This is a genomic window from Agrobacterium sp. RC10-4-1, assembly GCF_014138475.1.
GTDB classification, from domain to species: Bacteria; Pseudomonadota; Alphaproteobacteria; order Rhizobiales; family Rhizobiaceae; genus Agrobacterium; species Agrobacterium pusense.
Map to the genome: position 1 here is coordinate 1 of NZ_JACJIT010000006.1, position 56671 is coordinate 56671.

Annotated in this window: 54 protein-coding genes and 1 tRNA gene; 29 read left to right on the forward strand and 26 right to left on the reverse strand. The window is 58.7% G+C overall.

All coding sequences use genetic code 11. The annotated features are described in order from the left end of the window. Positions 1–17: 17 nt before the first annotated feature. The 8 genes from FHW77_RS17090 to FHW77_RS17125 all read left to right on the forward strand — a co-directional run bounded on the left by FHW77_RS17090 (position 18) and on the right by FHW77_RS17125 (position 6549). A tRNA-Met gene (locus FHW77_RS17090) sits at positions 18–94 on the forward strand. A gap of 494 nt (positions 95–588) precedes the next feature. Continuing rightward, positions 589–1017 carry an acetyl-CoA carboxylase biotin carboxyl carrier protein gene (locus FHW77_RS17095; protein WP_044459934.1) on the forward strand — a complete coding sequence of 143 codons (429 nt, stop codon included), beginning with the start codon at positions 589–591 and terminating at the stop codon, positions 1015–1017. After that, positions 1017–2399, forward strand: coding sequence for an acetyl-CoA carboxylase biotin carboxylase subunit (locus tag FHW77_RS17100; protein ID WP_100911380.1), 1383 nt, complete (start codon positions 1017–1019; stop codon positions 2397–2399). Before FHW77_RS17095 ends, FHW77_RS17100 begins: the two co-directional genes overlap by 1 nt. Beyond that, complete coding sequence (locus FHW77_RS17105; protein ID WP_022563502.1) at positions 2396–2812, forward strand: acetyl-CoA carboxylase biotin carboxyl carrier protein; 417 nt, start codon at positions 2396–2398, stop codon at positions 2810–2812. The genes FHW77_RS17100 and FHW77_RS17105 overlap by 4 nt, the downstream gene beginning before the upstream one ends. Then, positions 2809–3516: a 5-oxoprolinase subunit PxpB gene (pxpB, locus tag FHW77_RS17110; RefSeq protein ID WP_044459725.1), complete on the forward strand. Its 708-nt coding sequence runs from the start codon at positions 2809–2811 to the stop codon at positions 3514–3516. The genes FHW77_RS17105 and pxpB overlap by 4 nt, the downstream gene beginning before the upstream one ends. Then, positions 3513–4508, forward strand: coding sequence for a 5-oxoprolinase subunit C family protein (locus FHW77_RS17115; protein WP_100911381.1), 996 nt, complete (start codon positions 3513–3515; stop codon positions 4506–4508). The genes pxpB and FHW77_RS17115 overlap by 4 nt, the downstream gene beginning before the upstream one ends. Before the next feature lie 19 nt (positions 4509–4527). Continuing rightward, entirely contained in the window at positions 4528–5295 is a 768-nt protein-coding gene (locus tag FHW77_RS17120) for a 5-oxoprolinase subunit PxpA (protein WP_004438027.1), read from the forward strand. 48 nt (positions 5296–5343) lie between these two features. Continuing rightward, the gene (locus FHW77_RS17125; RefSeq protein WP_044459727.1) at positions 5344–6549 is read left to right on the forward strand and encodes a pyridoxal phosphate-dependent aminotransferase; all 1206 of its coding nucleotides are present in this window, start codon (positions 5344–5346) and stop codon (positions 6547–6549) included. Between the two features lie 44 nt (positions 6550–6593). Here the strand turns inward: FHW77_RS17125 and nac are convergent, their stop codons facing one another. After that, complete coding sequence (nac, locus tag FHW77_RS17130; protein ID WP_004438029.1) at positions 6594–7499, reverse strand: nitrogen assimilation transcriptional regulator NAC; 906 nt, start codon at positions 7497–7499, stop codon at positions 6594–6596. 227 nt (positions 7500–7726) lie between these two features. Here nac and FHW77_RS17135 point away from each other — a divergent pair, with 227 nt between their 5' ends. From FHW77_RS17135 to FHW77_RS17160, 6 genes are all read left to right on the forward strand, one after another. Further along, positions 7727–8506, forward strand: coding sequence for an SDR family oxidoreductase (locus FHW77_RS17135; protein ID WP_044459728.1), 780 nt, complete (start codon positions 7727–7729; stop codon positions 8504–8506). Further along, the gene (locus FHW77_RS17140) at positions 8503–9210 is read left to right on the forward strand and encodes an amino acid ABC transporter permease (RefSeq protein WP_044459729.1); all 708 of its coding nucleotides are present in this window, start codon (positions 8503–8505) and stop codon (positions 9208–9210) included. The genes FHW77_RS17135 and FHW77_RS17140 overlap by 4 nt, the downstream gene beginning before the upstream one ends. Then, entirely contained in the window at positions 9207–9965 is a 759-nt protein-coding gene (locus FHW77_RS17145) for an amino acid ABC transporter permease (protein WP_100911382.1), read from the forward strand. The genes FHW77_RS17140 and FHW77_RS17145 overlap by 4 nt, the downstream gene beginning before the upstream one ends. After that, on the forward strand, positions 9962–10723 hold the full coding sequence (locus FHW77_RS17150) for an amino acid ABC transporter ATP-binding protein (protein WP_022563508.1): 762 nt from the start codon (positions 9962–9964) through the stop codon (positions 10721–10723). The genes FHW77_RS17145 and FHW77_RS17150 overlap by 4 nt, the downstream gene beginning before the upstream one ends. Before the next feature lie 31 nt (positions 10724–10754). Further along, complete coding sequence (locus tag FHW77_RS17155; protein ID WP_100911383.1) at positions 10755–11591, forward strand: ABC transporter substrate-binding protein; 837 nt, start codon at positions 10755–10757, stop codon at positions 11589–11591. Positions 11592–11690: 99 nt separating this feature from the next. Further along, complete coding sequence (locus FHW77_RS17160; RefSeq protein WP_004438040.1) at positions 11691–12365, forward strand: 4-carboxy-4-hydroxy-2-oxoadipate aldolase/oxaloacetate decarboxylase; 675 nt, start codon at positions 11691–11693, stop codon at positions 12363–12365. Positions 12366–12594: 229 nt separating this feature from the next. On the opposite strand, the gene FHW77_RS17165 is transcribed toward FHW77_RS17160, so the two are convergent. From FHW77_RS17165 to FHW77_RS17185, 5 genes are all read right to left on the reverse strand, one after another. Continuing rightward, complete coding sequence (locus FHW77_RS17165) at positions 12595–13644, reverse strand: ABC transporter ATP-binding protein (protein ID WP_044459732.1); 1050 nt, start codon at positions 13642–13644, stop codon at positions 12595–12597. Continuing rightward, complete coding sequence (locus tag FHW77_RS17170) at positions 13644–14690, reverse strand: NAD(P)-dependent alcohol dehydrogenase (RefSeq protein WP_004438046.1); 1047 nt, start codon at positions 14688–14690, stop codon at positions 13644–13646. The genes FHW77_RS17165 and FHW77_RS17170 overlap by 1 nt, the downstream gene beginning before the upstream one ends. A 7-nt stretch (positions 14691–14697) precedes the next feature. Continuing rightward, a complete protein-coding gene (locus FHW77_RS17175; RefSeq protein WP_006698723.1) occupies positions 14698–15516 on the reverse strand; it encodes a carbohydrate ABC transporter permease in 819 nt (272 codons plus the stop codon). Then, on the reverse strand, positions 15513–16376 hold the full coding sequence (locus FHW77_RS17180; protein WP_004438055.1) for a carbohydrate ABC transporter permease: 864 nt from the start codon (positions 16374–16376) through the stop codon (positions 15513–15515). The genes FHW77_RS17175 and FHW77_RS17180 overlap by 4 nt, the downstream gene beginning before the upstream one ends. A gap of 67 nt (positions 16377–16443) precedes the next feature. Beyond that, entirely contained in the window at positions 16444–17694 is a 1251-nt protein-coding gene (locus FHW77_RS17185; RefSeq protein ID WP_004438056.1) for an ABC transporter substrate-binding protein, read from the reverse strand. 135 nt (positions 17695–17829) lie between these two features. Here FHW77_RS17185 and FHW77_RS17190 point away from each other — a divergent pair, with 135 nt between their 5' ends. The 3 genes from FHW77_RS17190 (at position 17830) to FHW77_RS17200 (ending at position 20158) form a co-directional block, all read left to right on the forward strand. Then, entirely contained in the window at positions 17830–18762 is a 933-nt protein-coding gene (locus tag FHW77_RS17190) for an AraC family transcriptional regulator (RefSeq protein WP_004438057.1), read from the forward strand. A 152-nt stretch (positions 18763–18914) separates the two neighbouring features. Beyond that, on the forward strand, positions 18915–19445 hold the full coding sequence (locus tag FHW77_RS17195) for a lipocalin family protein (RefSeq protein ID WP_100911384.1): 531 nt from the start codon (positions 18915–18917) through the stop codon (positions 19443–19445). Positions 19446–19456: 11 nt separating this feature from the next. Further along, entirely contained in the window at positions 19457–20158 is a 702-nt protein-coding gene (locus FHW77_RS17200; RefSeq protein WP_162699262.1) for an SDR family NAD(P)-dependent oxidoreductase, read from the forward strand. Positions 20159–20262: 104 nt separating this feature from the next. Here FHW77_RS17200 and FHW77_RS17205 read toward each other — a convergent pair whose 3' ends face one another. Next, a complete protein-coding gene (locus FHW77_RS17205) occupies positions 20263–21414 on the reverse strand; it encodes a glucoamylase family protein (RefSeq protein WP_100911608.1) in 1152 nt (383 codons plus the stop codon). A 325-nt stretch (positions 21415–21739) separates the two neighbouring features. Between FHW77_RS17205 and FHW77_RS17210 the strand changes: the two genes are divergently transcribed. The 3 genes from FHW77_RS17210 to FHW77_RS17220 are packed head-to-tail and all read left to right on the forward strand — an operon-like array spanning position 21740 to position 25861. Continuing rightward, complete coding sequence (locus tag FHW77_RS17210) at positions 21740–22399, forward strand: ABC transporter ATP-binding protein (RefSeq protein WP_037090959.1); 660 nt, start codon at positions 21740–21742, stop codon at positions 22397–22399. Next, positions 22396–24804: an ABC transporter permease gene (locus FHW77_RS17215; RefSeq protein WP_100911385.1), complete on the forward strand. Its 2409-nt coding sequence runs from the start codon at positions 22396–22398 to the stop codon at positions 24802–24804. Before FHW77_RS17210 ends, FHW77_RS17215 begins: the two co-directional genes overlap by 4 nt. Further along, positions 24794–25861 carry a lipocalin-like domain-containing protein gene (locus FHW77_RS17220; protein ID WP_044459736.1) on the forward strand — a complete coding sequence of 356 codons (1068 nt, stop codon included), beginning with the start codon at positions 24794–24796 and terminating at the stop codon, positions 25859–25861. The genes FHW77_RS17215 and FHW77_RS17220 overlap by 11 nt, the downstream gene beginning before the upstream one ends. A gap of 68 nt (positions 25862–25929) precedes the next feature. Here FHW77_RS17220 and FHW77_RS17225 read toward each other — a convergent pair whose 3' ends face one another. Continuing rightward, entirely contained in the window at positions 25930–26871 is a 942-nt protein-coding gene (locus FHW77_RS17225; protein ID WP_197483830.1) for a GlxA family transcriptional regulator, read from the reverse strand. 121 nt (positions 26872–26992) lie between these two features. Here FHW77_RS17225 and FHW77_RS17230 point away from each other — a divergent pair, with 121 nt between their 5' ends. Further along, entirely contained in the window at positions 26993–27787 is a 795-nt protein-coding gene (locus tag FHW77_RS17230; RefSeq protein ID WP_034498443.1) for an SDR family NAD(P)-dependent oxidoreductase, read from the forward strand. A gap of 50 nt (positions 27788–27837) precedes the next feature. Here the strand turns inward: FHW77_RS17230 and FHW77_RS17235 are convergent, their stop codons facing one another. The 6 genes from FHW77_RS17235 to FHW77_RS17260 form a co-directional block, all read right to left on the reverse strand. Then, the gene (locus FHW77_RS17235; protein ID WP_234826073.1) at positions 27838–28350 is read right to left on the reverse strand and encodes a 2'-5' RNA ligase family protein; all 513 of its coding nucleotides are present in this window, start codon (positions 28348–28350) and stop codon (positions 27838–27840) included. 71 nt (positions 28351–28421) lie between these two features. Beyond that, positions 28422–29546 carry a zinc-dependent alcohol dehydrogenase family protein gene (locus tag FHW77_RS17240; protein ID WP_044459739.1) on the reverse strand — a complete coding sequence of 375 codons (1125 nt, stop codon included), beginning with the start codon at positions 29544–29546 and terminating at the stop codon, positions 28422–28424. A 467-nt stretch (positions 29547–30013) separates the two neighbouring features. Continuing rightward, on the reverse strand, positions 30014–31573 hold the full coding sequence (locus FHW77_RS17245) for a gamma-glutamyltransferase family protein (RefSeq protein ID WP_034498601.1): 1560 nt from the start codon (positions 31571–31573) through the stop codon (positions 30014–30016). A gap of 99 nt (positions 31574–31672) precedes the next feature. Continuing rightward, positions 31673–32695 carry an ABC transporter substrate-binding protein gene (locus FHW77_RS17250; RefSeq protein WP_182590605.1) on the reverse strand — a complete coding sequence of 341 codons (1023 nt, stop codon included), beginning with the start codon at positions 32693–32695 and terminating at the stop codon, positions 31673–31675. 29 nt (positions 32696–32724) lie between these two features. Continuing rightward, positions 32725–33498 carry an ABC transporter permease gene (locus tag FHW77_RS17255; protein ID WP_006698710.1) on the reverse strand — a complete coding sequence of 258 codons (774 nt, stop codon included), beginning with the start codon at positions 33496–33498 and terminating at the stop codon, positions 32725–32727. Between the two features lie 3 nt (positions 33499–33501). Beyond that, complete coding sequence (locus tag FHW77_RS17260; RefSeq protein ID WP_044459740.1) at positions 33502–34341, reverse strand: ABC transporter ATP-binding protein; 840 nt, start codon at positions 34339–34341, stop codon at positions 33502–33504. A gap of 232 nt (positions 34342–34573) precedes the next feature. Here FHW77_RS17260 and FHW77_RS17265 point away from each other — a divergent pair, with 232 nt between their 5' ends. Then, a complete protein-coding gene (locus FHW77_RS17265; RefSeq protein WP_006698708.1) occupies positions 34574–35278 on the forward strand; it encodes a GntR family transcriptional regulator in 705 nt (234 codons plus the stop codon). Here FHW77_RS17265 and FHW77_RS17270 read toward each other — a convergent pair. After that, positions 35266–35700 (reverse strand): nuclear transport factor 2-like protein, encoded by a 435-nt coding sequence (locus tag FHW77_RS17270; RefSeq protein ID WP_182590606.1) that lies wholly within the window; start codon positions 35698–35700, stop codon positions 35266–35268. The genes FHW77_RS17265 and FHW77_RS17270 overlap by 13 nt on opposite strands. Positions 35701–35781: 81 nt before the next feature. Between FHW77_RS17270 and FHW77_RS17275 the strand changes: the two genes are divergently transcribed. Further along, positions 35782–37020, forward strand: coding sequence for an amidohydrolase family protein (locus tag FHW77_RS17275; protein WP_044459742.1), 1239 nt, complete (start codon positions 35782–35784; stop codon positions 37018–37020). A 110-nt stretch (positions 37021–37130) separates the two neighbouring features. Here the strand turns inward: FHW77_RS17275 and glgX are convergent, their stop codons facing one another. The 3 genes from glgX to FHW77_RS17290 all read right to left on the reverse strand — a co-directional run bounded on the left by glgX (position 37131) and on the right by FHW77_RS17290 (position 40830). Further along, complete coding sequence (gene glgX / locus FHW77_RS17280) at positions 37131–39206, reverse strand: glycogen debranching protein GlgX (RefSeq protein WP_044459743.1); 2076 nt, start codon at positions 39204–39206, stop codon at positions 37131–37133. Between the two features lie 282 nt (positions 39207–39488). After that, complete coding sequence (locus FHW77_RS17285) at positions 39489–39677, reverse strand: DUF2934 domain-containing protein (protein WP_004438121.1); 189 nt, start codon at positions 39675–39677, stop codon at positions 39489–39491. A 316-nt stretch (positions 39678–39993) separates the two neighbouring features. Beyond that, the gene (locus FHW77_RS17290; RefSeq protein WP_044459744.1) at positions 39994–40830 is read right to left on the reverse strand and encodes a helix-turn-helix domain-containing protein; all 837 of its coding nucleotides are present in this window, start codon (positions 40828–40830) and stop codon (positions 39994–39996) included. Between the two features lie 134 nt (positions 40831–40964). On the opposite strand from FHW77_RS17290, the gene FHW77_RS17295 reads away from it, so the two are divergent. Further along, positions 40965–41999 (forward strand): fatty acid desaturase, encoded by a 1035-nt coding sequence (locus FHW77_RS17295; protein ID WP_022563528.1) that lies wholly within the window; start codon positions 40965–40967, stop codon positions 41997–41999. A gap of 20 nt (positions 42000–42019) precedes the next feature. Further along, a complete protein-coding gene (locus FHW77_RS17300) occupies positions 42020–42766 on the forward strand; it encodes a phosphate/phosphite/phosphonate ABC transporter substrate-binding protein (RefSeq protein WP_044459936.1) in 747 nt (248 codons plus the stop codon). A 64-nt stretch (positions 42767–42830) separates the two neighbouring features. Here the strand turns inward: FHW77_RS17300 and FHW77_RS17305 are convergent, their stop codons facing one another. From FHW77_RS17305 to FHW77_RS17330, 6 genes are all read right to left on the reverse strand, one after another. After that, positions 42831–44318 carry an HAL/PAL/TAL family ammonia-lyase gene (locus FHW77_RS17305; protein ID WP_044459745.1) on the reverse strand — a complete coding sequence of 496 codons (1488 nt, stop codon included), beginning with the start codon at positions 44316–44318 and terminating at the stop codon, positions 42831–42833. A gap of 88 nt (positions 44319–44406) precedes the next feature. Next, positions 44407–45147: a histidine utilization transcriptional repressor HutC gene (hutC, locus tag FHW77_RS17310; protein WP_034498429.1), complete on the reverse strand. Its 741-nt coding sequence runs from the start codon at positions 45145–45147 to the stop codon at positions 44407–44409. A gap of 100 nt (positions 45148–45247) precedes the next feature. Then, positions 45248–46162, reverse strand: coding sequence for an ABC transporter substrate-binding protein (locus tag FHW77_RS17315; protein ID WP_182590607.1), 915 nt, complete (start codon positions 46160–46162; stop codon positions 45248–45250). 61 nt (positions 46163–46223) lie between these two features. Beyond that, entirely contained in the window at positions 46224–46895 is a 672-nt protein-coding gene (locus FHW77_RS17320; protein ID WP_004438136.1) for an ABC transporter permease, read from the reverse strand. Further along, complete coding sequence (locus FHW77_RS17325; RefSeq protein ID WP_006698697.1) at positions 46892–47542, reverse strand: ABC transporter permease; 651 nt, start codon at positions 47540–47542, stop codon at positions 46892–46894. The genes FHW77_RS17320 and FHW77_RS17325 overlap by 4 nt, the downstream gene beginning before the upstream one ends. Beyond that, positions 47539–48651: an ABC transporter ATP-binding protein gene (locus FHW77_RS17330; RefSeq protein ID WP_044459747.1), complete on the reverse strand. Its 1113-nt coding sequence runs from the start codon at positions 48649–48651 to the stop codon at positions 47539–47541. Before FHW77_RS17330 ends, FHW77_RS17325 begins: the two co-directional genes overlap by 4 nt. A 646-nt stretch (positions 48652–49297) precedes the next feature. On the opposite strand from FHW77_RS17330, the gene FHW77_RS17335 reads away from it, so the two are divergent. From FHW77_RS17335 to FHW77_RS17350, 4 genes are all read left to right on the forward strand, one after another. Then, the gene (locus tag FHW77_RS17335; RefSeq protein WP_044459749.1) at positions 49298–50917 is read left to right on the forward strand and encodes an FAD-dependent oxidoreductase; all 1620 of its coding nucleotides are present in this window, start codon (positions 49298–49300) and stop codon (positions 50915–50917) included. Between the two features lie 112 nt (positions 50918–51029). Next, entirely contained in the window at positions 51030–51209 is a 180-nt protein-coding gene (locus FHW77_RS17340) for a hypothetical protein (RefSeq protein WP_006698694.1), read from the forward strand. A 78-nt stretch (positions 51210–51287) separates the two neighbouring features. Further along, positions 51288–52145, forward strand: a complete 858-nt coding sequence (locus FHW77_RS17345) for an SDR family oxidoreductase (RefSeq protein WP_182590608.1) — start codon at positions 51288–51290, stop codon at positions 52143–52145. A 181-nt stretch (positions 52146–52326) separates the two neighbouring features. Then, a complete protein-coding gene (locus FHW77_RS17350) occupies positions 52327–54108 on the forward strand; it encodes a thiamine pyrophosphate-binding protein (protein WP_044459751.1) in 1782 nt (593 codons plus the stop codon). Between the two features lie 162 nt (positions 54109–54270). Here the strand turns inward: FHW77_RS17350 and FHW77_RS17355 are convergent, their stop codons facing one another. Next, positions 54271–54585 (reverse strand): hypothetical protein, encoded by a 315-nt coding sequence (locus FHW77_RS17355; RefSeq protein WP_044459752.1) that lies wholly within the window; start codon positions 54583–54585, stop codon positions 54271–54273. 349 nt (positions 54586–54934) lie between these two features. Beyond that, on the reverse strand, positions 54935–56530 hold the full coding sequence (locus FHW77_RS17360) for an EAL domain-containing protein (RefSeq protein WP_182590609.1): 1596 nt from the start codon (positions 56528–56530) through the stop codon (positions 54935–54937). Positions 56531–56671 lie beyond the last annotated feature (141 nt).

A 56671-nucleotide genomic window follows, 5' to 3' on the forward strand; every position in this document is an offset into this window, starting at 1 on the left:
TTGCCGAATGCGCTGGACGCGGGGTGGAGCAGCCCGGTAGCTCGTCAGGCTCATAACCTGAAGGCCGCAGGTTCAAATCCTGCCCCCGCAACCAATACAACAATCCCAAAACAAAACAGATAAAGCATAGTCTCACTGCGTCCGGAAAGTGGATGCTGTCGGCCGAATGGTCCGGCATGCCTGTGCGCGCGACCAGTTTAATATCAAGACGCTGGCGACACCGGAATGGGACGAGCGGATGTCAGATGAGTAGGCGGCAGCGGGCGAGATGGTGCATTAAATAGGACCTGAATTGTTTACGGCAAGCAATCCGGCTGGTTTCCCGCGGCAATCCTTTAAAAAGCGGGAGCCTCCGAAATTTTGACCGGGACAGCGGCTCCGCTCTGCAACCCGCAATGACTCAAACCTCTGTCGCCTTCGCGGTGGACTACGATCCAACTCGAACAGCGACGCGGAATTCCTGTCACCCATCAAAAATTCCTTTGACCCCATCGGTGTGTCCTTCGCGTAAGTTGGCATGTGTGCCGATGACGATCCGCCATGCCCGGTGGTTCGCTCAAGCGGCTCCCAACGCTGTTGAGTATGATAATGGACCTGCCAAAAATAAAAACATTGATCGATTTTGTTGGAAAGTCGCCCGTTAGTAGTCTGTTCGTGACAGAAGACGGTGTCACGGTTCGCATATTCAAAACGGTAGGTGACGTCGCTGAAGCGACGCCAGAAAGACAGAACGAGGACGTGCAACCGTCTATCGCGCAGATGTTGGAAGAACGTACCGTTCGGGGCAGGGCAATCCGCGCGCCGGTTTTTGGCATTCTCCACCGCGCTCCCGCTCCAGGCGAAGGTCCCTTTGTGGAACATGACGACACGGTTGAAGAGGGACAGACACTTTTCATTATCGAAGCGATGAAAGTCTTCAATAAGATTGCTGCGCCATGCGCGGGCCGCGTCACTTACCTTACTGCGACGGATGGTGGCGAGGTAGACGTAGATGAACTTCTGGCGGAGATCGCCTGATGCGCGAGAATTCTGCCGTTCCCCGCCCGCTCTTCGATACAGTACTCATTGCCAATCGTGGGGAGATAGCCGTTCGGATTCGCCGAGCCTGCCACGCCTTGGGTTTAAAGACAGTCACAATTTGCTCGGAAGCGGACAGGAACACCTCCTGTAGCGAGACGGAAGACGGTTTTCTGTGTATCGGCCCGGCCAATGCGAGCAAGAGCTATCTCAATAGGGACGCGATCCTCCTCGCGGCCCGCCTTACCGGCGCGGACGCGATTCATCCCGGCTATGGATTTCTCTCTGAAAACGCCGCTTTCTCGCGGGCCGTCGAGAATGCGGGAATGGTCTTCATTGGCCCCGATGAATGCGCCATTGCGACGATGGGAGACAAGATTGTCGCAAAGCGTGCAATGATCGCTGCAGGCGTTCCCTGTGTGCCCGGCCCTGACGCGGCTTTGCCCGATGACGGTGAGCTTGTTTCCCAGATTGCTGCGGATATCGGCTACCCGGTCATCATCAAGGCCGCTGGTGGCGGCGGCGGGCGGGGTATGCGTGTGGTACATGGCCCAAGTGAGTTGAATGAGGCGTTCACCGTCACACGCGAAGAGGCGCGGCAGGCGTTCGGTAATGCCGACCTCTATATGGAAAAATTCCTCCTGCATCCACGACATATCGAAATCCAGGTATTGTGCGACAGGTATGGTAACGCTGTATGGCTCGGCCATCGCGACTGCTCCATGCAACGCCGCCATCAGAAGGTGGTGGAGGAGGCGCCTGCGCCGGGCATCACCGCGGAGATCGTCGAGCCCGTCGGGCTCGCTTGCGTGAAAGCCTGTCGACAAATTGGCTATCGCGGGGTCGGCACCTTCGAGTTTCTTTACGAAGATGGCAAGTTCTACTTTATCGAGATGAATACGCGCCTTCAGGTCGAGCATCCCGTCACTGAGATGACGAGCGGCATCGATATCGTGCAGGCGCAGATTAGGTCCGCGAAGGATGAGCGGCTGCCGCTGCGCCAGATAGATATAGTTTGCGAAGGGCACTCCTTCGAGTGCCGTATCAACGCGGAGGACCCAAAGACAGCTCTACCTTCCGCCGGTGTGATCACCGATCTTTCGTGGCCCGAAGGGGACGGCGTCAGGGTCGATACACACATCCACAGCGGCTACCGCGTCTCGCCCTATTACGACTCTCTCATCGCAAAACTGATCGTGCATGCACCGAGCCGCGCCGAGGCCATGGCGAAGATGAGGCATGCGCTGGCCGAGACGCGCCTGGACGGTATCTCCAGCAATCTAGCTCTTCTTCAATCCCTCTTTCGGGATCCCGGTTTTTCAGAAGGGGAAACGGACATTCATTATCTTGAGCAATGGCTTGAAGCCTGGAGCGCATCATGAGCAAGCTTGATTTTACCGATCCGGCTGTTCTGGCGGCGCTGACCGAGATGCTGGCGGATGCCAGGGTAGACGGCTTGGAAATCAGCGCTCCCGGCTGCGAAATTCGCCTTGTCGTTTCTTCATGCGGCAAGGCGGCGAAGCCTTCAGCGACGTTGCCTTCACAGAAAACCGAACCATCCAGAGCCGTCGTCAAAGCTCCGATTGCCGGCCATTTTCACGCATCTGAAGCCGATGGCGAAGATCCATTTATATCCAACAAAAAAATCGGCCAGGCGTTGGGCTCGGTCCGCATTGGCCACATCCTGGTTCCCGTTACCACCGGTCGGGCTGGTACCGTAACCCGTCAGCTTGCGGAGCATGGTGCGCTCGTGGGCTTCGGAGACCCCCTTTTCGAAATTGAGCTTCAGTCATGAGCGTTCCATCACACAACCTCTCGTCGCGCCATGAGGTTCGGCCCCTTGCAGCGGGACAGGCCAGGATTTCGTTTATCGGCTCGCGGGCTTTTCTTCTCGAGGCGCCGGGTGAATTCGACCTGCCTGCGCAGCGTTTGATCTGGGCGTTGTCTCGGGTGGTGGGCGTCTGGCCTGAGGTGGCTGAGGTCATTCCCGGCATGACCAACCTGTTGACCATTCTAGAGGACACACCCGAAAATCCGCAGGCCATTGTAGAGCGCCTCCTCGATGCGTGGGACAATGCGACAGCTCTCGATCTCGCGGGTAAAACGCACGAGATTCCCGTTCATTATGGCGGGGAACATGCGACCGACCTCGCGGCCCTCTGCGATTTTTCAGGGTTAAGTGACCGGGAGGTCGTCCGCATTCATCATCAGGCTACGTATCGCGTCTTCGCGCTGGGGAGCGCTCCGGGTTTTGGTTATCTCCATGGTCTGGACGCCCGGATCTACATGCCGCGAAAGACGGTGCCATCAATCAGAATGGAAAAGGGCTGCGTCACGATAGGGGGCATGCAGACTGGGGTGGCAATGCTGACGGGTCCCAATGGCTGGAATTCCATTGGTTATGCCGACTTGCAGATGTTCGATCCGGCTTCGGCAACCCCGGCACTGCTCGCCCCTGGCGATATTGTTCGCTTCATTCCTGAAAGGATCGAGCTATGATGGAGATTGTCGAGACAGGTCCCTTCAACACCGTACAGGATCTCGGCCGCCCCGGCTTTCGGGATATCGGCGTTTCGGCTGGCGGCGCGATGGATCCACTCGCTGCCAGCATCGGTAACATCCTCGTTGGCAATCCGGCTGGCTCCGCCACCGTCGAGGTGCAGACTTTTCCGTTCAAGCTGCGCTTTACAGTACCGAGCGTATTCGCGGTCACCGGGGCAGACGGTGTTTATCTGCTTAACGGAAAAGAGCAGTTGTCCTGGTCTGCCCGGCAGGCCCATGGAGGAGACGTTCTGGAACTGCGCCACCCTCCGAAGATGGCGCGTGCCTACATCGCCTTCGCAGGCGGCGTGGACGTGCCGCTGTTGATGGGGTCGCGCAGCACTGCCTTGCGGGGCAACTTCGGCGGTTTCGAAGGCAGATCGTTGACCACGGGCGACATTCTGCTGTTGGGCGCGGACGGGGACGGGCTGCCCCTGCCCACGGATGGACTTGCTGCGGTGACGCCCTTGCGGGCAATGGCAGATGCATTTCCCCCTGTCCTCGAAGGTGTGCTGCAGGTCCGTGCCATCCCCGCCGGCGAGCACCATCTTTTTGGCGAAGACGCAGAGGCCTTCTGGGGCCGGGAATGGCGTATTTCCTCACGGAGCGATCGTACCGGCTATCGGCTAACCGGCGACCCGATTAAGCCCGTTATGACGGTGGAAATGCGCTCGCATGGTGTGGTGCCCGGTGTCGTTCAGGTTCCACCTGGCGGTGAGCCGATCATCCAGATGAGTGACGCGAATACTGCCGGTGGCTACCCGAAAATCGCCGGTGTGATCGAGGCAGATCTCTGGCGGCTTGGGCAGGCGCGGCCCGGCGCGACGATCAGATTTGTCAGGTCGAGCCATGACGAAGCGCGCAGGGTGGAGAAGGCGGTTGCCGCGTATATCGAGGATATCAGGCAAACTGCGCCGATGGTGAAGCGTGCCTTGAAAGCGATGGCCTGACGAAATCGGAGAAACCATGATGAAGATCGATCTCAATTCGGATATGGGCGAAGGTTTTGGACCCTACCGGCTGTGCGATGATGAGGCGATGATGAAGCTGGTTTCATCGGCAAATATCGCCTGCGGCTTTCACGCAGGCGACCACGATACCATGGCGCGGATGGTTCGACTGGCGAAGGCGAACGGCGTCGGTATCGGTGCGCATCCGGGCTTGCCCGACAGGGCCGGCTTCGGCCGGCGCGAAATCTCTTTCCAGGCGGATGAGCTGCGTCAGCAGATGCTTTACCAGCTTGGCGCGCTCATTGCTATTGCGCGGGGCGAGGGCATGACCGTTGGTCATCTCAGTTTCCATGCGGCAATGGGAAACATGGTCAATCGTGACCCGGTGCTGGCGGATGTGATGATGAGTGCGGTTTTTTCAGTAGACCCGAAGCTCGTGGTGTTCGTAACGCCGGGAAGCGAAATCGATCGCGCTGCCAGGCGCACCGGTCTGAAGACGCTTGCGTTATTTCTTGCTGACCGTGCCTATGACGCCAAAGGCGGCCTCGTCGCGCGCGGGCTTCCTGGTGCTCTCGTGAAGGATGAGGTTTCGGTGCGTACCCGCGTTCGGCGTTTCCTGAAAGAGCAGACCGTCGAAACAATCGACGGCGCAATCATCCCCATGCCCGCCCGCTCTATTCTTGTCCATAGCGACACGCCGGGTTCGCTGGAGCTTGCAGGTATTGTGCGCAGCGAAATCCTCGCCTCTGGCGCCATTCTCGCGCCAGCCTCCGAACTTGCATCCTAATGGGCTCTACGTGGCCCCGGTTCCATATCCCAGTGAAAGATCACCCTGATGCCCTCTACAGCCGATCGACTGAAAAACGTTTCCGTTTCCGCCTCCGCCGCCATGACGCAGCGCGCCAGAGAACTATCGGCGCAGGGTATAAAGGTGGTCAGCCTTTCCTCCGGCGAGCCTGATTTTCCGACGCCCGCACACGCAGTCGAGGCGGCGCATGAGGCCGCACTGAGTGGGCAGACAAAATACCCGCCAATGGACGGTACACCGCAGCTGAAGGCTGCGATTGCCCGCAAGTTCAAGCGCGACAACAACCTTATCTATGATGCCAGCCAGATCATTGTATCGGGCGGCGGTAAGCAGGTGATCTTTAATGCGATGTTGGCAACCTGCAATCCCGGCGACGAGGTTGTCATCCCAAGCCCGTCATGGGTCAGCTACGCGGACATCGTCAAATTTGCAGGCGGCGTGCCGGTGGCCGTTCCCTGTGTCGAGGCAACGGGTTTCAAGCTTCGTCCGGAGGATCTGGAAGCCGCGATCACTCCCCGGACCAAATGGCTCCTCCTGAACTTTCCGAACAATCCGACGGGTGCGGCCTGCTCCCGGCGCGAGATGGCGGCGATTGCCGATGTGATGTTGCGGCATCCGCATGTCTGGATATTGACTGACGACATCTACGAGCATCTTGTCTATGACGGGTTTGAGTTCGGTACCATCGCCGATGTAGAGCCCCGCCTTTACGATCGTGTTCTGACGATGAACGGTGTTTCTAAAGCCTATGCGATGACCGGCTGGCGGCTGGGCTATTGCGCCAGCGGCTCCAGGGAGCTGATTTCGGCGATCAGCAATGTCAACGGGCAGAATAGCGGCGGTATCGCGACCGTTTCGCAGGCTGCGGCTATTGCCGCACTGGACGGCCCGCAGGATCTGCTGAAGGAACGCGCTGCCATCTATAGTGAACGCCGTGACTTCGTGTTGAGCAACCTGGCGGCGATTGACGGTCTCCGGTGCCACAGGCCGGAAGGCGCCTTTTATCTTTATCCGAACATGGCCGGCCTCATCGGCAAGACCACAAAGGGTGGCCGAAAGATTGAAAGCGATGTCGATTTCGTCATGGCACTGGTTGATGAACACCACGTTGCCACTGTCCAGGGGGCGGCTTACGGCATGAGCCCTTATTTCCGCATCTCCTATGCAACGAGCATGGATATGCTGAAGGAGGGATGTGCCCGCATTTCGCAGTTTTGCCACGACATGCGGTAATCACGATGCCGTTGCCCCGCTCTGCGGGGCAACGAGCCCGGCGGTCAGAGCTTCAGTTTCTCCGCCAGTTCCATCAATATATCCTTCACGGCGAAGGCGGGCTCCGACAGCGAGGTCTGGTCGGACATGCAGAGCGACAATGTCTCTTCGATCCGCGGTGATAATGGCCGGCAGACGATCGGTTGATTGCTTTCGGAAACAATCCGATCGGCAATCGCCTTGGGCATGATGCTTGCGCCTAGACCCATGGCGACAGCCTGGACCAGCGTCCTCACCGTTTCGATTTCGGCGACGACCTTGAGATTGATCCTGCTTCGTGTGAACGAAGTTTCCACGGCACGACGGACGAAATTGTAGATCGGTGGCATCAGCATCGGCATACCGTCCAGCGATGCGATGGGCACCGGCTTTGCATCGGCATCGAATCCAAAATCGCGATGGGCGACCAGAAAGAACTCTTCGGTGAGAAGGGGCTGGAACTTTACCCCCTTGATGGGCCCTGTTCCGTGGATTAACGCCAATTCCAGGCGGCCGTTCATGATCATTTGGCTATATGCCTGCCCGACGCTTTCCGTCAGGTGGATGAGGATGCCCGGATGCCGCTTCCGGGTCTCGGCGAGCAGGTCAATTGAAAGGGTTGCTGCGCTGCTGAAAGGCACGAGACCTACGGAGACGCGTCCGGCAATCGAGGTGCCGGCCGCCGCGGCGTCAGCCTGTGCCTGTTCCATCTGGCGCAGAATGATTTGTGCATGTCGATACACGGCCTGACCCGCATCCGTCATGGTGACGCCCTGTTGGCTGCGGATCAGCAGTTTCTGGCCGAAGTGATCCTCCAGCGCTGCAAGCTGCTGGCTAAGTGCCGGTTGGGCGAGATGCAAGATGTCGGCCGCCCGGGTGATGCTGCCGCTATCAACGATTACGATGAAGGATTTTAAGCGTCTGATGTCCATGCTGATGCGACTGTATTGTTGTCGAAGCAGCTTACATCCAATCCCCTGATTTGCAATGTGGCCACGGCCTCGGAGGAAAGAGCGCAGACTCCGGGATCGTTGTTATATTTCAAACAGGAAGGCCTCTCAGACACTCCATAAAACTTGCTTATTACCTCAAAAGTAATCGGTCTTAGGCAAGCACAAAAAGCTTCGCTAATGTCCATGACAACAAAAAGGGGATCATAATGCCTTTCTCCGACTACAAGACCGCACTCATCACGGGCGCTTCTTCCGGTATCGGCGCCGCAGTCGTTGAACGACTTCGCAGGGAAAATATCGAAGTTCACGCGGTTGCCCGCAGCGCCGCTGCTCTCCACGATCTGGCAAAGCGCACTGGCTGTGTAGCGCACGCCATCGACGTCACCGATCGCGCCGCCATTAGCGCGCTTGTCGATACCATGCAGTTTGACATTCTGGTCAACAATGCCGGTGTCGATCGGCCCAAAAAATTTCTTCAGGCCGACGCCGAAGATATCGATCTCCTTGTCGATGTAAACCTTCGTGCCGTCCTGCATCTTTGCCGGCTGGTGGTGCCCGGCATGGTGGAGCGTGACCGCGGGCACGTCATCAATATTTCCTCGATTGCCGGAAACTACAATTTCGGCGGCAATTCCACCTATCATGCGGTGAAGGCGGGTGTTGCCATGTTGTCGAACCAGTTGCGGATCGACGCATTCGGCAAACGCGTCCGTGTAACAGAAGTCTGCCCCGGCCGCGTTGCGACAGATATCTTCAATCATGTCCATGGCGACGACCCGAGCGTGCGTGAACGCTTCATCGACGGTTTCGAACTGCCAAAGCCGGAAGACATTGCGGATGCGATTGCTTTTGCTATCGCCGCACCGGTTGCCGTCAATATCGGCCATATGGAAATCACGCCCACCCTGCAGGTGATGGGCGGTCTGCAGACGGCCAGACCGCAGGACGTCAATGAAGCGCGCAACGCCGGGGAGCAAAAGCCGTGAACGGCTTTGATCTTTCGGCAATACTCAGCAATCCCGAATATCTGGGAATGCTGGCGCACGGTCTTGAGATGACGTTTGTCATCTTCTTCGGGTCGTGGTCACTGGCCATGGCCCTGGCGCTTATTCTCCTGTGCATCCGGTTCTCACCCTTCCGGTTGGGTGACCGCTTCGTGGCGGCTTATGTGTCGTATCACCGCAATGTCCCGACGCTGGTGCAGCTCATGCTGTGGTACTTCGGCATATTCACCCTGCTCCCGTCGGGTCTATCAAACTGGCTGATAAATCATAATGCAGAGTCGATTTTTGCGGTTGTGGGTCTCGGCCTCTGTCAGGCCGCTTACTTCAGCGAAGATTTGCGTTCCGGCCTCCGCTCTGTCGGCCCCGGCCAGATGGAGGCAGCAAAAGCGCTCGGCCACAGCTATCTGTCTGCGATGCGTTTCGTCATCATGCCGCAAGGGGTGCGGAATGCCTTGCCACCCCTTATCAATCATAGCGTCTCGCTTTTCAAGAACAGCAGTCTGGCATTGGTGATCGGTGCGTCTGAACTGACCCACGCCATCAAGGAAATCGAAAATCTCAGTTTCCAGACGTTCGAGATCTACCTCGTCGGGACGGTGCTCTACCTTGCGATTTCACTGCTCATCATGGCGGCCGGCGCTTATCTTTCCATGCGGCTCGATCCCGCGACGAGGGCCCGCGCATGATCGGCGACATCATTACCATTATTCAAGATCATTGGTTGCTGCTGCTGATCGGCCAGTATCCTAACGGTCCGCTGGGCGGTCTTGCGAATACGGTCATCCTGTCGGCGCTTGCCATCGTCCTGGCGTTCCCCGTCAGCATTCTCATGGCGCTTGCGCGTCTGACCAAATGGCGTCTGTTGCGGTGGCCGGTCACGGCGCTCGTTTACGTTACCCGCGGCGTACCGCTGCTGATGCTCATCCTGTGGACCTACTTCCTTATTCCGCTTTGGACCGGGGCGGACGTGCCAAGCTTCATGATCATGCTGGTGACGCTGGTCGTCTATCAGGGAGCGTTCCTCAGTGAGGTCGTAAGAGCAGGGATCATAGCCGTGGGGGAAGGCCAGTTGGATGCCGCAAGAGCCCTCGGCCACAGTTATATGGGCGCGATGCGCTTCATCATTCTGCCGCAGGCGCTGTACAACATGATCCCGAGCATGATTTCCACCTTCGTCGCGACAATCAAAGACACGACGCTGGGTTACGTCATCAATGTGCCAGACCTGACGTTCGCGGCAAGCCAGGTGAACAACCAGCTTCTCACGCAGCCATTCCAGGTCTTCCTGATCCTCGCCGTCGTTTATTACGCGATCTGCTGGAGCCTCACCTATCTCGCCAATTCGGTCGAACGCCGCATCGCCAGACGCCGCGCCGGCGTCGTGGCCCGCACGCAACAGGCAGCAATGGCTCAAGCCAAAATCATCACGGAGCAGCCATGACCACGTCAGCATCCTCGACACAGCAGACGATCCGCATTGCTAATGTCTGCAAAAGCTATGGCGACTATCAGGTTTTGAAGAATATCGACGCCGACGTCGCTCGGGGCGAAGTTGTCGTTATCTGCGGCCCGTCCGGTTCCGGCAAATCCACGCTGATCCGCACGGTCAACCGGTTGGAGGAAATCAATAGCGGTTCAATTACGCTCGATGGCCAGGATATTCACGCTGCGACGAAAACCAGGGAGCTTAATCTGCTGCGCAGCCGCGTCGGGTTCGTTTTTCAGAGTTTTAATCTGTTCCCGCATCTCTCGGTGCTGGAGAACATCACAATTTCACCCATCCGCGTCAAAGGCGTGTCGGCGGATGTTGCCCGCTCCAAGGCGTTGCAGCTTCTCGAACGCGTTGGCCTTTCCGACAAGGCGGGAGCTTACCCCGGGCAACTATCCGGCGGCCAGCAGCAGCGTGTCGCGATTGCTCGCGCTCTTGCCATGGAGCCGCCGGTGATGCTGTTCGATGAGCCCACCAGTGCACTCGACCCCGAAATGGTCGGCGAGGTACTGGCCGTCATGAAGGGCCTTGCCGCCGAAGGCATGACCATGCTGTGCGTCACCCATGAAATGGGCTTTGCGAGAGATGTCGCAGACCGCATCTGGTTCATTGATGCCGGTGAAATCCTGGAGAAGACGACGCCACAGGAGTTTTTCACCACACCACGCCATCCGCGTGCGCAGCGGTTTCTGGCCGACCTGCGCCACTGATACATAATCAACCATAAGAGGAGAACGAGACATGAACTGGAAATGCCTGACACTCACAGCGATCATCGCCGGTACGGCACTTGCCGCACCCGCGTCAGCCGACCAGCTGGACACCATCTTGAACAACAAGGTGCTGCGTTGCGCCACCTTTGCGGACGTTGTGCCCTTTGCTGCGCCCGACCCCAAAACTCGCGAAATGGCCGGATTTGATGTCGACCTCTGCAATGCGATTGCTAGAGAACTGGGCGTGAAGGCTGAAATCAAGCCGGTTTCGGTCGAGGCGCGTGTCCCAGAGGTCAAGCTCGGGCGCGTCGACATTACCGTCGCCAACCTTGCTTACACGCAAAGCCGCGCCGAGCAGATCCAGTTTAGCGATCCATATTACCTCGCCAAGGAAATGCTGATCGTTCCAGTTGACGATGCCGGACAAAAGAAGGCCGATTATGAAGGTCAGCGTGTGGCCTCGACGAAGGGCTCGACCTCGGAAATGTCGATCAAGCTCAACAAGTCGGAGCCCTTGACGTTCCAGGACACAGCCTCCGCCTACCTCGCCGTTCAGCAGGGTAAGGCACGCGGCATGGTAGCCAACACCATGACGACGACCAAGTTCGTCAACGAGTCCAAAACCAAGGGTAAGCCAATGCGCATGATCGAGGAGCCGATGTTGTATCAGCCGATCGGCATCGGTATGGCGAAGGATAATCCGAAGCTAACTGCGAAGATCAATGAAGTGCTTCGCAAGCTGGATGCTGACGGCGAGATCAACAAGATCTGGGACAAGTGGCTAGGCCCGAATACTGAATACAAAATGGCCCGCACCGACAAGGTCGTTCCGCTGTCCGAACTGAAGTTCGATCCCATTCCCTGATCCTGCCCCGAGTTACTCTCGGGCAAGAACTCCACCAGACGAAACATTCATTGCAGGCGGCGGGATGCTCTCGCCGCAGGCCTTACCGTGGGAGGTCTTATGATCCACATAAAAGATATAGCAGAGCGGCCGGGCAAGGCCGACATCGAAGCACTTTCGCAGTTTTCGCCAGCCACCATTCATGAGGCGCAGGGACGCAGGGGCGCGCTGTCATCGCGGCTTAAACCCGTTGATCACCGGATGAAGCTGTGCGGACCCGCATTTACGGTCAAATGCGCTCCCCGCGACAACATCATGTTGCAGCTTGCTATCAACTACGCCACACCGGGCGATATCATCGTCGTTTCCGCAGGCGAGTATGAAGAAGCCGGTTCTTTCGGCGATGTGCTTGCCAATGCCTGCCTGGCAAAGGGGATCGGCGGATTGGTTACCGACACCGGTGTCCGCGATACCCTGCAATTGAGAGAACTTGGCTTTCCGGTATTCTCGCTCAGCGTCTGCATCAAGGGAACTGTAAAGGAAACCATTGCCGCCGTGAACGACAGCATCATCGTTGGCGGTGAGATTATCAATCCCGGAGACATCATCGTCGGTGATGCCGATGGTCTCGTGGTCGTGCGTCGGGAAGACGCCCAGGAAACCGCCCGGCTATCCCGGGTTCGCGAAGATGCCGAGGCGGGCTATATCGAGGCCTACAAGCAGGGAAAATCCGTTATTGAAGTCAGTAATCTTGAACCTGTCTTGAAGGCCAAAGGTCTTCTCGTCGATATCTGACCGGGAAGGCAACGAAGGCCACGAGCGCACCAAGCTCCAGCAACTGAACGGCGCAGGCGACCGGCGCGCCGTTTCACGTCGGAGATTCCGACGTCGCTTTCGCTTTTCGCTCTTTCCGCGTCACTTCGTTGAAATCCGGGTGCTTTCCGGGTGATCGACCGACGGATGGATGGGAGAAAGTGGAACCCGTTGCGCGGCACGCCGCCATCCTGGGCCAGTCTCACCACGGTTAATTCAGTCTCAGGCCCGATCCGGGATCAAAGACGTGAATATCAGAAGAGGCGACTTCGACTCCGATTATTTCACCAATTGCTGGTCGTATCTCGGCGGGCACGGAAATGTTGATCTCGTGGCGATCATTCTTGAGGCAGATAAGGCGTGTCTCGCCGTGGAACTCATTGCGCTCAACGGTTCCGCGAAACGCCTTGGCATCTTGGTTCAAGCGGAATGATCCCGGCCTGATCCCGACGGTGACCTCACCGGAGCGCAGACCAGCAGGGGCAGCAAACTTCACGAGATCGTCGCCGACGCCCTCCGGCGTCATCTGCAATTGCAGGAAATTCATGTTCGGAGTGCCAATGAAGCCTGCGGCAAAGATGGTTCGCGGTGTCTGGTAAATCTCTTCAGGCGTGCCCATCTGCTCGATCCGTCCGTCTTTCATGAGGACGATACGATCGGCAAGCGTCATGGCTTCGAGCTGGTCATGAGTGACGTAGATGCTCGTCGTTTTCAGGTCCCTGTGGAGCCGTGCGATCTCAACACGCAGACTGCCCCGGAGCTTGGCGTCGAGGTTCGAAAGCGGCTCGTCGAAGAGAAAAACTTCCGGCGTCTTGATCATGGCGCGGGCAATCGCCACACGCTGCTGCTGTCCGCCCGACAGTTCCGTGGGCTTGCGCGCAAGGTAGACGCCAAGTCCCAGCGCATCGACCACGGGCGCAAGACGCTGGTCGATTGCAGACTTTCCAATACCGGCCCTCTCGAGCCCGAAGGTGATGTTGTCCCGTACGCTCATATGAGGGTACAGCGCATAATTCTGAAACACCATGGCGATGCCCCGGTCGCCGGGGTCGCGGTCGTTCATCCGCTCGCCGCCGATGAGAAGATCTCCGCCGGAAATTTCCTCAAGCCCGGCAATCATTCGCAGCATGGTGGATTTCCCGCAGCCTGACGGTCCGAGAAAGACGACGAATTCGTGGTTATCGATCTTGAGGTCAAAATCCCGCATGACCTCCAGCGAACCATAGACTTTCCGGATTCCCCGGCACTCGACGGTGGCCATCAATGCGTCTCCCCATTCATCACGATCTGCAGCTTCACATCTTCAGGCCGGCCTTCGGCCGCCCTCTCGAAAGCGGCAATCGATTGATCGAAGGCATAGGTGCCGGAGACCAATGGTTTCAGGTCAACCTTGCCGGCGGCAATCAGCGCCAAAGCGCGATCGAATACGTTGGCGTAGCGGAAAACCGTCTCGATACGGCATTCGCGGAAGCAGGCTGCTGCAAGGTCCACGGCGACGGGTTCCGGCGGCAGGCCGACGATAACAACCGTTCCGCCAGGGCGGACGACCTTGAAGAGATCGCGGACCGCAGCCGGCGCGCCCGAGCATTCGAAGACGATATCCGCCCCCCAACCTTCGGTTTCCTCATTGACCGTCTGAACGAGATCAACCTCCTTCAGATTGACACCGGTTATGCCGCCATAGCTTTCAGCAAGTTTGAGCTTGGTCGCGGAAATGTCCGAAATGAACACCCGAGAGCAGCCACCGGCCAGAGCGGCGAGCGCCACCATGATGCCGATCGTCCCGCAGCCGGTAACGACCGCGGTATCGCCAGGCGTGATGTTGGCCCGGGCGGCCGCCTGCATGCCCACGGCAAATGGTTCGACCATCGCCCCTTCGGCAAAGGAGACATTGTCCGGCAGCTTGTAGGTGAAACTCGCCGGATGAACCGTTTCGGGGCAAAGCACACCGTGCACCGGTGGTGTCGCCCAGAAGGTGACAGCGGGATCAACATTGTAGAGGCCGAGCCGCGACGCGCGAGATTTCGGATCGGGAATGCCGGGCTCCATGCAGACGCGGTCGCCGGGCTTCAAATGCGTTACATTGGCTCCGGTCTCGATGACGGTCCCCGCGGCCTCGTGGCCGAGCACCATTGGCTCATTGACGACGAAGTCACCGATGCGCCCGTGCGTATAATAATGCACGTCGCTGCCGCAGACACCGACGGTATGCAGACGAATGCGAACGTCATCCGGCCCCAATTGCTGCGGAATTTCGATGTCGCGCAGGGAAAGTTCGCCGACACGTTCGAGGACAAGTGCTTTCATGGGTCAGTCAACCTTGATCAGTTTTCTTGGAAAATGCGGCATTGAGGCCACCTGCAAGCACGCCGAGCAGGATCAGTGGCGGCAGCGACAAGAGGACGACGGCAGCGTTGAGGATGCCCCACGGCACGTTCATGCCGAGCTGCGACATTTCGGACGCGATGATCGGCAGGGTCTTCGCCTTCGAGGTCGTGAGCATCATGGCAAGCAGGAACTCGTTCCATACAAGAACGAATGAGAAGGCGACCGCGCCAAAGACCTGGAAACGGGCAATTGGCAGGGCGATGCGGAAGAACGTCGCATAGGGACCAAGTCCATCCACCCGGGCAGCCTCTTCAACGTGTAGGCTGACGCGCTCAAAAGCCGGCACGGAAAGCCATATGGTTATTGAAGCAGTGACGATGAGATAGGTCACGATCAGCGACAGTCTCGTGTCGTAGAGATCAAGACCAAGCCAGATGACCAGCATGGGAATGGCGATTGCGACGGGCGGCAGGAAACGGAGCGACAGGACAAAAAACTGTGCTTCCGCCGTGATCCTGTTCTTGAATCGGGCAATCACATAGGCGGCGGGCACACCGAGTACTGCGCCGAGGACGACCGCACTCGAGCAGATGATCAACGAGTTGGTGAGCGCGCGCGCGACCGAACGGCGATTGAGCACATAGCTCATATTGTCGAGGACAGGCTGGAAGACGAGTTTAGGCGTCGATACCAGCAGGTCGGCATTGGTCTTGAAAGCGTTGAGCAGGGTCCAAAGCAGCGGCAGCACGACAAGTGCGGCGGCCAGAACCAGCAACACCCTGAGGAAGAAAGTGGAGACTTTCATCGGTTCAGCCTCTTCCACGTAAAGGTAAAGGTGACAATGGTCAGGACCATCATGATGACAGCCATGGAGGAGGCGTACGAAATCTTGCCGGCTTCGATGAAGCCCTGCGAATAGGCGTACATGTCCAGCGTCTCGGTAGAGATGCCGGGACCACCGCGCGTCATGACGTAAACGAGATCGAAGGAACGCAGGCTCTCGATAGCCTTGACGAGGAGCAGGCTGATCAAGGGCGCTTTCAGCATCGGAAGCGTTACAAAACGATGGATTTCGAAGCGGCTCGCGCGATCGATACGTGCGGCTTCCAGCGGCTGCGGCGGCAGGGATTCCAGAAGCTTCAGGATGATGACTGCAAAGAACAAACCCCACTGCCAGACATCAACGAAGGCAACGGCAAGAAGGGCGCCGAGGGGTGTCGACAGAATATCGGGCGTAATGCCGGTGAGTTCCCTGACCGGCCAGGTCAAGGCGCCGTAGAGCGGATGAAAGGCGAATTTCCAGACGAAAGCGGCGCAAACCCGTGGCAAAAGAACGGGAATGATGAAAAGCACGCAGAGAACGTTTCGTACGCGAGGGCTTGCGGCCTCGAACATCGCAATCCCGAGAGCAAGCCCGGTCACCATGGTCATTGAGACGCTGATGACCTCCCACTTGAACGACACCCAAAGCGCGTTCAGAAAACGTGCATCTGAAAACAGCGCGGCATAATTGGCAAACCAGACGTAGTCCGCGTCGGGCGCAGACAGCGTGCGGTTTTGCAGGGAGATGTTGATGGCGTAGACCGTCGGCACGAGCGCCAGAACGATCAGGATGCTGAGAGTGGGTCCAAGAAAGACGTAAGGCAGCGAGCGGCCGCGGCGCATGGCAGGTCCTCGGGTGGGGAAAAGGGGGCGCGTCACTGGACGCGCCCGTCAGACGGCTTGGGAGGCGTCAGAGTTTGGCGGCGAAAGCTTCGAGTTCGTTGAGCGTCGCCTTGATATCGGTGCGGCTGCCGGTGATCAGCTCTTCGAGCATGATGCCCCACTGGTTGCCCAGTTCCTGCCAACGCGCATCCTGCCAGAAGGTCACGGTGGTCTTTTCACCGGTCGCGGCCATGGCATCGGCAAGGTTCTGGCCGAAGGTCTTGGCATATTCCGGGCTCTGGTAGGTGCTGGTGCGCGTCAGTTCGCCCGGCTGGCCGGCGGCGAGGCGGCGTGCTTCCTGTTCCTTGGATGTCGCCCAGGCAACGAAGAGACCGGCGCAGGCCTTCTCCTCGTCAGTCTTGTTGGCCTTGGAAGCAATCGCAAAACCATGGGCGTAACCGGCGCCGGGCAGCGGCGACGGCGGAACCGAGAATGCCACCTTGTCCGCAACCTGGCTCTGGGCCTTATCGACGGACATGCCGCCAAGAGGTGCGGATTCGATGATGATCGCCACCTTGCCGGAGCGGAAAGCGCCGGTGGACTCGTCCCAGGAGCCGGTCTGCGTGCCCGGTGCGGAATATTTAAAGAGCTCGAGATAGGTCTCGGTCGCCTTTACGGCCGCATCGGAATTGAAGGCAGGCTTGCCATCCTTGAACCACTCGCCGCCATTTGCCTTGAAGAAGGGCATCCAGCGCCAGACATTGGCGCCTGAACCGCGCTGACCGCGCAGGGCAGTGCCGTAGACGCCATTGGCCGGGTCATGCAGCTTCTTCACGGCGGCAAAATATTCGTCCCATGTCTTTGGCGGGGCGATGCCCGCCTTTTCTAGAAGGTCGGTGCGATAGACCATCAGGTCGCCGCCGCCCTGTACCGGTGCAAACCACTCCTTGCCGTCGTAGGTCGCAGCGGCGCGCATGCCGGCGTCGAAGTCCTTGTAGTCGTATTCTGCCGGGTAAAAGCCTTCGAGCGGAACGATCCACTTTGACGAGGCAAAAAGCGCCAGATTGGCTTCGTCAACGTAATAGACGTTGAAGCTACCGACTGTCGAGGCGTCGGCCTGCGACTTTGCGCGGCGATCATTCTCGTTGAGATAGCTGATCTCGAAGCCTGCGCCAGATAGTTCTTCGAACTCATCGACATATTTTTCGAGAAGGGTCAATCCGTCGCGCGGCTGTGCCAGAACACGCACGTCGCTCGTGCATTGTGCGGCGGCAAACGCGCTGGACGCGGCAAATAGGGCAACAACCGCGCAGCCTGCGCGGAGAGCATTGAGTGTCATGATGTCCTCCCTTGGTGGCAACTCCCGTGCCATCGACGCGTCCAGATTTGCGCAAGCGACGGGCGCAAACTAGTTGGCGCCAGTCACAGAACTGGTATTATCTTGACATTTGTACGCCATAACATGAGCAGATGAATGCGTATTGCATCAGACTTTCCTCAATCAGTATCTGAGACCTTCACCGCCACGCGCGAGCAGATCGTCTTGCCCCGAGGCGCTTCCTATCTGATCCGCCGGGACGACTATCCCAACCCGATCTGCATCTGGAACTATCATCCCGAATGGGAAATTCACTTCATACCTGATGCTACCGGCTTCGCTTATGTGGGAGACTACATCGGTTCGTTCCGTCCGGGGCATCTGGTGCTCACGGGGACAAACCTTCCCCATAACTGGATTACACCGGGCGCGCCGGCCTTGCCCGGCCGTGACATGGTCCTGCAGTTCGACGCGGATGCCTTGATTGGCGTCCGCTCGGTCTGTCCGGAATTTGACGTGCTCTACCGACTGAAACCCCTGGCGCAACGCGGGATCGAGGTTCTGGGGGAAGACGCGTTTACTATCGGGGCAAAGATCCTCAGGCTGCATTCGGCAGGACACCGCGGCGGACTGGGCCTTTTTCTGGAAATCCTCGAGGATATCGAAACAGCCGCCGAGAAGCGGCTGCTCGCCAGCGAACACTTCATATCCGTTTATAATCAGGTGTCTGACCGCAGACATCGCAGGATCGATCAGGCGATCCAGATACTGCAATCGAATCCTGCCGCGCAAATGCGGGAAGTGGCAGAACTGGTCGGCTTCGAGCCCTCCGCATTTTCGCGTGCCTTCCGGCGCCTGACCGGCATGAACTTCTCCGACTATAGCCGTTCGGTGCGTGTGTGGCGCGCGAGAACCCTGCTTGCGGAGACCGAGACATCGATTACGGATGTCTGTTTCGAGGCGGGCTTCAACAACCTGTCGAACTTCAATCGCTACTTTCGGATGGAGATGGGGCTTACACCTCGAGCCTACAGAAAGGCCGCTCGCATCAGGGCGAAATCCGTTATCGCAGGACCATCAGCGAAATAGGGTTTGCCGATGGCCTGAACGGGCCTGCGTGTGCAACGCTTTCTGACGCGGATGCGTTCTATGCCGCCAGCGTTCGTCTTTCATCGCTGTGAGGTATGCCGCAAAGGCGGGCGGATACCTGGACCTATGGGCGCCATCAAGAGGAGGAGTTCATGCACACAGGTGTCAAGCAGCTGATCGCAGCGCTAACGCTTGCGGTTGCGCTATCGGCGCAATCCGCTTCCGCCGCCAGCCCAAAGCCGGTGCCGGTTGGGAGCGATCATTACCGCGGCAAGTGGCTTGAGATTGGCCGTATGCCGATGCTGCTCACGGACGGCTGCGTCGCCGGCTATTCGACATACCGGCAGGGCAGGGCTGCAAACGAGGTTCTGGTGGAAGACGGCTGCCGGGTCGACACTCCGCAGGGCCGGCTGAAAACCATCAGGGGCGTCGGCAAGATAGAAGACTTCGGTTCTGCGAATGCAAAGATGCGGGTTCGCTATCCTCTCCTCATCAATTTCAACTATTGGGTCCTGTATAAATCCCCGGACAAATCGTGGTTCATCAGCGCCAATCCCTCCACGGATGACGTGTGGATCTACGCCAGAAGCGTGCCCTCCAAAAGCAAACTTCAAAGAATGATCGCAGAAACGCGCAAGCTGGGTTACGACGTCAACAAGCTTGAGTTTCCAGCTCAGCGCTAAGGACCCTGACGATGCTGCATTCCCTCGCAAATGGTTACAGGGCGATCGTGATAGGGGCATCCGGCGGCATAGGAGGGGCTTTGCTGTCTCTCCTTCAGACAGATCCTCGTTGCGCGCTCGCCCTGCCACTCTCGCGCAGTGGAGGTGATCTTGATATCACCGACGAGGCGAGTGTCGCCGGGGCTGTCAGCCGTCTGTCAGATCAGCGCGGCTCGTTCGATCTGGTCTTTAATGCAACGGGTGCGCTGACGATCGATGGCGTCGGACCGGAAAAGACGATCAAGGCGATTGATCCTTCCCAAATGGCCAAACAGTTCGCTGTCAATTCGATCGGACCAGCCCTGCTGCTGAAGCATTTTGCGCCGCTTCTGAAACGGGAGGAACGGTGCGTTTTTGCCTCGCTGTCCGCACGCGTCGGATCGATAGGAGACAACAGACTGGGCGGCTGGATTTCCTACAGGGCATCGAAGGCCGCCCAGAACCAGATAATCCGAACCGCGGCGATCGAAATCGCGCGTACCCATTCTCAGTCCATCGTGGTGGCGCTCCATCCGGGCACGGTGGATACTGATCTCTCGCAGGCCTTTTCAAAGGGCCGGGAGCGCTTTTCACCGAAACACGCCGCAGCAAGTCTCCTGGCAACGATAGATGGACTTACGCCCGCCCAGACAGGGCAGTTCTTCGCCTATGACGGCCGCAGGATAGAGTGGTAGGGCCGTAAGAGCGGCGAAGGGAGGCGCAAAACACCTCCGTCAAGTGATTAAACTCTACCGTCCGGGGTCCGCTGCAGCCGATCATAGGAACTGGCAGGTCTCCGTTACCGCGACGCCAGGAGATCATCTGTTTCCCGGTACCTGTCCGTGTGAAAGCCCAGCTTGATCAAGCCACGGCTGACCTCCGCCGCATTCATGAATAAATCCCAGATCAGGCCGCTGCGATGGTTTTCCATCATAGCAACCACAGGCCCCTGATCGATGGCGAGATGGGTTTTTGAAACCCAGCCGGTGGACGGCTGGAAGGAATCCATCAGGCCGAAACGCCCCCTCAGCGCGCCGCCACGCCATTGCAGAAAGCGCACAGCCGCCCGTATCGATCGAACCGGCAGGAACGGCATGCTGGAGAGCGCAGCCGTCGTGGCAATGATGCCATGGTCATCGGTTGGAGAATTGACGGCATACCCCTTCGGCCCGTCGCAGGCCGATAGACCCCATCCGTCTTCCGGCGCATAACGGGTGCTGCAATACCGATAGTTGATGAGGCTATGGGCATGGACCTGCTCGAGATAATCACTGCAATAGGCATCACCCAAACCGCGCGGATCGAGAGTGCAGAATGAATATTGCGACAGGAAGAGCGGACCTCCATACGGCTCGCCGAGCGGCAGCCTGACGCCAAGATATTTCGCGTCGTTTCTGATCTCGCCATCGCGCGCCCAGCCGGAGTGGTAGGAGACCGGGTTTATTGCATGCGCGGCCGATCCTGCCGCAAGAACGTAAGTGACCAGAGCCTCGTTCCATCCCGCAATCGGCAGGTTCTTCGCCCAGCCGAAGCGGGGGCTCCAATGCCAGTAGAGAGGGCCGGGCTTTCCCTGTGTAAACCAGTTCCACTCCACTGCCTCCACGATGTGGGTAACCGACCGGCGCAGGTCCATTTCAGTTGATGTCGGCTCGTCAAAGAACTCGCGGGCGCAGATCAGCGCCTGAACCAGAAGTGCAGTCTCAACGAGATCGCCGCCGTCATCGAACTTCGCAAATGGAATTGTCTTTCCGCCGGAGCTGTGGACAAAATGCGGAAAAGCGCCGTGAAATCGTTTCACCGCGCCGAGAGATCGCAGCATAAGGTTCGCCCGATCGATCGCCTCCTGCCGCGTAATCCAGGACCGGTGAACGCCGACAATGAGCGCAAGAAATCCGAACCCCACCCCCGATATGGATGTGATTTCGTGAATCGGCTGACCATCTGATCCCATGCGGTCCCTGGGAAGTCCGCTCTCGCGATGGCTGCCGGACCAGAAGTAGTCGAAGGTAGTGCGATGCAAGTCATCAAGTTCAGCAGAAAATTCGTCCGTCACCTCAAACCTCGAATGATCCGCAGCAAATCGCAACCACATCCGCAAACAGGCTTATCCGACTTGGCCATTGATTCCAAATACCCGTGGAAGTGGTGGACATCGTATTGGTAGACAAAATCGGGGCTGGCTTCTGTCTCGCGCCAAGGGAACATCGTCGGGTCAGCTTGGTTGAAATCTGTGACCACATCCGATCATATAAGATTAGTTAGAGACCGAAGCTCCCATGATCCTATCAATATCCGGCCTCAGAAAGACCTATCAGACCGCCGAAGGGACGATACCGGTTCTCAATGGCGTTGATCTGAGCGTTGACGCGGGAGAGAGCCTTGCATTGACGGGAGAATCCGGCAGCGGCAAAAGCACGCTCCTGCATCTTGTTGGCGGCCTTGATCTGCCCGACAGTGGCACCATCATGGTGAACGGCCGTACGATCACCGATCTTAACGACAGAGACCGCGCAATATTTCGCCGGCATGACGTCGGTTTGATTTTTCAGCAGTTCAATCTGATTCCGAGCCTCGATGTCGGCTCCAACGTCTCTTTCCACGCAAAGCTCGCGGGCCGTTTTGATCGGACGTGGGAAAAGACACTGGTCGAAGCCCTGGGAATTGCGGCGCTCCTCGACCGTTATCCCGAGCAGCTCTCGGGAGGGCAACAGCAGCGGGTTGCGATCGCAAGGACGCTTGCGGCCCGGCCGCCGCTGATCCTTGCCGACGAACCGACCGGCAATCTCGACGAGAACACCGCAGATATCGTTATCGACATCATGCTGCGACTGACGACGTCAGCGAAAATCGCGCTTCTGCTCGTCACCCATTCCAGCCGGCTCGCCGCAAAACTCGATCGGCGCATTGCCCTCAGCGGCGGAAAGGTGTCGCAATGAACGCGACCGCCTTCAGTGCGCTGCTCTCGCACTGGCGCTACAGACCACTGCAATTCTTGATGCTCGTCATGGGCGTGGCGCTCGCGACAGCGCTATGGTCTGCCGTACAGGCCATCAATTCCGAAGCGCGTGCCAGCTATGACAGGGCGGCCTCGCTATTGTCTCAAAACCAGCTGGATCAGCTGGTCGCCAAAGACGGCGGCATGATAGCCTTGGAAACCTACGCCAGACTTCGCCGGGCCGGCTTGGATGTCTCTCCGGTCATCGAAGGTCAACACCGGTTCGGGACGACGCGTATCAGGCTGATCGGGATTGACCCGTTGACGATGCCCTCGGATGGATCGGTACTTCCCCCTTCGGACCGATCCGGCCTTATAGACTTCATGACGGCGCCCGGCGTTATGATTGTCTCACCGGCGACGGCCAGCGCCTTAAAGGATACGGCGGGTCTTGCCGTCAGACCGACGGCCAATATTCCCGACGGGGCGGCTTTCGTCGACATTTCCACTGCCGCCCGCATCCTCGAACGCAAAGGAGATCTCAGCCGGATCGTCATTTCACCCTCACAAGCAGTGGATCGTCAGGCAATCGCGGTTCTCGCACCGGACCTGACAATAAGAGAAGCGGGCGGGCGATCGGACGTTGCGCGGCTCACCGACAGTTTTCATCTCAACCTCACGGCATTCGGCTTCCTTGCTTTTGTCGTTGGTCTGTTTATCGCCTATTCCGCAACCGGTCTGTCATTCGAGCAGAGGCGAGGCACCTTCAGAACCTTGAGATCGCTCGGCATCTCGCTCAGCTCACTCACGGTGATGCTCGTTTTTGAAATTACGCTTTTTGCCTTCTTGTCCGGCGCCTTTGGGGTCGTTCTCGGCTATGTCATCGCTTCTGCACTTCTGCCAGGGGTTGCCGCGACGCTCAGTGGGCTTTACGGGGCGAGCGTTTCAGGCTCACTTTCCATCAGGCCTGAATGGTGGCTGGCTGGTCTAGGCATGGCGCTGATCGGGACGTGGCTTTCCTCGCTGCAACATCTATGGCGTGTCTGGCGGATGCCGATATTGTCCGCGGCGCATAGCCGGGCATGGACAATGGCATCGGTCAGGGGGCTGGTGCTACAGGCAACAATCGGCACATTTCTGATCGTGCTGTCCGGCCTGCTTGTCTGGACTGGCAGTGGGCTCCTATCCGGATTTGCGGTTCTGGCCGCGCTGCTGCTCGGCGCGGCGTTCATTCTTCCTCCTTTTCTCTCCTTTGCCATGAAGGCAGGCGAACACGTTTCCCGACACATACTGGTGCGATGGTTCTTTGCAGATACGCGTCAGCAATTGCCCGGGCTCTCCCTTGCTTTGATGGCATTGCTGCTTGCGCTATCGGCCAATATCGGCGTCGGCACGATGGTCTCGAGCTTTCGAGAGACATTTCTGGGTTGGCTCGATCAGCGACTTGCAGCAGAGGTTTACGTGACAGCGCGAGACGAGACGGAAGCCGAGAAGCTACGCCAGTGGTTTCCTCAGCATACACGCGCGGTTCTGCCCATCTGGAGCAGCCGTGGTGACGTTTCAGGCGAACAGGTGCAGATTTTTGGTGTCGCCGATGATCCTACCTACAGGGATCATTGGCCGTTGATCCTTCGCTCGCCTGCGACCTGGGATGAAATTGCGAGCGGCCGGGGCGCAATCGTCAATGAGCAGTTGTGGCGGACCGGCAAGGCTTCACCTGGCCAGAAAATCCAATTGCCAGGTGGCTGGAGCGCTACCGTCGTCGGCGTATTTTCGGATTACGGCAATCCGTCCGGACAGGTGATTATAGGCATTGATGCTCTTGTTGAGCACTATCCGGATGTCGAAAAACTGCGATATGGCCTTCGCCTTGCGCCGGAGGAGGTGGCGGATTTTCGACGCAGCCTGATGGACGAGTTCGGCCTGCCGGAAGCCAATATCGTTGACCAGGCATCTCTTAAGCGGCAATCCGCAGCCATTTTCGAGCAGACCTTTACGGTGACGGGCGCCCTGAACGTCCTGACGCTCGGCGTTGCCGGTTTTGCGATGTTTTCAAGCCTCTTGACGCTCGCCTCACTCCGGTTGCCGCAACTGGCCCCGGTCTGGGCGCTCGGACTTCGCCGTCGTGATCTGGCGTGGCTGGAGTTTATCCGCACACTCGCTTTGTGGTTCATAACTTTCGTGGCCGCCATTCCCGTCGGGCTTGCTTTGGCTTGGGTTCTCCTCGTGATCATCAATGTGGAAGCGTTCGGATGGCGGCTGCCGATGATCCTCTTCCCGATGGAATGGCTGAAACTGGGCCTTGTCGCCCTCGTGGCCGCCATCATGTCGGTTTTGATCCCGGTCCGGCGATTGGCGAAAACGACGCCCACGGACCTTCTCAGGATATTTGCCAATGAACGCTAGGCCCATCATTCGTCTTTTTTTCGTCTGTTGTCTTCTCGCGCCGGCGGTATCGGTAGCGCAGGGTTTCGCCGGACTGGGGTCAAATGCGGAAGGCTTCAGCGTTCCACGACGAGGGGTGCCGCTGGTTTTTCCACGGGAGCATGGGCCGCATCCGGACTTCAGGATCGAATGGTGGTACGTCACCGCAAATCTCCAGACCGCCGATGGCGAGCAGCTAGGGGCTCAATGGACACTTTTTCGTTCGGCGCTCCAGCCCGGCGAGCGGGCAGGATGGGCGGATCCGCAGATCTGGCTGGGCCACGCCGCCGTGACAACCGCCAGCCGCCATTATGTTGCCGAAAGACTGGCGCGCGGCGGCATTGGACAGGCGGGTGTCGTGGTCGCTCCTTTTAAGGCATGGATAGATAATTGGGAGATGAAGACGGCAGTGACCGGACATGCCGACCCTCTCGATAAAATTGACTTGAACGCCAACGGCAAAGGTTTCCATTATCAGCTCAAACTTCAGGCAAACGGCCCGTTGGTTCTTCAGGGGGACAGGGGCTTTTCGGTCAAATCAGCCGCCGGGCAGGCCAGCTATTATTATTCCCAGCCCTTCTACGAGGTCAGCGGCAACGTCGTTCTTGAGGGCCGGGTCCTGCAGGTGACAGGCAAAGCCTGGCTCGATCGTGAGTGGTCATCCCAGCCCCTCGCTTCCAATCAGACGGGATGGGACTGGTTTTCCCTCCACCTCGCATCCGGCGAAAAGATGATGGCGTTCCGGCTGAGAGATGACGAGGGAGGTTATACGTCTGCCAACTGGATTTCGGCCGATGGCACGACCTCGCCGGTCGATCCCCGGGAGATACAGATTTCGCCCTTGCGGACCGCAACGGTGAACGGCAAGGCGGTTCCGGTGGAATGGAACCTGAAGATTCCAAGCCGGGGTCTCGACATCAAAACGACGGCGCTGAACGAGCAGGCATGGATGGCGACCTCGACCCCTTACTGGGAGGGACCAGTCGAGTTTACGGGAACGGCCTCGGGACGAGGCTATCTGGAAATGACCGGTTATTGAACTCGGCTCTTAAGCGTCGGGGGTCTCACCCGGGGGGAAAGTGCACTTATCTCTCTTCAGACTATTAATCAGGCGGTCCTTGCAAGCCGCCTTATGGTTTGCGGCGGTTGTCCATACTGCCGCATGAAGGCATCGCGCATGCGCCTAAGATCGACGAAACCACTTTCGCGCGCGATCTGATCCATCGGGTGCCGGGTCTCCTCGATCATCAGGCGAGCTGCCTCCAGGCGGATTTGCTCCACGGCCTTGGCGGGTGTCTGGCCGGTTTCGGCATGAAACGCACGGCTGAACTGACGGGGCGAGAGTGCCGCGACCTCAGCCAGTTCCTCGACGGTCAAAGGGTTGGCAAGATGTGTCTTCGCATGGATCAGCGTCTTCTGGATGCGGTCACTGCTGGGTGCAAGTTGGAGCAATTCAGAATGTTGCGACTGACCACCGGCCCGGCGATGATGCATTACAAGTCTTCGGGCTATCGCGCCTGCCACATCGCGTCCCAGATCTTTTTCGATCAGTGCCACTGCGAGATCCAGGCCGGCGGTCAGGCCGGCCGATGTCCAGACCGGTCCCTCGTTGATGAAGATGCGATCGTCTTCAACGCGCACCTTTGGGAAGGACCTGCGCATCTCCTGCGCATAGGACCAGTGGGTGGTTGCGCGCCGTCCGTCGAGAAATCCCATTTGCCCAAGCAGAAACGATCCGGTGCAGAGCCCTGCGACCCGCCGCGATGCCCTGGCCATTGCGCGCAAGGTGGCAAGCGTTGCTTCATCCTGCTGCGGAGGCGGAAGGAGGCCTGCCAGAAGAAGCAGTGTATCCACCTGTCCCACCTCATCGAGTTTTGTGGTCGGCACGGAAAAACCGCTGGACGACATGACAGGGCCACCTTCGACCGAGGTGATCGAGAGCGTATAATAGGCTTCATCCCTCAACACATTGGCCAACTCGAAAGCAGCCTGGACGCCCAGCGCGAGAAACTGGAAACCCGGCGTCAGCACCATGGAAATATGAGGCACCCGTTCCTCCTATCCTGTGTCTTAAAAACGTAGTTTATACGTCATATCGGACAAATGTCATCTGGTCCATAACGTCCGTGTCGAAAGCGATGGCGCTTTCCCCCGAACAAGGAACAGACCAATGACCACAAAGGGAACTGCACTCATCACCGGCGCCTCAACCGGCATCGGCGCGATCTACGCTGACCGTCTAGCCGCGCGCGGTTATGACCTGATCCTTGTAGCCCGAAACGGGGACAAGCTGCAGTCGCTCGCCTCTGAGATATCGAACAAGACGGATCGTGTGGTTGAAGTGCTTGCCGCCGATCTGGGCGATACGGCCGATCTTGCCCGCGTTGAAAAAGTGCTGCGTGAAGACGCCGGCATCACGGCGCTGGTCAACAACGCCGGTATCGGCACCCACACGACGCTGCTGGAAAGCGATGTCGATCGCATGGAAGCCATGATCCGGCTCAACGTGACCGCTTTGATGCGCCTGACATACGCGGCAGTGCCAGGCCTGGTGGCGCGCGGCGGCGGCACGGTGATCAATATCGCTTCGATCGTTGCGGTTGCGCCAGAACTGCTCAACGGCGTTTACGGTGGTACCAAGGCTTTTGTGCAGGCGTTTACCACATCGCTCAATCACGAACTCGCAGACCGTGGCATCCGGGCGCAGGCCGTCCTGCCCGGTGCCACCCGGACCGACTTCTGGGCAATCGGAGGCCTGCCGGTCGAACATCTTCCCGACGAGATCGTCATGCAGGCCGAGGATATGGTCGATGCCGCGTTGGCCGGGCTCGATCAGGGGGAAACCAGCACCATTCCCGCGCTCAGGGATGTCGAGCTATGGCACGCCTATGAGGCGGCACGTCTCGCGCTCGGCCCTCAGCTTTCCGCCACCCGGCCGGCAACGCGTCTGATCGCGGCAGCCTGAAACGTCCGCCCTTTATGGTTTGAGACATTCGGAATCTTCGTCGCAGCGTGTCAATCGGTGAACGGCACGGTGGCCTCCCTTTCCCAGGGGCCACCGAGATATCTCCACAGGTCAAGCCCTACAATCGTGATGTCGTGGGGCGAGAAGCCATCTGTAAGCGTGCGATAAAGCTCGTTTGCCTTCGCTCGCGAAGCCTTGTTTTGAACCGTGATGTGCGGTCGCCACGCCTGCATGTCTTGGGAGCCAAGCCATTGGACGAAATCGCTCCGCAGGGCACCACGAACCGAGTTCAGCGTCGCGCTTTCAATCGTGAACGCGACGCCAGCACCGAGATGACGGACACCGCTGACTTGGGCCGAAATCACGCTGGTACCTTTCGCAATGGATCGTAGGCTCTCGCCAATTACGTCCACATATTCGCCCGGCAGGCGGTAAAACATCGTCAGATGCGCCCGCAGGAAATTCCGGTCCTGCGGGAAATATTGCTGACGAAGCAGATCGAAGGGCATGAGATCGTGCTCTGCGATGCGGGCTGTCAGGATCATCGGATGGCGTGTCTTCAAATTAGCGGATCCGGGCTTGTCGCCCGGGTTTCCGAAGCGATCTCGGTGGCAGTGGCATCCCGTCGCAGCTCCTAGAACTCGATGACCTGGCGTACAGCGCTTCCGTCATGCAGGCGGTCGAAACCTTCGTTGATATCCTCGAGCTTGAGCCTTGCACTGAGCAAACGGTTCACCGGCAGCCGCCCATCACGGTAAAGCGCGATGAAACGCGGAATATCGCGGACGGGCACACAGGTGCCGATATAGCTGCCTTTGAGTGTCCTCTCCTCGGCAACCAGTTGCACGATGTTCACCGGCAGGGTCGCGGACGGCGGCGGCAGGCCTGCGGTCACGGTCGTGCCGCCGCGTTTGGTCATCCTGAAGGCATTTTCGAGAGCGCGAATGGAACCGGCCATCTCGAATGCGTAGTCAGCGCCACCGGAGGTAAGCTGTCGAACCTGTTCGACGGCATCTTCATCGCGGCCGTTCACCACTGCTGTCGCGCCAAGTTCACCGGCAAGCGCCAGCTTTTCCTCTGAGAGATCGACGGCGACGATCTTGCTGGCGCCAGCCGCCCGGGCTCCCAGCACTGCGGCAAGACCGACGCCACCCAGCCCGATGACGACGGCAGTTGAGCCGGCCTTTATCTCGGCCGTATTCACGACTGCGCCCACGCCCGTCAGAACCGCGCAGCCGAAAAGCGCGGCTTCCACAAATGGCAGGTCGCGGTCGATCTTGATAAGTGAATTGCGCGAAACGACGGCATATTCGGCAAAAGCGGATACCCCGAGATGATGATGGACGGCTTGACCGCGATAATTCAGCCTCATCGCGCCGCCGACAAGTGTTCCTGCTGCGTTGGCCGCAGCACCCGGTTCGCAAAGCGCTGGCCGACCTTCCGCACAAGGCAGACAATGCCCGCAGCTCGGCATGAAGACCATTACGACGTGATCACCCGGTTCGAGGTCCCGGACCCCATCCCCAAGGGCCTCGACAACGCCGGCTGCCTCGTGCCCCAGCGCCATCGGCATTGGCCGGGGCCTGTCACCGTTGATGACGGAAAGATCGGAGTGACAAAGGCCGGCGGCGCGGATGCGAACGAGGACTTCGCCGAGGCCGGGCTGCGAAAGTTCGATTTCCTCAATCGCAAGAGGCCTGCTTTCGCGGTAAGGAGGAGACACATTCATCCTCTGCAACACAGCTGCTTTGACCCGCATTATTCCCTCCTTCACCGACTTTCCCCAGAAATACACGATATCCGTCCACCAGTAATGCAAGGAGTGGCATAAACTGTTTTGAATTGGATTGACCAACCCGTCCGGCGTGCAAAAACCGCCGAGGAGCGTCGTCTTGTCCCGTATAGCCAGCGCGGTCTGAACGCGACGGTTTCGACGGCGAAACGCGCTCCGCGCGGCCTTTGCGCGTGGACGCGAAAGCAATGGCCAGATGCTACAGACCTGCTTTGGAGCAAGGCAGTGAACACTCCGCTCGATATCGACGGATACGGCGGTAGAACTGGGTGCGCTCGATCCCGAAATGAGCGCCCGCTCAATCACGAGTTTCGAAGAACAGTGGCAAGATCAGGATTTGCTCTTCACGAAAATCGCGCCGATGGCAGGAAAACCATTCGATACTCTTTGAGACCAAGGAGGACGCCATGAGAGCTGCTGCTTGATCACGGAAACTACGTTGCTGATTTTCGATCGGTGTAAACATACATGGCAACGCCTTCACCACGTGGATCGTGGGATCCAAGAATCGTTTCTTGATCCTGGATGCAGATGACGCCCGCCTGTCCGAAAATCGGCGACAGTGCCGGCAGTGGCAAGACGTCATGCCCAAGCGCAGTCAGTCCCCCGATAATGTTCGCGTCAGGCGACTGCTCGACTTTCAGGCTGTGATGCACGTCGGAAAATGTCTTGCCAAGCAGAAAACGAGGTTGTGCCAAAGCCTGTTCGGGCGTCATGCCGTAGTCGAGCAGGCCTGTGAGCACCAGCGACAATGTCTGCGGCTGGCCATCTGCCCCTTGCGTTCCGTAAAGCAAATAGGGGGATCCATCCTTGAACGCGATGCCCGGGTTGAGGGTATAGAAGGGCCGCTTTCCAGGCTTTATGGCGTTCGGATGGCCGCTTGCAACCGAAAACGCCGCGCCGCGGTTCTGCCAGATGACGCCGGTGTCGCCAACGACCACGCCGCTGCCCCAGTCGAAATATGTGCTCTGAAGCACGCTTGCACAGCGCCCCTGCTCGTCGGTTGCCGCGAAGAAGACCGTGTCACCATGCTGGTAAGCATGAGGCCATTCGAGCGCCCGCTCGTGGTCGATGGCCTGAGCTTTCTTCTCAAGCCGGGTTGGGTCAAGAAAGCCGGGAGAGTTGCCGTCGGCGAAATCCGGGTCGGCGATATGTTCGCGATCGAGGAACGCCTGTTTCACGGCTTCAACCAAAAGATGGTAACGCGCTGCGCTTGATGGCGGTAGTGACGCCAAATCCAGCCGGGACAAAATGCCAAGGATCGCAAGTGTGGAAAGCCCCTGCGTCGGCGGGGGCGGGGCGAAAAGCGTTACGCCGCGATAGTCCTGCGACACGGGTTCCGCATCGCGGGTGCGGGTGAGTTGCAAGTCGACAGCAGTGATCGGCGAGCCCAGCGAAGCCATCGCCTCTCCAAGGCGGCGCGCCAACTCTCCCTCATAAAAGGACCGATAGCCATGCTCGGCGATGTGCCGAAGGGTTCGAGCGAGCGGATGTTGCGTGAAAATGCCCATGCTTGCTGGATGATCAAACGCGGCTGCGAAACCCGGCCATTGGGCTATTTCGGGGCGTCTGAATTCAAGCCAGAAATCTTGTGTGTTGCCCGGCTGGTATCCGTTTTCCGCAAAAGCTATTGCGGGCATCAGAAGATCGGAAAGCTGCTCGCGGCCTTGCCAATGCTGCTGTCCAAACGCCAGGGCATGACCCCAGCTATCTACCGCGCAGGCGGTCGTTATCATGGAAGAGGGGCCGCGCAGCGGGATTGCCGTCTGATAGTCGGGAAGGACCGCCGCGGCCTGACCTATTCCCAGAAAGGACCGGCGGAGGCCCTGCTTGTCGGCGACCAGCCATACGGCATCGCCGCCCAGACCGCAAAAATGCGGCATCACCACCGCAAGTGCCGCAGCGATCGCAACGGCCGCCTCGATAGCATTGCCGCCACGTCTTAGTACCGCTGCGCCGGCTTCGCTTGCCAGGGGATGTGGACTGGTGACCATTCCCGGCAGGGCAGCTTCCGGCACAGGTAGCGACATGATATTTCCTCTCTTGACGGACTGGCCGAAAACTTCCGGCCAGGGATGCACATCGTGGCTCGCTCAGTCGATCTTGTAGGCGAGCTTGCGGTCGTCCAAGGACGGCAGGAACTGGCGGGTGAATACCTGTTCGGGCTTTGGCTTGGAAGGCAGCTGATAGCCTTCGGCCACGATATCGATCGAACGCGCAAGACGAGCGTCATCAACGTCGCCGAGGCCGAGCCTTTCGACTTCCGGCGAGATGATCAGGTTCTCGTAGGAGAATTTCATGCGCGCAAGTTCGAGTTCTTCCTTGGCGAGATTGTCGTAGGCCAACACGGCCTCTATGCCTGCCCTGGAATTTTCGGCGATTTCCCTGGCGGCCTTGTTCACCGCGCGTACCAGTCCTTCCACCGCTTTCGGGTTTTCCCTGACGAGTTTCTGCGACACCATCATGCCGTTGGCGTAGAGATCAAGGCCATAATCGCCGAAGGACAGCCAGTTGTAGTCCTTTGCCGGGTCCTGGCGATTATTGATGAGGTTGAACCAGCTGGTGATGTTGAACACGAGGGCGCCGTCGATATCGCCCTTGATGAGCATCGGCTCCTGCAGGTTGGGACCCATGTTCTCGATCGCGACCTTGGTCATGTCAACCTTGTTGATCGTACCCAGCACGTTGACGAGGCGGGTTGTAGGTGTGCCCTGCGCGCCGCCCAGCTTCTTGCCTTCCAGATCGGCCGGCTTGGTGATGTTGGTTTCCTTCTTGCTGACGATGGCGAAGGGCGGCTTGCTCCAAAGCTGGTAGACCATGACGGGCACGTCGTTCGGCCGTGTGGCGGCATTCTGGATGATGGCGTTGATATCGCCGAAGCCGGCATCGTAGACGCCCGACATGATACGCGTGACCGTTGCCGCCGAACCCTCGCCCTGATCGATGGTGACATTGAGGCCCTCGTCCTTGAAGTAGCCCTTCTGCAAGGCGAGCAGGAAGGGGGCGTCCGAGCCTTGCGTCTTCCAGCCGAGGGTGAACTTGATATCCGTGTCAGCCCGGGCGACACCGCCGAGGCAAAGGCTAAGTGCAAGAGTCGAGATCAGTTTCTTCAGCATGTCTGGCTCCATTTGTTTTGAGTAGATGTTCAGGCGGCAGTGAAATCCTGGCCGCGGGCGGCCCAGCCCGTGACGCGTGCCTCGATAAGGGAGAAGGCGACGTAGAGAAGCACACCCAGAAGGGCGAGGATGAAAAGGCCGGCAAAGACCAGCGGCACATCGAAATTAGACGAGGCCGACATCATGACATTGCCGATCCCGCGGTTGGAGGCCACGGTTTCCGACAGGACGGAGCCGACGAAGGCGAAGGTGACGGCGATCTTCAGCGAGGCGAAAAAGAAGGGCATCGTGCGCGGCAGTCCGACATTCCAGAGGATGTCGAGCTTGCTTGCGCCCAGCGATTTAAGCACGTCCTCCAGCTCCGGCTCGGTCGTTGCAAGGCCGGTAGCGATGTTGACGACGATCGGGAAGAAGCACATGGCGAGCGCAGTGAGAATTGCCGGCACGGAGCCGGAGCCGAACCACAGAACGAAGATCGGCACAACCGCTACCTTGGGGATCGACGAAAAACCGATCAACAGGGGGTAAGCCGTATCGTAAGCCACGCGCGACACGCCGATTGCAGCCCCGATGGCAACGCCGACCGCCACTCCGAGGACAAAGCCAACCATCGTCGTCCAGAGTGTCTGGATTATATGTGGCACGAGGATCGGAAAGCGCTCGACAAGCGTCTGGAAGACCTGGCTTGGACGAGGCACGACGAGATCGGACACCTGCAAGGCTATACAGAGGATTTCCCAAAGGACGAAGAACGCGAGGATGAGAGCGGCGGCCCAGAAGCGGCGGCGCAATTCGTAGGTCATGGGTCAGGCTCCCTGGATGGCGGTGTCAGACCGGGCATCGATGATGAGTTCGCGCAGGCGCTGGTTGAGCGCGACGAAATCGTGCTCGAAGGTCATTTCGATTGTGCGGGGGCGCCGGAAATCGACGGGGCTATCATCGATAATGCGACCGGGCCGCGCACTCATGACGCAGATGCGGGATGCCAGGAAACCTGCTTCCTTCAGGTCATGGGTGATGAGCAGGACGGTCGGCTTGCGCTTCATCCAGAGCGACTGCATCGTGCCCCATAGTTCTTCGCGGGTAAATTGATCGAGCGCGCCAAAGGGTTCGTCGAGCAGAAGCAGGCTGGGTTCGTGAACGAGCGCTCGGCAGAGATTGGCGCGCTGGAGCATTCCACCGGAGAGCTGCCATGGGTAATGGCTGGCGAACTTGTCCAGGCCGACATCTGCAAGCAAGGCGCGGACCCGGTCGCGGAATTCACCGTTTTTCTTCGCTCGGTATTCGGCACGGAACGGCTTCACGATCTTGAGTGGCAACATCACGTTGCGCTCTATCGTCAGCCAGGGAAGCATGGTCGGGTTCTGGAAGGCCATGCCGATGCGCAGCGCCTTGGCGCCAACTTCTCGCCCGCCAACGATGACCGCGCCCCTGGTCGGCTGCAGCAGGCCGGCGGTAAGCCGCATGATCGTTGACTTGCCGCAGCCGGAGGGGCCGACGAGTGCCACAAATTCCCCGTCGGCAATGCGCAGATTCGTCTCTTGCAGCGCAACGACTGCCTGTTCCTTGCGGCCGAAGGAAACCGCGGCTTGCGAGAGCTCCACGGCGGGAGCGGCGGATGTCGTCAGTTGAGGCATAGTCAGCATTAGGTCACCGTGAAAAGCGTTTCGATAACTGTATGCAATCTACGTGCCAAAATACATGCATGCTCAATTGTCTTGTTCTGCATTCGATATCTCCGGCGTGTAAAATGAATGCACTAATTGTATGCATGTGTTTTGGGCATTTTTGATTTGCCTTGCATTTAAATGCGGCAGCGCGCCGAGTTGATTTTCCCCGTCGCCTCGCTTATCGATTGGCCGGAGAAGAGGGTTGGCAATGACCGGCAGTAAACGTTCGGTAAGAGGTGAAGGGGATCGCGTCGCTGCGATTTGTACGGCTCTGCGCCGTGCCATCATCGAGCGGGCGCTGCAGCCGGGTGACCGGCTGCCGGAGGATGCGCTCGGTGAGCGATTCGGTGTCAGTCGCACTATTGCCCGTCACGCGCTCGGCCAGCTTGCGGCCGAAGGTCTCGTCGACCTTCGGCGAAACCGTATCGCCGTGGTCGCTACGCCATCCTTCGAGGATGCCCGGGATATTTTTGACATCCGCCTTGATCTGGAAAAGCAGGTGGTGAGACGTCTCGCGGGCAAGTTGACGGACGCGCAGGCCAAGCAGCTGAAGGCAATCGTCGAGGCCGAGCATGAGGCCCGGCACGGGCCTGAAGGCGCTTCGATCCGCCTCGCCACAGACTTCCACGTGCTTCTGGCAGAGATGACCGGCAAGCCTATCCTGATCCGATATGTCACGGAAATCTGTTATCGTGCAGGCCTGTCGCTTGCTGCCTTCGGGCGGCCACACTCCTCCGACTGCGCGGTCAGCGAGCATCTTGACCTGATCGAGGTGATCCGCACCGGGCCGGCGGAGAAGGCTGAGGCGATGATGGTCGAGCATCTCGAGGCGGTTGCCTCGCGGGCGCTGTTGCAAAGCTCAGGCGCCAAGCCACGCGACCTGATGGATATCCTGGCGCCTTATGCAGACTGAAAGGAGCCGGGCTCCTCTGACGTTTGGCGGGCGACGGATGGGTCGAGTATCCATTCGGCGCTGTCGTTCCAGACGTCTGTATCCAGGATCAGGCCGTCACGCACGGTGAATCGGTCGATATATCGGTTGTTGTCGAAAGGGGTGCCGTCCGGCCATTCGCCGTAGAGATAGCCGAGGCTATAGATGATGGTTTCCGTTTCGCCAGGCACGACGTCGTAACGCTCGATACTCTTCTTCACCCATTTATAGCGAGCCGCGTTGAAGTCGGTTGGGCCGCTCGGTGTGTTAAAAAGCCGATTGCCGGTAAAGCGGCAGATGAAGCCCGGGGCGACATAGGTCGCGGCGCGAGCAGGATCGCGCGCCATTGAGGCAGCGAGATAGTCCTTCACCGATTGCAGATCGCGTTCTGTTGTCTCGTTCATGGAAATCTCCAAATCTGTTGCGAATGTTTCGTCAAAAGTGCATACATTTATTGTTACGCAAACTACCCATCGAGTTGCAATATGTCATTTCAAGAATCCTTCGATCTTGTGCTGCGCGATGCACGCGTGAAAGGATGCGCCGCGCTGCAGGATATAGGCGTCACCAATGGCCGCATTGCCGCTATCGGTCAGATCGCGGCGGGAGCAGGCCGGAAGGATGAGGCAGTCGGCGGGAGGCTGGTGCTGCCGGGTTTCGTCGATACCCATGTTCATCTCGACAAGTCGTGCCTCTTGTGCCGTTGCAGCGATGCAGGAGGCGGGCTGAAGGGCGCGATTGCCGCGGTTGCCCGTCTGAAGCGGGACTATACGGTCGAGGACGTCTATGCCCGCGGAGCCCGGACGATGGAGATGGCAATTGGCAAGGGTACGATGCACATGCGCACCCATGTGGAGGTTGATCCGCGGGTGGGCTTGCGCAGTTTTGAGGCGATGAAGCGGTTGAGACAGGATTTTGCTTTTGCACTCGATCTTTCCATCTGCGTGTTTCCGCAGGAAGGGCTGACCAATGATCCGGGCACGGAGGAATTGCTCGAACAGGCGCTTGTCGAAGGTGCGGACCTTCTCGGCGGCTGCCCCTATACAGACAGCGATCCGTCCGGCCAGATGGAACGGCTTTTCGCCTTGGCCACGCGACATGACGTGGACCTGGATTTCCATCTGGACTTTGACCTCGATCCAAGCTGGGGGCATCTTGAGGAGATTTGCGACCGGACGGAAAAGGCTGGTTGGGGCGGGCGGGTGGCTGTCGGCCACGTGACCAAGCTTGCAACCATGAACGAAGCAATATTTGAACGTCGGGTCGCGCGGTTGTTCCAAGCGGGCGTCGCGGTAACGGCGCTGCCTTCGACCGATCTCTATCTGAACGGCCGGGAAGCCGGTTTTCGCGCCGTGCGAGGCATAGCACCCGTGCATATCCTCAAGGATCGGGGTGTCACGGCATCGATCGCCAGCAACAACATACTCAACCCGTTCACGCCCTTTGGCGACTGTTCACTTCTGCGCATGGCCAATCTCTACGCCAATGTGATGCATCTCGGGCCGGAGGATTTCGCGGCCTGCCTGGATCTCGTCTCGGAGGATGCAGCCCGGCTGATGCGGATCGACGGTTACGGGCTGGTTGTCGGCGCGATGGCCGACATCCTCGTAATGGGAGGCGAAGACGTGACCGAGGTCTTCGGCGGGTTGGGCGAGCCGGTCATGGGTTTCAAGCGGGGGCGCAAGAGTTTTGTCAGGCCAACCGCTACGGTGCTCCGGCCTTGACATTTTTGGAGCACCGCTGCGTCGTTCTGGTTCTCCCCCGACCTGCGGTCCCGGTGGGCCGGTGCCGGCTCCGAACAGGATACTGTCCTGCGAAGCGCTCTGATTCCGCTTTAAGGTTGTTTTCCCGCACGCAATAGCACGAGGCTACGGTCGATCAGAACATATTCGGCGGCTTCGATTTTTCGGTCAGTCGCTTCGGGATCGACTGTCGTGAGGACTTCCACCCATCCTCCGCTTACCTCCGGAAGAGCGAATGGAACGGACCCGTCATGGGGATTGGACAGGATGAGGATATCATCCCAACCTTCTTCCTCATCGTGATCGCGGCGAACACGCAGCCCGATGGTGGTGGCGCCGGGATCATCCCATTGCTCCCGGGTCTGCTCGCTGGCCGCCGGGTTGTACCACGTTATGACCATTCCGTCGCGCCAGTCGTCGCGCCTCAAAATCGAATGTTCATGACGCAGCGAAATCAATCTGCGGGCGAAATCGCGCAGTTGTGCGGCGCTTGCGGGTAGATCCTCCCAATGCACCCAGCTCAGTTCGTTATCCTGGCAGTAGGCATTGTTGTTGCCCATCTGGCTGCGGCCAAACTCGTCGCCAGCCAGAAGCATCGGTGTTCCATGAGAAAGAAAAAGCGTCGCAAGAAAATTTCGCTTCTGACGGTCGCGGAGAGTAATTACTCCCTCGTCATCGGATGGTCCTTCCACGCCAAAATTAAAGCTTCGGTTGTCGCCATGACCGTCCTTGTTATCCTCGCCGTTCGCCTCATTGTGCTTGTCGTTGTATGAAACGAGGTCGTTGAGCGTGAAGCCGTCATGCGCTGTCAGGAAATTTACGCCGGACCAGGGACGACGGCCGCGCAAGTCATAAACATCGCCGGAGCCGAGGATACGGGCCGCGAAATCCCTGGTCGTGCCATCCCTGTTTCTCCAGTAATCCCGCACGGTATCGCGGTACTTGTCGTTCCACTCTGCCCAGCCTGGCGGAAACCCACCGACTTGATAGCCGCCCGGCCCAATGTCCCATGGTTCTCCAACAAGCTTCAGACGTGACAGCACGGGATCCTGCCCGACGGCATCGAAGAATCCGCCGCGCTGGTCGAACCCTTCCGGCTCGCGTCCCAGGATCGTGCCGAGATCAAATCGGAACCCGTCGATCTCCATCTCCTGCGCCCAGTAGCGCAACGAGTCCGTAACCATCTGCAAAACGCGCGGGTGGGAAGTGTTTACCGTGTTTCCGGTGCCGGTGTCGTTGATGTAATAGCGCGGCTCGTCCGGCATTGTGCGGTAATAGGAAAAGTTGTCGATGCCTCTGAAAGAGAGGGTTGGCCCCATCTCATTGCCTTCGGCGGTGTGATTGTAGACGACGTCCAGGATGACCTCGATCCCGGCACCATGAAAAGCGCGAACCATGTCCCGAAAGCCCTGGATGCCCCGCGGACCCATGTAGCGGTTCGCCGGAGCGAAGAAGGCAAGCGTATTATATCCCCAATAGTTTTTCAGACCTTTTTCCAGCAAATGGGCGTCGTCCGGAAACCAGTGTACCGGAAGCAGCTCAATGGAGGTAACCCCCAGACTCTTGACGTAGTCGACGATCTCTTTCTCCCCAAGGCCCTCAAATGTGCCTCGGAGAGCTTCCGGAACAGCGGGGTGAAGCTGCGTGAAACCCTTGACGTGGGTCTCATAAAATATTGTCTTCGACCAGGGGATGTCGGGGCGCTGTTGACCCCTTGGCGCGTCGGACCTGGCGACCACGCGAGCCTTTGGCACAAACGGCGCGCTGTCAGTGTCGTCGAAGGACAAGTCCTTGTCCGGACTGTCTGTCACGTAAGCAAATTGCGGCTGCCCCCACTCTATGTCGCCCACGACTTCGCGCGCATAGGGATCGAGCAGAAGCTTGTTAGGGTTGAACCGGTGCCCGCTTTCGGGTTCGAACGGGCCGTAAACGCGGTAACCGTAAAGTGCGCCTTCTTTCAGGCCCGGTACATAGCCGTGCCAGACCTCGTTGGTGTATTCCGGAAGCTCGAGGCGTTCGATCTCCGCGGTCCCATCGCTTGAAAACAGGCAGAGTTCCACCCGCTCCGCATGGGCGCTGAACAGCGCGAAATTCACGCCATCTCGGTCCACAGTCGCGCCGAGTTGACGGTGGTCACCGGCGAGAATACGGGAGTTTCTGCTGATCATGGATGCCTCTGGAAAACGGGTGGGATCTTGCGGGTGAGTGGAGACGCGGTGTTTTCGTCGCATGAGAAACACAAATGCGTCAGGAACGTTCCCTCCCGTATGGCGACAATCTTGCAGCCAGAGGCATGGGCCATTCGGTTTCGCGAGTGAGTTATCCGATGTCGGCCGGAACAGACAAAGACCGGCGGGCGCTGGTACTATCGCCCCGGAGATGAGCGACTGTTCAGGACGTTGCGCCGCTCCTGAACAGTCTGGCAGTTTTGTGGTGAAATTGAGCTTCTGTTACGTTTGCGGTGACAGGTTTTCCTCCGCTGCGCCGTCCGGGACCGGGGCGTCGACCGGACCGAATTCACTTTCCCACTCGGCACTTGCGGCATGCCACTGCTCTTCGTCCTGACCTTCCGGACGACCGGCCTGCTCCCACAGTTCGTAAGCGCGCTTCGAAATCCATTCCTCGCGATCGGTGCCCATTTCATTCTCCCTTTGAGGTGTGAAGCAATATTGTCCTGCCCCAACCTTCGCCACCAACGAAAGTTCCGGTGGCGCCGCGTGGGCATCAGGCAACCGTCACCATTGTTGTCCGCGAACATGGCGATCTCACTGAGGCGGACGGCGCGCCCGGTATTTTGGGAACAGGGCGAGCCCGGAACGGCGGAAGCAGCCGGAGCGTGGGAGGATGATCCCAAGCGGGCAGAGCGTGAACGACGCGGCGGCTCAGTCCGGATTTAGATCGCGTTGCAGGCCTTGTGTCGGATGATTTCTGGACGGCGGATGCCGAGGGCTCGCTTCACGAAACTTCGAGCGTCCTGACGAAGTCGGCAGTCTGGTGCGCGTGAACACGCGTGAAGCGGATCAACTCATCGAAGTGCCGCTGCATCTTTCGGATGGATTCAGCATTGTTCAGCACGAGATACATGCCGCCGACGAAAATCGCAGCGCGTTGCGATCCGAAAATCGTATAGGGCACGGAAAACCGTTCTTTCTCATTAAACAGTAACAATCTGAACGACGGATAGAGTTCATTGATCAGGTTTGACATGTACTGAAGCTGCTCGGCACGTATCTCCCTTTTCAGTCCCCGCCACATGCCGCTCCCCTGGGCAAAGGCCTCAAGTGTCTCGCGTGGCATACACACTTCCATGTCCGTGCCGGGTTGACGATTGTAATCGAGCCTGAATGCCGTTTCGCTTGCTTGCGCCTTGACGCTTTGATGCGCGGATCTCGCCTCGAAGGCGATGATCTGTGGCGTGCGGAGCAGGTCGGGAATGCGGGCCGGCACGTAGCGTATCTTGGAGCCCGCGGCCTCTGCATGCCACTTCATCAGGAGGGTGTCGGTGTAGTCTTCGCCACCTTCCTCTATCTCGAAGCTCGGGCGCAGTTCGCCCATCAGCCCCGGATCGTGCGAAATGCCAAGCAGCCAGTCCAGTGAAACGGAATGACGTTCGGCAATATTCAGAAGCGTTTCAACGCGCGGCAGCCGCGCCGAATCGCTTGATAGAAGTTGCGAGAGAGCCGATCGGTCGATCCCGATCTCGGCTGCAAAGGCCGAATGACTTAATCCGGAGCGGGAAACCAGCTCCGTCAGCCTGATGCGAAACAGGTTGGAAAGCGCGCGCTTGTCCACTTTTCACCTCGTTGTTTACAATTATCACCATATTCTACTTTTTGTGATCAAAATCAACGGTTGGTAACCATAATCCCGTTGTGTACCGCGCCCTGGGGTGAAAATCTCTCATTACATTCTAATCGAGGGATATTATGAGTGACATTGCCAGTGAATCCAACGCAGTAAGCCGGCCTCGCCCGAAGTCGCTCAGGATCGAGTGGCCGACGATAGGATTGCTGATCGTCTGTTATGGTCTCTGGGCCGGCGCTGGTTACGCCCTCTATCCGCTTTATCCGTTTGCAGCGCTTGTCTTGATGGGCATCGCTGTCGCGTTGCATTCATCACTTCAGCACGAGGTGCTGCATGGGCATCCGACCCGCAACGCAAGGCTCAATGAAGCGCTGGTGTTTGCCCCGCTCGGGATTTTCTATCCCTACCGCAGCTACAAGCGGACACATCTGCAGCACCATGCGGATGAGCGGCTGACGGACCCGTTCGATGACCCGGAAAGCTATTACCGCGCCATGGGCGACTGGGAGACTTTGCCTGGATTTTTAAAGACATTGCTCGGATGGAACAACACGCTGATTGGACGCCTTCTGATCGGTCCGCCGCTGATGGTCGTCGGATTCACGATATCGGAGTGGCGAAAGATCGCCAAAGGTGACCGGCGGGTCATCTATGCCTGGGTTCTGCATATGGCTGGTCTCATTCCCACGTTGCTGGTCATATCCCTGCTGTTCGGTATTCCGCTCTGGCAATATATCGGTGTCGCTGCCTATCTCGGCATTTCCATCATCGCCATCCGCTCCTATTGTGAGCACCAGTGGGCCGAGCGGCCGGACGGGCGAACGATCATCGTCGAGAACTCCGTTCTGGCCCCCCTGTTTCTCTACAACAACCTGCATTTCGTGCATCACAAGCTGCCGACTGCGGCGTGGTATAAGCTGCCATCGCTTTATAAGGCCAGACGCGCCGAATGGCAGACGATGAACGAGGGCTATGTTTTTGCCAATTACTTCGAGGTTTTCCGCGCTTTTGCCTTCCGTGCGAAAGAGCCGGTGGTGCATCCCGTATTGGGACGGCCCGAATTGGTTCCCGCAACAACGGCCGTCGCCTATGTGCCAACTGATTTCGTAGCCTACGTGATGCCCGATAATTCCTTGAGATCGGACGCCTCGACGTGACCTTGATAGCGGCGCTGCCGATGTATGACTGGCCGGAATTGCGTGCTGAGACCGATGCCATGTGGGCGGGAATGCGCGTAAGATTTCTTGCGCAAGGTATCGGTGCTCCCGAGCGTCTTGTCCGGAGCAACGCAGATATGCCGCCTGTTCCCGGTGGCATTCGTGATGAGGCAGGATCCGTCATCGCTCCGGATCCTGCCACGCTTGATCCTTTCTCCCTCGATCTCGCAGTCTTGTGGCGCCATCCAAACCTTCTCGTTTCCCAGACATGCTGGGGTCCTATGGAGCTTGGCCTCGAAGATCACGTCGAGGTCATCGGTCAGGGCAATTATGACGGGATCACAGGCGGCGCGGGTGCATTTTACTCAAGTGCCCTCATCGCCCGGATTGGTGAAGGCGGCGACGACGTCGCCCCGTCCGAGGAAGGCGAGGCAATTCTGCCGCTCGGATTTTTCGGTCAGAAAAGGCTGGCGTTTAATGAGCACCGGTCCCTGTCCGGTTATCTTAGCCTCAAACGCGATTTACAGGCGGCCGGTCAAGGCCTCGATATGTTCCCGGAACTGGTTGAGACTGGCTCGCACCGCGCTTCGGTGATTGCCGTTGCCCACGGTGATGCCGATATTGCCGCGATTGATTGCAAATCCTGGATGATTGCCCAACGATATGAGCCGGCAGCAGCAGGCCTTCACGTTGTCGGCTGGACCGCGCGGCGCAGAGGCCTGCCCTTCATCCGCGCTAAGGGTATGGATATTAAACTCGCGATGTGACGGAGAAGCTGGAGACAGTGTGGCCGTCAACCGGTTTTGCATGTGCCTGTAGCGCCGCCTGATATCAGTTTGGCGGCGTGTTTTGCGACATAAGGGATCGGATAGCCTCGATGTCCGCCGAAGGCGGCCGGTCATCTGAGTAAGGGGCGACATGGGTGCGGAGCAGGCCGTAGAGCGCGTCGGTACCGGGCGCCCTTGCCGCAACGGATTGAATGAAATCATGCGCCTGTGTCGCCGCCATCCATTCTATCGACAGGATATATTCGGCATTTTCGATAATTGCGAGGAGCTTGTTGGCGGCGGCGGTTGGATGAGCCAGGAAGTCTTCTTGCAGAGCGGAGGTCAGCCCGCCATCGGTGGAAGCGGGCGCCGCAAGGCGCCGGTTTTCGTTGGACAGCGCAGCTGCGGTATATTGCGCGATCATGAAACCGGAATGGCTGCCGGGATCGGAAGCGAGAAATGGAGGAAGCCCGCTCACCAGAGGGTTGACGAGCCTGTCAATCCGCCGTTCGCTCATCGCCGCGATCTGGGAGAGTGCGATGGCAAGACTATCGGCTGCCTGTCCAAGGGCCGGGGCCACCGCGTGAGCCTGCGACCATACGATGGGCTCTTCCGGTGACCCGGCGAGCGCCGGATTGTCTGTCACGGAGGCCAGTTCTCGGTCGATGATGGTCGCGCAGCTATCGAACACATCGCGTGCCGCGCCATGCGCGTGGGGAATGGCGCGCAGGCTGAGGGCATCCTGTGTACGCTTGCCAAGCGACGCTTCGATGAGACCGCTGCCTTCAAGACGCGTCCTGAGGGCTTTTCCCACCGTTGCCATGCCCGGTGAGGAGCGTAGCGAGAGCACGGCTTCTTCGAAGGCCGACATCTGGCAACCGACCGCTTCCAGAGTCAGCGCGGCAATAGCATCCGCCCAATCAAGCAGCCGTGCTGCGCGTGCCAGAGCGACACTGGAGAGGCCCGTCGCACATGACGTGCCATTGACAAGGCTCAAACCTTCCTTGGCGCCAAGAACGAGCGGTTGAAGGCCCATTTCCGCCAAAGCGTCCCGACCGCTTAATGATTTGCCACCGAGCTTTGCCCTGCCTTCGCCAATCAACACGAGCGCAATATGGGCATTATGTATCAAATATCCGGCTGACCCTTTTGAGGGCACATCAGGGATACAGTCGCATTCCAGGAACCTCGTCAGATGGGCAACGATCTCCCTGCGGACACCGGAGTAACCATGGGCGAAGTTGGCTATTTGTGAGGCAATGATTGCGCGTACCTCGTGACGGCCAAGCAATGGGCCGACGCCGCAGGCGTGACTGAGAACGATACTGCGGGAAAGCTTTCCCTGGGCAGCGCGATCGACCACCGTGTCAGCCAGAGCGCCAACACCTGTGTTGACGCCATAGGCACGGATACCGTTTTCAACGATGCCGTCGACAATTCGGCTTGCCCTTTCGATCCGCCGGTAGGCTTCGTCCGAAAGGACGAGATGATCGCCTTGGCTCACAAGGGCGACATCGTGCCAGCTCAGGGCCTTGTCCAACATGACCGTCATGAGGTTCTCCTCGGGGAACGCCGTCTAGACGGAAGACGACGACATTGTGTTGCCATTGACTGATCCGGTTTGTACGCCTGCCTGTGTATCAGGTGCTGTACAGGCGGTAGCGGCTTCCGGGATAGAGCAGGCGCACCGACGAGATGACACCAACGTCAGACCATGTCCGGCGTCGCACCAGAAGGCAGGGCTCTGCTTTGGAGATCGCCAAAAGCTTGCATTCCCAAGGCTGCGCTGTAACGGCCTCGATATGTTGTTCAGCCCTGATGATCGGTGCCACGGCGGTGAGATAGCCGTTCGGCGTTCTGGTGCTGAAGTCCTGATTGACGTAATCCGGGACGATCCCGTGGTTTACGAAACGATCTTCGATCTGCATCGGGACGGAATCTTCCGCGTGGACGATAATCGAATGAGCAACCGTCGCGCCCACATCGACAGAAAGCGCTTCGGCGAGTTCGGCATCGCATGTCTCCATGCGAAGCAGAACGATCTTTGCCGTGTGAATGCCGCCATTCTGGTTGATCTCGTCGGCAATATTGGGAACACTTTGGAATTGGGACGTTCGCTTTTTACTTGCAACGAACGAGCCTTTGCCTCGGACACGGACCAGAAATCCTTCGTCCGCCAGTTCGCGCAGCGCCCGGTTGGCGGTCATGCGGCTGACACCGAGCATGTCCACCAGTTCATTCTCCGATGGTACACGCTGGCCGATCGACCATTCGCCCGTTTCGACGCGGCTGCGAACGTAGTCCTTGAGTTTGACGTAAAGCGGCGGGGAAATTGCCGCTTCATCCTGCCGATTTTCGACCTGTTTCTTTACCGTGTGCATGGGTTCCAAGTCGCTTGGTCGTCACAGCCCGAAATCTCGGCGTCTGACATAGGGAAATGCATGTATGCGGGTATGGGTGGGCCATACCCGCAAATGATGATCATTTCAACTTGTGAGCCGTGAGCCACTCTTCGGCGACGACGTCGAAGCTGTCATGATTGGCCAGTCGACCGTTCATGACGATGAGATCCTTGGTGGTCAAGGCTGCGGATACGGCGTTGAGCGTCGTTGTCACGACATCGCTGACCTTTGGTGTCGCGATAACCGGGACGATGTTCTGTGCCGGGAAGAGGTTCTTCACATCTTCAAGAATGATGAGATCATTGGCGGCAATGGCGGGATCCGTCGAGAAAAGGTTTGCCGCCTGCACCTGATCGTTCACCAGCGCAGACAGCGTCAAGGGACCGCCGACATCGAGCGACTTGAAGGACTTGAACTCCAGGCCGTAAATGTCCTTGAGGCCGATGATGCCTTCTTTACGGGTTTTCCATTCCGGCGGACCGCCGAGCACCAATTCTGAGGCGACCGGTGCCAGATCGGCAATTGTCTTCAGCTTGTATTTCTCGGCGGTTGCGCGTGTCACGGCGACGCCGTCCGAGTCCTGTGCTTCAGATGGCGTCAGCATCGACACGCCCTTTGGCAGAGCGGCCTTGAGCGCATCCGCCACGTCCGCCGGTGCGTGCGCCGTGGCGTTTTTGTCGAGATAGCTCAGCGTCGCACCCGCATATTCGGGCAGGAGATCGATCGAGCCGTCGAGCAGGGCGGGGATGTAGACCTCACGGCTGCCGATGCTGAGTTTCGTCTCCACCTTGATGCCCTTTGCAGCAAGCGCCTTGGCGTAGATGGTCGCCAGAAGCTGGCTTTCGGGGAAGTCGGCAGAGCCGACGATGATGGTCGAGGTGTCCGTTCGCGCCGCCGGGGCCGCGCCCAGCGGGTCGGTCTGGCCAAACGATGTGGTCGCCGAAAGCGCCATGAAGGCCAATGCGCCAGCGGCTTTTAAAATCCTGAATGCCATGCAGCTGCTCCTCTTGTTTTTTACTGGGTGAAAATGCGTCGGTCTTTCGGGCATGTCGCGCCTAATGGCGGCGCGTCAGTCCGGGTGAGATCGTCAGCTTCGAGATGATGCCTATCGTCAGGTCGACGGCCAGCGCCAGAGCGCCAACAAGCACGGCGCCCGCTGCCATCTGATAATAGTCGTTTTGCGCCCGCCCATCGATGATCAAGCGGCCCAGTCCGCCGAGTGAAACGTAAGCGGCGATCGTTGCGGTTGAAATGATTTGCAATGTCGCGCTGCGCAGACCGGAAAAGATCAGCGGCAGTGCGCATGGCAGTTCCACGTCGAAGAGAATGTCGAGCGGGCGTTTGCCCATGCCGCGCGCCGCATCGACCGCGGCCGGATCAACCGCCGCCACGCCGGCATATGTGCCATTCATGATGGGCGGCACCGCCAGAAGCACCAGAACGACGATGCTGGGGAGAATAAAGGCCATGTCTGACGAAAAGACGGGCCCGAACAGGATTACCAGCAGAACGATCAGGCCAAGGCTCGGAAGTGCACGCAAGGCATTGGCGAGACCGGCAATCAGGAAAACGCCACGGCCGGTGTGTCCGACATAGAGGCCGACCGGCAGGCCGATCAGGCACGCAAAAAAGAGGGCGATGGAACTATACACCAGGTGCTGCACAATAAGTGCGAAGACACCGTCATTGCCGGTCCAGTGTGCCGGGTTTGAAAACCAGTCGATCATCTTTCAGCACCTCCAGCTTGCCACGGTGTGAGACGACGTGCGATGAAAAGCACAATGCCATCCAGAAGGACCGCCAGAACAATACACAGGATAATGCCTGCAATGATCGGTGTCAGAAAGCGCAGTTGCAGTCCCTGTGTGAAAAGCAGGCCGAGCTGGGGTGTCCCCACGAGCGCCGCGACCGAGACGATGCTGACATTCGAAACCACGGCTACGCGCAGGCCCGCTGCAATCACGGGAACGGCGAGGGGAAGTTCGACGAAGAGCAGACGGTGCATGGGGCGATACCCCATGGCATTTGCGGCCTGGACAACATCCGGCGACACCGACTCCAGTCCGTCGCTGACGGTTCGCACCAGAAGAGCCAGCGCATAGATCGTCAGCGCGACGACGACGTTCAGAGGATCGAGGATGCGTGTACCCAACACGAGCGGCAGAAGGACGAAGAGCGCCAGCGAAGGAATGGTGTAAAGCAGCCCGGCTGCGCCGAGCATTGCAGAGCGAAAAAGACCTGCCCGCTGCGCGAGCCATCCGAGGGGCAGCGCCAGGATGAGTCCGATCACAACGGGGATGACGGAAAGCCATACGTGCCAGGCGAACAGTTCGGCGATGCGGCCGGATTCGCGGTATAACCAGTCGAACCTCATGACCTCGTCCCCTGACGGCCGTTGCGCGCGGCCTCAATCGCGGCCACAACATCAGGCAAGGTCACAGTGCCAACGAGTTCGCCGGACGGCCTCACAATCACGCCCCGGCCTGAAGGTGAACTGAGCGCCGCGTCGAGGACGTGGCGCAGGCTGCTTCCCTCGACAGCAAGGGTCCCGCTGAGATTAAGGTCGCCTTCGCGCACGGTATTTCCGGTGCTTTCAACGTCCACCCAGCCGAGCGGACGATTTGCGGTGTCGGTTATCAGGACCCAACGGTCTGTGGCAATCTGACGGAGTGACTCGCGACTGGTGCCGAGGGGCGCCGTCGGCTCCTTACCAAGAGAAATGCCTTCCTTGAACTCGGCGAAACCGAGGATCCGGTAGCCGCGATCGCGGCCGATGAAGTCTGCGACGAATTCATCCGCCGGCCGCGCAAGCAACTCCCGTGGCGTGGCAATTTGCGCCAGCGTACCGCCGGTGCGCAGCACCGCCACCTGGTCCCCAAGCTTCAGTGCCTCGTCGATATCATGTGTCACCATGATGATGGTTTTGCCGATTTCGCGCTGAAGACGCAGGAATTCATCCTGTAACTGTGCGCGAACGACCGGATCGACCGCACTGAAGGGCTCGTCCATCAACATGAATTTCGGATCCGACGCCAAAGCCCGGGCAACGCCAACACGCTGTTGCTGTCCACCGGATAGCTGCCACGGATACCGATCGGCAAAGGCAGCCGACAGTCCTACGCGCTCCAGCAGATCGTGCGCGGTGCGAAGCGCCTGCTGCTTGGGGGTGCCGTTCAGGCGCGCTGTCGTCGCGATATTCTGCACCACCGTTCGATGGGGAAAGAGACCAGCGTTCTGGATGACGTACCCTATCCGACGCCGCAGCAGCGCTACGTCCATCTTGTCCGTGGGTTCGCCGTCAAGAAGGATCGACCCGGACGAAGGCGTGATCAGCTGGTTGATCATGCGCAGCGATGTGGTCTTGCCGCAGCCTGAGGGGCCAACGAAAATGGTCAATTTTCCTGTCGGCGCGGTGAGCGACAACCTGTCTACAGCCGTTGTCGCGCCACGATAATGCTTGCTGACCTGATCGAACGTTATCACGCACACAATCCTCTGTAGCCGGGGTTTTTGACCACCCTCTATTGCTGCCCTCAAGTTGTCTATACAATCACGAAGCTTTCGATTTCGCAAGCGGGTGTGCCTAAAGATTTCGCGTGTCGCGATTTTGATAATTCTTTGGGCGATTTGCGTGGGGTGTGGGGAACGTGACCGTTTGAAATTGAAAGAGAAATCGCCCCGCACTGTCTTTCGCCCAAGTCGGTGGAAAGGGGGCTGCCCCAGTTAGCAATCACGATGTCGAGAAAAAATTCTGCGCGGGCTGAGCGCGGGGCGACGGTTAACGCTGGCTTCGTTTCGGAAACTCAGCGGCAGACATGTGTGTTGCCGGTGAATGATGCCGCTCGCACCGTTCCCGTAGATAAGCCGCTGGAAGCTCGCGCCCGGGTCGTGGCCCGTTGGCTGGAACGGCGCGGCTTTGAAATTGCTCTTCATCTGCATGGTTCCGAAGCCGCTGCCGCATTAGCTCTTCTCTCGCACTCGGGTTTGCGTCCCGCGAGCTCTCTGGCTAGCCTGTACGGCGCTCCCGCCCGGGGGGGCGAGTGGCGCGAAGTGAACGGTGAAAACTTGGCGTTGCAAGGCACCCCCCACCTTCCGTTAGTGTGGAAATGATCCGTGGAAGCGAGGGGTGATGGTCGAATACAATCCGGGCGCGTCTTCGATATCGTTTCAGGTTTGCGTTATTGGGGCGGGGCCGGTCGGGCTCGCGCTTGCCTTTGCCCTCGAAAGACAGGGCGTAAGTGTTCTGCTGGTGGAGGCGGGCCGAAATGGTCATGATGGACGGCTTGCCAGCATTACAAACCACCACCATGCGCCTCTGGCTTCTTCAACGGCAGGAGGGCTTGGCGGGACCACGTCACTGTGGGGCGGGCGTTGCGTGCCGTTCGATGACATTGACTTTCTCGAGCGTGCGCATGTTCCCAATTCCGGGTGGCCGATCGGTCATGAGAGTATAAGCCGCTATTATGCCGATGCCCTGCACTTTCTGAATGTCAGGGCTTCGGCTCTGTCGCCGGGCGTCGGTGCTTCACCGGCGGGAGATGTCCATCTTGACTCTATCGAGTGGTGGAGCAGCCAGCCGGACCTTGGCGTGACATGCCGGGAGCGAATTGAAAAATCCCGTTTGATACATTTTCTTTCGGATACATCCGCAACGACAATCGATGTCGACGCCACGGGGGCGGTTACGGATGTCCGGCTCAGCAACGGGCATGGCGACATGCGTGTTCCGGTAACGACGCTTGTGCTGGCCTGCGGCGGCGTGGGCAATGTCCGCTTGCTTCACGAACTACGCAAGAAACAGCCCGAGCGTATTTCTCCGACGCTCGGGCATTATTATCAAGGCCATCTCACCGGTTATATTGCCGTGATCGAGCTTGAGAATGACGCCACGGTGGAACAGCTGTCTTTTCAAAGAGCGCCTTCCGGCGGAATTTTCCGTCGAAGGTTCCAGCTTTCCGGGGATGTCCAGCAGCGTCTGGGTCTGCTCAATTCCGTCTTCTGGCTTGATACCATCTCCATATCGAACGCGATTCACCATTCTGCCGGTCTTTCCGCCCTCTTTCTCGCCCTGCAATTAACCGGACTTTATGGTCTGCTGGCCAAGGGCAAGGCCGCAGGGTCCCGCCTGAGCACAGGCGTTCGTTATCGCGAGCATTTCCGGAATCTGGTCCCTACATTGTCGGCTTTTCGCGATCTGCAGGCCACAGTCGGCCAGCTCCTCCGCCGCCGCGATCGCAATAAACCGCTCGTGAATCCGGCACGGCGCTATCTCCTGCGTTATCACGCAGAGCAGATACCTGATCACGCCAGCACGGTTCTGCCGGCTCCCGCCGGCGTGGAGGATCGGCACGCCGCTGTTGCGATAGACTATCGGGTCAGCGAGGAAGATCTGGAGTCGATCGAAAAATCCCATGCTTTTCTGGATCAGTGGCTGCGGGAAAATGGGGTAGGGAAGCTCGACTTTCTACACCCCTCTTCGGAGCGGCGGCAGGCTCTTCGTGTTCAGGCCTATGACGGGTTCCATCAGATCGGCTTGACCCGGATGGCCGCGACAGCCGATGCGGGCGTGGTCGATATTGACTGCAAGGTCCACGGTATCGCCAATCTCTATGTCGCCGGGAGCTGCGTGTTCCCGACGGGCGGGCACGCCAATCCCACCTTGCCGGCCGTGGCGCTTGCCATGCGGCTTGCCGACCATCTGGGCCAAAGGCTCAAGGGCCACGAGCCAGCGTTCCACGCCGGTCCGTGAAATACGTCCTCACGAAATGTTAAATCTCGGAACTCCTTTCGAGCCGCGCAGTTCGACTGGTGCGGGCCATGAGGCGCGCGAGTGATAAATCACCAACATAAGGAGACATACCATGGCAAATCAGGGTGGTACGCACGAACAGCACGTGAAAGCAGGCCAGCAGAGCCATAAAGGCAGCGATAAGCGTTCGCAGTCTGCATCGGCCTCCGGCAGCGGTGACAACGGCAAAACCCGCGGCGGCACGCATGAGCAGCATGTAAAGGCCGGCCAGCAGAGCCATAAAAACTCCTAGTGACTACCGATAGCCGAAAGATCCCCGCGCGCGCCGCGGGGATTTCTTTGTTTATTTTGTGAAAGACAGGAAAGCTCCATGACCGGTTACCCGCAGCCCCCTTTTCCAGAACAGCAACAGAAAATCCCAGGCCGTACCAATGAGATGTCACCTGTTCCTGATCACGGTGAAAAGACCTATGTAGGGTCTGGCCGACTGGAGGGAAAAAAGGCGATCATTACCGGTGGCGATAGCGGTATCGGGCGGGCAGTCGCCATCGCTTATGCGCGCGAGGGCGCCGATATATTGATAGCGTATCTCGACGAACACGATGACGCTGAAGAAACGAAGCGTCTGGTAGAGGAAGCCGGACGCAGGGCGGTTCTGGTGGCGGGCGACATCCAGTCATCCTCCCATTGCCGCCAGATTGTCGAGAAGGCCCGTACGGAACTGGGCGGCATCGACATCCTCGTCAACAACGCGGCCCATCAGAACACCTTCACCGAAATAGAAGACATCAGTGACGACGAGTGGGAGATGACTTTTGCCGTCAATATCCACGCAATGTTCTACCTGACGAAGGCAGCCGTTCCACATATGAAGGCCGGGGCGGCAATCATTAACACCGCCTCCGTCAATTCCGACAGTCCCAATCCGACTCTCCTTGCTTATGCGACCACGAAGGGCGCGATCCAGAATTTTACGGCTGGCCTGGCGCAGCTGCTGGCGGAAAAAGGCATCCGGGCGAATGCGGTCGCGCCCGGTCCGATCTGGACACCCCTCATACCGTCCACCATGCCCGCGGAAAAAGTAGCCGAGTTTGGCAAGCAGGTGCCGATGAAGCGCCCAGGACAGCCAGCCGAATTGGCGACAACCTATGTCATGCTGGCTGATCCTCTTTCGAGCTATGTGTCCGGCGCAACCATAGCCGCGACCGGCGGCAAGCCGATCATCTGAACCCGGTGGGCAAGCCGTGTGGAGGGGCGCGTGCCTGGGTGACGGGTTTGCTGCCTTGGGGCTCGCTTCGGCCGCGGCGATGACCCCGACAGCGTCGTATCGTGGAGCCGAATACGACTCTCTTGGAAAATGAGCATCCCGACGGCAATCGGCGGGGTGCGACAGGAGCGAGGAACGGACAATGACCACAGCAGCCGATATTCTGGTGGAGACATTGATCGAATGGAACGTCGATACCGTCTTCGGTCTTCCGGGCGATGGTATCAATGGCGTGATGGAAGCACTGCGCAAGCGTCAGGACGCCGTAAGGTTTATCCAGACCCGGCATGAGCAGTCTGCGGCCTTCATGGCGACGGCCTACGCCAAATGGACGGGAAAGCTGGGGGTCTGTCTCGCGACCTCGGGACCCGGCGGCACCAATCTGCTGACAGGCCTCTATGATGCCAAACTCGATCAGGTTCCTGTCCTTGCGATCACCGGGATGCAATATCATGACCTAGTCGAAACCTTTACCCAGCAGGATGTTGACCTGACACGGATCTTTGAAGACGTCAGCGTCTACAATACTGTTGTCAGCGACGCGGCACATATGGAAAATGTCGCCAGCCTTGCCTGCCGGACCGCTCTCGCCCGCCGCGGTGTGGCGCATCTTTCGGTCGCCAACGACACGCAGGAAAAGCCGGCAGAAGAGGAAGGCCGATCCCGGCGAAACCTGCCGAGGCACGTTCCGAATGAATGGTTCTCTTACCGCCACGAACCCGCTGACAATCTTGTCCGAGAGGCCGCCGGCTTGCTCAACGACGGAAAAAGGGTGGCTATCCTGGCCGGGCGCGGTGCTATCGAAGCGCGCGACCAGCTGAAGCAAAGCGCGGAACTGCTGGGCGCACCGGTGGCGAAGGCGCTTCTCGGCAAGGCGGCCTTGGATGATGACGACCCATACACCACCGGCGGTATCGGTATCCTGGGCACTGCACCATCCCAGGAAATCATGAAAAACTGCGACACGTTGCTGATTGTCGGATCGACTTTTCCCTATATCGAATTTTACCCTGATCCCCGGGCAGTCAAGGCAGTCCAGATCGATCTCGACCCGCAACGCATTGGGCTTCGTCATCCCGTACAGTGTGGCCTTGTGGGCGATGCGCGCGACATATTGCGCCGCCTGAACGCCATGCTGGACAAAAAAGGCGACCGGTCTTTTCTTGAAGTCGCACAGGACCAGATGCGCGGGTGGCGTGATCAGATGGCGCTTCTGACCTCGGAGCGCTCCCACCCATTGAAGCCGCAGCCGGTGGCTCATGCCTTCGGGCGACGCATGGGTTCGGACGCAATGCTCGTGACCGACTCAGGCCAGAATACCGAGTTGGCGGCGCGCCACATCGATCTTAGGACCACAAACGCCTTTTCCGTTTCGGGTGCACTCGCCTCGATGGCCTCCGGTTTGCCCTATGCCATTGCCGCAGGACTGGCGTGTCCCGGCCGACATGTGCATGCGGTTGTGGGCGACGGCGGCCTTGCAATGCAACTGGGCGAATTTTCCACCGCCGTGCGGCATCGCCTGCCGCTCAGGATCCTGGTCATATGCAATGGAATGTTGAACCAGATCGCCTGGGAGCAGATGATGTTCCTCGGCCACCCGCAATTCGGCTGCGAACTCGCGCCGATCGACTTTGCCGCGGCGGCAGATGCAATGGGGGGAAGAGGTTTCACGATCTCCACATTTGATGAGATCGAGCGGGTTCTTGACGAGGCATTCGCAGTGGAGGGACCGGTCATTATCCAGGCCAATGTCGATAGATACGAACCGATGATGCCACCGAAAATGCCGAAGGATTACGCAGCAAACTTCAAGAAGGCTCTACCGGAAACCTCTGGCCATCAGCGGATCGAAGAAAACATCGCGCGCGAACCGCTGCTGACGATGATGCGGGGCGGAGAGAACGCTGAAACCGACCGGGACTGATCGGTGCCGGTTGGGAAGGCAGGTGACCGCCCTTGGCTGATTGTTCAGCCACGCAAGCCTCCTGAACGGTTTCCCCGGCATTCATGTTGCACGCATCGGATGTCATGACGTCATGGACGTCATCAGCGCCTCTGGTTGGCGAACACACGATCGGTTTACGGTTCAATGCTGTGCATGCTGTTCATTGCGCTTGCGGGTGGCCGCAGCCTTCTTGGCGGAGGCGGACCGTTCGGCCTTGGGTCTCGCAGCCGTGGCCTCGCCGCCCTTGCGGCCACCCATTTTCGATGGCGCGTGGTTTTCCGCGTGTCCGCGCCCGGCGCCGGATTTCTTGCCACTGCCGCTCTCCTTGTTCACCGTGGCCCAGGCCCTGCGTTCGGCCTCTTTTTCGGGTACGCCACGATCCTCATATCCTTCTTCGATATGTTCGGCCTTGCGCTTCTGCTTGTCCGTGTAGGACGATTTGTCGCCGCGGGGCATCGCGTTTCTCCTGTTGTTGAACCGCCCCTAACTCGCCTCGCCAGATGATGTTCCCGCCGGCTGAGGTTCGCGCTTTTCTCTCAGGGGTATCAATTGCTGCCCCTGGGATGCGCATGAAGTCAAAAAACGCCTGTCAGGGAACAATTGCCGCAGTGCCCGGTTCGAAAGCGGCCCGTCCGATGGGCTGTGTGGCCAAGCGCTCCGAAACTGCCCCTGGCTTGGTCACCGTGGACGACCTCCCCAACTGGCCTCCTCCAAGATGCTTTTGGGGAGGTCTCTTTTTGAGATATCGCAGTTTCAACCTGTGTTGCCTGTCAGCCCGGGATTCGACCTCGCACACGACCATGTCCTATTTGCCCGCCGCCTTGATGATTTCGGGAGAGGCGCCGTATTTCTGCTTCGTGTGACGGTGGTAGGCAAGGAATTCGCTGGCGGGAAGCGCTTTCGCAAACAGCCATCCTTGACCGAAGTCCACACCCTGACCTTCCAGATAGTCCCGCTGGTCTTCCGCCTCGATACCTTCTGCCACGGTGAACAGGCCCAGCGCTTTCGCCATGCCGATGATGTGTGATGTGACCGAACTCGTTGCGGTATCTTTGCCCACCGTGTCGACAAAGGATTTGTCTATCTTCAACGCGTCCAGGGGAAGGCCCTGCAAATATTGAAGGCTGGAGTAGCCGGTTCCGAAATCGTCGATCGCCACCGAATGGCCGCGCTGGCGCGCCTCGGCAAGGGTGACCTTTGCCGCGTTGATGTCGATGAAGCCACGCTCGGTGGCCTCAAGCCAGATCTGCTCAGGCCGGATGTCTGTATGCTGAAGCTTGCTGGCGATGACCGCGAGAACACGGCCAGACTTGATATCGTCCGCGCAGAGATTAATGGCGATGTGCAGGGTTCGGTCCTCGACAAGCACCTTGCGAAGATCGGCGATGACGGCGTCGATGACCTGATCGGTGATCGGCATGATCAGGCCGCTTTCTTCCGCCAGGGGGATAAACAGGTCGGGGCGGACAAGCGTACCGTCCGGCCGCCTCCATCGCACCAGTGCTTCCGCCCCCACGCAGATGCCCGTCTTCAATTCCACGATCGGCTGGTAATGAACGATGAATTCCCGTTTGCGAACGGCGATCTCGAGCTCCGCGAGTGGCGACAGGCGCCTCTTCGACAACCATGCCACGATGCCGACCACTAAGGCCGCGACAATTGCCCCGGCGGGAAGAAACAAGATCCGTTCACGCCGCACCTGCTCTGCGACGTTGGAACGTGGCTCCATCGCAATCGCCACCAGATCGTCACGGCGGCTGACAGCATAGATGGTGTCTTCCGTCATGCCCTTTTCGGGCTTGCCGAGCGGTGCCGGCACCAGGGCGCGGTCAGGTGCATTCAGTTCATTTATCAAAATGCCCCGGTCGTTCGTAAGAGCCAGGGACATGCGGTCATCCATGAGGATGTCGACAAAACGCGAGGGTTTGACAAGTGCGCCGTGCGCCCCGTGGTGAAGGGCGATCATCCGTGTGCCGCGACTGGCGCTTGGTTCCACGCGAATAGCCACCTCTAATCCCTGCCCGGTCGTAAAATCGATCGGCGATTGGCGTATCGTTTCCTGGGTGGCTCCCCAGGAGGTGCATTTCAGGACGCCGTTTTCGAAATATCCGATTTCTTCCACTGAGGGTGCATTTATCGTCAGTCTGCGCATCAGTTCTATGTGGTCGTTGGAACAGGAAGGCAAGCGGGCAGCCTCCACCTCATCGAGCGCATTCTCTGCGTCCCTGAACGTGTCCGACGCCCGTTGAATAGCCTGATCGGCAAGCGTCTTCAAAATGTCCTGATCCTTCCTGACCGCGATGATCCATGATGCGTAGGCCATGGTGGCGATCGGTATCATCGCGCCGAGAAGCCCCAGAATTATTCCAGTCGTGATGACGCGGTTTCGTCTTGTTTCCATCACCGGTCCCTCGGCATGTCCAATGCTGGCCCCATAGCCATCAACCCCATGAGATATTCCTGCCGCAGATGGTCGCCTGCCGACGTGCACCCGGAAGGGGCGTCCGAAGGTTTGACCAAATGGCTGCCCTCATCGCTGGAT

Excerpts from the sequence above, each read along its gene's own strand:
- FHW77_RS17095 (WP_044459934.1), top strand. The coding sequence starts at position 589 with ATGGACCTGCCAAAAATAAAAACATTGATCGATTTTGTTGGAAAGTCG.
- FHW77_RS17100 (WP_100911380.1), top strand. The coding sequence starts at position 1,017 with ATGCGCGAGAATTCTGCCGTTCCCCGCCCGCTCTTCGATACAGTACTC.
- FHW77_RS17105 (WP_022563502.1), top strand. The coding sequence starts at position 2,396 with ATGAGCAAGCTTGATTTTACCGATCCGGCTGTTCTGGCGGCGCTGACC.
- pxpB (WP_044459725.1), top strand. The coding sequence starts at position 2,809 with ATGAGCGTTCCATCACACAACCTCTCGTCGCGCCATGAGGTTCGGCCC.
- FHW77_RS17115 (WP_100911381.1), top strand. The coding sequence starts at position 3,513 with ATGATGGAGATTGTCGAGACAGGTCCCTTCAACACCGTACAGGATCTC.
- FHW77_RS17120 (WP_004438027.1), top strand. The coding sequence starts at position 4,528 with ATGAAGATCGATCTCAATTCGGATATGGGCGAAGGTTTTGGACCCTAC.
- FHW77_RS17125 (WP_044459727.1), top strand. The coding sequence starts at position 5,344 with ATGCCCTCTACAGCCGATCGACTGAAAAACGTTTCCGTTTCCGCCTCC.
- nac (WP_004438029.1), bottom strand. The coding sequence starts at position 7,499 with ATGGACATCAGACGCTTAAAATCCTTCATCGTAATCGTTGATAGCGGC.
- FHW77_RS17135 (WP_044459728.1), top strand. The coding sequence starts at position 7,727 with ATGCCTTTCTCCGACTACAAGACCGCACTCATCACGGGCGCTTCTTCC.
- FHW77_RS17145 (WP_100911382.1), top strand. The coding sequence starts at position 9,207 with ATGATCGGCGACATCATTACCATTATTCAAGATCATTGGTTGCTGCTG.
- FHW77_RS17150 (WP_022563508.1), top strand. The coding sequence starts at position 9,962 with ATGACCACGTCAGCATCCTCGACACAGCAGACGATCCGCATTGCTAAT.
- FHW77_RS17155 (WP_100911383.1), top strand. The coding sequence starts at position 10,755 with ATGAACTGGAAATGCCTGACACTCACAGCGATCATCGCCGGTACGGCA.
- FHW77_RS17160 (WP_004438040.1), top strand. The coding sequence starts at position 11,691 with ATGATCCACATAAAAGATATAGCAGAGCGGCCGGGCAAGGCCGACATC.
- FHW77_RS17165 (WP_044459732.1), bottom strand. The coding sequence starts at position 13,644 with ATGGCCACCGTCGAGTGCCGGGGAATCCGGAAAGTCTATGGTTCGCTG.
- FHW77_RS17170 (WP_004438046.1), bottom strand. The coding sequence starts at position 14,690 with ATGAAAGCACTTGTCCTCGAACGTGTCGGCGAACTTTCCCTGCGCGAC.
- FHW77_RS17175 (WP_006698723.1), bottom strand. The coding sequence starts at position 15,516 with ATGAAAGTCTCCACTTTCTTCCTCAGGGTGTTGCTGGTTCTGGCCGCC.
- FHW77_RS17180 (WP_004438055.1), bottom strand. The coding sequence starts at position 16,376 with ATGCGCCGCGGCCGCTCGCTGCCTTACGTCTTTCTTGGACCCACTCTC.
- FHW77_RS17185 (WP_004438056.1), bottom strand. The coding sequence starts at position 17,694 with ATGACACTCAATGCTCTCCGCGCAGGCTGCGCGGTTGTTGCCCTATTT.
- FHW77_RS17190 (WP_004438057.1), top strand. The coding sequence starts at position 17,830 with ATGCGTATTGCATCAGACTTTCCTCAATCAGTATCTGAGACCTTCACC.
- FHW77_RS17195 (WP_100911384.1), top strand. The coding sequence starts at position 18,915 with ATGCACACAGGTGTCAAGCAGCTGATCGCAGCGCTAACGCTTGCGGTT.
- FHW77_RS17200 (WP_162699262.1), top strand. The coding sequence starts at position 19,457 with ATGCTGCATTCCCTCGCAAATGGTTACAGGGCGATCGTGATAGGGGCA.
- FHW77_RS17205 (WP_100911608.1), bottom strand. The coding sequence starts at position 21,414 with ATGGGATCAGATGGTCAGCCGATTCACGAAATCACATCCATATCGGGG.
- FHW77_RS17210 (WP_037090959.1), top strand. The coding sequence starts at position 21,740 with ATGATCCTATCAATATCCGGCCTCAGAAAGACCTATCAGACCGCCGAA.
- FHW77_RS17215 (WP_100911385.1), top strand. The coding sequence starts at position 22,396 with ATGAACGCGACCGCCTTCAGTGCGCTGCTCTCGCACTGGCGCTACAGA.
- FHW77_RS17220 (WP_044459736.1), top strand. The coding sequence starts at position 24,794 with ATGAACGCTAGGCCCATCATTCGTCTTTTTTTCGTCTGTTGTCTTCTC.
- FHW77_RS17230 (WP_034498443.1), top strand. The coding sequence starts at position 26,993 with ATGACCACAAAGGGAACTGCACTCATCACCGGCGCCTCAACCGGCATC.
- FHW77_RS17240 (WP_044459739.1), bottom strand. The coding sequence starts at position 29,546 with ATGCGGGTCAAAGCAGCTGTGTTGCAGAGGATGAATGTGTCTCCTCCT.
- FHW77_RS17245 (WP_034498601.1), bottom strand. The coding sequence starts at position 31,573 with ATGGTCACCAGTCCACATCCCCTGGCAAGCGAAGCCGGCGCAGCGGTA.
- FHW77_RS17250 (WP_182590605.1), bottom strand. The coding sequence starts at position 32,695 with ATGCTGAAGAAACTGATCTCGACTCTTGCACTTAGCCTTTGCCTCGGC.
- FHW77_RS17255 (WP_006698710.1), bottom strand. The coding sequence starts at position 33,498 with ATGACCTACGAATTGCGCCGCCGCTTCTGGGCCGCCGCTCTCATCCTC.
- FHW77_RS17260 (WP_044459740.1), bottom strand. The coding sequence starts at position 34,341 with ATGCTGACTATGCCTCAACTGACGACATCCGCCGCTCCCGCCGTGGAG.
- FHW77_RS17265 (WP_006698708.1), top strand. The coding sequence starts at position 34,574 with ATGACCGGCAGTAAACGTTCGGTAAGAGGTGAAGGGGATCGCGTCGCT.
- FHW77_RS17270 (WP_182590606.1), bottom strand. The coding sequence starts at position 35,700 with ATGAACGAGACAACAGAACGCGATCTGCAATCGGTGAAGGACTATCTC.
- FHW77_RS17275 (WP_044459742.1), top strand. The coding sequence starts at position 35,782 with ATGTCATTTCAAGAATCCTTCGATCTTGTGCTGCGCGATGCACGCGTG.
- glgX (WP_044459743.1), bottom strand. The coding sequence starts at position 39,206 with ATGATCAGCAGAAACTCCCGTATTCTCGCCGGTGACCACCGTCAACTC.
- FHW77_RS17285 (WP_004438121.1), bottom strand. The coding sequence starts at position 39,677 with ATGGGCACCGATCGCGAGGAATGGATTTCGAAGCGCGCTTACGAACTG.
- FHW77_RS17295 (WP_022563528.1), top strand. The coding sequence starts at position 40,965 with ATGAGTGACATTGCCAGTGAATCCAACGCAGTAAGCCGGCCTCGCCCG.
- FHW77_RS17300 (WP_044459936.1), top strand. The coding sequence starts at position 42,020 with ATGTATGACTGGCCGGAATTGCGTGCTGAGACCGATGCCATGTGGGCG.
- FHW77_RS17305 (WP_044459745.1), bottom strand. The coding sequence starts at position 44,318 with ATGACGGTCATGTTGGACAAGGCCCTGAGCTGGCACGATGTCGCCCTT.
- hutC (WP_034498429.1), bottom strand. The coding sequence starts at position 45,147 with ATGCACACGGTAAAGAAACAGGTCGAAAATCGGCAGGATGAAGCGGCA.
- FHW77_RS17315 (WP_182590607.1), bottom strand. The coding sequence starts at position 46,162 with ATGGCATTCAGGATTTTAAAAGCCGCTGGCGCATTGGCCTTCATGGCG.
- FHW77_RS17320 (WP_004438136.1), bottom strand. The coding sequence starts at position 46,895 with ATGATCGACTGGTTTTCAAACCCGGCACACTGGACCGGCAATGACGGT.
- FHW77_RS17325 (WP_006698697.1), bottom strand. The coding sequence starts at position 47,542 with ATGAGGTTCGACTGGTTATACCGCGAATCCGGCCGCATCGCCGAACTG.
- FHW77_RS17335 (WP_044459749.1), top strand. The coding sequence starts at position 49,298 with ATGGTCGAATACAATCCGGGCGCGTCTTCGATATCGTTTCAGGTTTGC.
- FHW77_RS17340 (WP_006698694.1), top strand. The coding sequence starts at position 51,030 with ATGGCAAATCAGGGTGGTACGCACGAACAGCACGTGAAAGCAGGCCAG.
- FHW77_RS17345 (WP_182590608.1), top strand. The coding sequence starts at position 51,288 with ATGACCGGTTACCCGCAGCCCCCTTTTCCAGAACAGCAACAGAAAATC.
- FHW77_RS17350 (WP_044459751.1), top strand. The coding sequence starts at position 52,327 with ATGACCACAGCAGCCGATATTCTGGTGGAGACATTGATCGAATGGAAC.
- FHW77_RS17355 (WP_044459752.1), bottom strand. The coding sequence starts at position 54,585 with ATGCCCCGCGGCGACAAATCGTCCTACACGGACAAGCAGAAGCGCAAG.
- FHW77_RS17360 (WP_182590609.1), bottom strand. The coding sequence starts at position 56,530 with ATGGAAACAAGACGAAACCGCGTCATCACGACTGGAATAATTCTGGGG.